The sequence below is a fragment of the Nitrospira sp. genome, from assembly GCA_029194675.1.
GTDB lineage: Bacteria > Nitrospirota > Nitrospiria > Nitrospirales > Nitrospiraceae > Nitrospira_D.
The window spans coordinates 576,376-634,046 of the sequence record JARFXP010000002.1; the positions used below are offsets into that span (position 1 = coordinate 576,376).

Consider the following 57,671-nt stretch of genomic DNA (forward strand, 5'->3'; position numbering starts at 1 on the left):
ACAGTGTCAATGGGTCCAGCGCGAGCATGTGCAAGTCGGTGATGAGCCACCCGGATGTCGCGAAACAAGGTTCATGATCAGATCACAGAACCGACGCGGCTCTTCCAGCAAATACCAGATCACATTTGTGGTCCAGACTCCCTTCAGAAGCTGTCTGCAGTCTGTGAGGGGAGTGCCAGGCGGTGGGGGCGCCATCTCCGATTTTCTGCGTTTGACGGCCATGAAATGCCTCCTTGGGCGTTACGGTCAACTTTCCACTTAGAAGGTCCAAAGTTGACATACCACAAGATGGCATATTTCCATAAGACAGTGCACGCATTACCTTACCTCGCAGAAGCAATCCGATATCACCTCCCTCTTATCGATTGAAAGGAGTCACGGATTTGCTCGTCACGGTGTTGGACAAGAAACCCGCTTAGATCTTTGTGGTCCTGGAGGAAGTGGTCACGGACAATTGGGGTATTGCCGGAGCGACCGTCAACAAGTACTGACAACAAGAACGTGGAGCATCCGGAGAGGTTGCTGGATGAGCGGGAAGAGACCTACGCAGCCGGCCTGTGTTCCTTGAGAAGGCCTCCTTGCATAGCCGGATCAGCGTCTTCTTGTGACGAGCCTTCTGCCATAAATTTTGGGCCTCCTGTCCCTTCAAAAAGCAACCTCGCTCCCGGCTTGAAGGTGAGGTAGTACCACGTCCATTCCGACATCACACGTACGCGGTTCCTCAAACCGATGAGGAAGAAAATGTGAACAATACACCAGAGCGCCCAAGCCAGGAGTCCTGAGGCGTGGATCAGGCCGATTTGGGCAACGGCTTGGGCGCGGCCGATCGTCGCCAACATGCCACGGTCCGTATAGGTAAACGATGGACGCTGGTCTGGACCAAGGTCCTGATTGATCAGATCCGCAACATATCGTCCTTCCTGCATGGCGACTGGAGCGATTCCTGGTAAGGGTTTGCCATCGCGGCCAAGACAATGGGCAGCATCACCGAGGATGAAGATCCATGGCTCATCCGGGATCGTCAGGTCCGCTTGGACCTTGACCCGACCGCACATATCCTGAGGTACAGCGAGGGTGTTGAGCAGGGGTGATGCCTTGTTGCCAGCCGCCCAGATCACGTTGGTAGACGCGACCCATTCGTCGCCGACCATGACTCCATCGGCACGGACTGCGGTTACCGGATTATTGAGTTTGACGGTCACGCCCATGCGTTGGAGCACCGTCAGTGCCTTTGCCGACAGCTTGGCGTCGAATCCCGGCAGAATACGCAGACCGGCCTCGACGAGGATGATCGAGAGATCCTCCAAGCGCAAGTGAGGATAATCTGGCCCCATGGCCTTTCTCCCGATTTCGAGCAGCGAACCGGCTAGCTCGACTCCCGTGGGACCTCCTCCAACGATGACGAAGGTGAGGCGATTTTGCGCTCCGGTCTCGGCTCGTTGCCGTTCCGCCACCTCAAATGCGAGCAACATCCGCTCGCGTAAATGGACCGCATCAGCCATGGTCTTCAGCCCCGGAGCCAATGTTTCCCACTCATTGTGTCCGAAATAGGCGTGACGCGACCCTGGAGCGACAATTAAGGCGTCAAAGGCAATCGGGGCGCTGTCCAGGAGCCGGACCACACGGGCCGTCCGATCAATCGACACCACGTCATCCATTACCACGCGAACATTGGGCTGCGAACGGAAGAGTGTGCGTAAGGGCCAGGCGATGTCGCTTGGGGATAGCGCCGCAGTGGCTACTTGGTAGAGCAACGGTTGAAAGACATGGTGATTCGTGCGGTCGATCAGGATGACCTCGGCCTCGCGCAGGAAACGCGCCGCTGTCATGCCTCCAAACCCGCCCCCAATGATGACAACGCGTTTTCGAGTCATGGGCTTGAATCAGGAGGTACGGCTACTTACGGAAGCGGATAGGCTTGACCGCCGGAATGAAGCGTCCGCGGTGGCCGGCTACACAGCCTGCTACGGTCATCGTGATCAATGCCAATAGAAACAGTTCCATGTCTCACCTCCTGAAAATTGTTCAATGCAATAAGGGGTTAAGAAGAATACGTTCGAAAACAAGCTACCTGCCAAGGGGAAGAGTGTCAAAGACTTCCTCCAAACGCGCTTGAGCACTCTTTCCAGAAGAATCGGCAGGCCCTGGTGTTTTCTTGAGTCCATTGGTGAGGATAATCCAATAGCTTAGGCGGCTACATTGGTGCTGCTACACTTACCTCATTGCATAAGACTTTTAGGTGCTGGTTTCACCCACGGAGAGAGGAAGAGGAGTACACACTCATGGCTGTCGAAGCCCGTCGCTTTATACACATGATCAGTTCTGCCTGTTTCACCGCCGCTTTTTTCACGATTGCCGCCTGTTCCGGCGGTTACTATACGGCCAATCTGAACGGCGAGAAGAAGGTCTATCGCGTTGATGAACAAGGTGCAAAGACGCTCATATACGAAACCGACCAGAACGGCAACACCACCATCCACGATGCTGATGACCCGATGGCGAAACGGCGGGTTGCCGCACAAGAGATGGCTGAGCAGCTCAGCGCAAATGGGGCCGGCCAACTTGAACAGCTAGGTCGGGCGCCGAAACGGCAGCCGTCGGACCCCATCTATGTCAGCCTCGTCCCACCGGTGTTGGATCCACAAATGGAGAGGGCTGAGCGAACAAAAGGGGCGGTGGCCGAACAGATCAGAAGTGAATTTGCTGCAGATCCTATCATCAAGCTCATCGAGGAGAATCGGAATCAGTCAGGTTTGATGAAGCCGCACGTCCGGGCGAGTGCCGATGTCGAAGTGTTGCCAAAGGTCTCGCTGAAGGAAGCCTACGGGATTGATCGAAAGACGGGAAAGCCCAGTAAGGTCCTGGCAGTGGTTTTTGAAGCAACCATCACCTCACAGGTCCCATCGACCACGTACAACGTGTCGGAGTCCGGTCATGCCTTGCGGACTTTGGAGATTTCCAAGCGTTTCGCCACACAGGTTAAACAGGTCATCCGCGAAAAAATCGGCCCCACCATCCCTGCCCGCTGATCCGATAACCGCCTGCGCCGCGAAAGAAAGCTTATGTATCGAGCTGCCTTATTTTGTGGGACGCACCAGGTATCCATGTAATAATGCCGACCATTTCAGAGTGAATACGTTGATGGTAATGCTACAACCAACTGACTCTCGAATCACCATCGAGGATACCTCAGGAGAGCTACGCATCGGCATTCCTGGCAGACGCAGTGTGTTCGTGATGTGCTTTCTGGGGTTTTGGATCTGTGGTTGGGCGGTGGCTGAAATCATGGTCGCCATTCAGTTTTTGAACGGCGATGCTCCGCCTGAGGGAGAGTTTTTCATGTTGGCATGGTTCAGCATCTGGACGATTGGTGGTGTGTTGGCCGTCTACGCGTGGTTGTGGCAGGTAATGGGGAAGGAGATTGTCATCGTGCGGGGACAGACATTCAAAACTCGGCGCGACATTGGAGGATTCGGCTTCGACAAGGAATACGATCGCTTGCAGATGCGAGAGCTGCGCGTTGGGCAGGTCGGATTCAATCCGCTGGACTTCTCGTCCAGTCTCCAACTATGGGGAATCGGCGGCGGGGTGATCACCTTTGACTATGGTGCAAAAACTTATCGATTCGGCGCAGGCCTTGACGAATCCGAGGCCAAGCAAGTCGTGGCTGCCATCAAACAGCGCCACCGCATTCAGGAGAGCAAGACGACCTAATTCCCCGGTCTGACGGTGAAACGGTTGTTCTCGTACGAGGGTCCGTCTTGTTTGTCTGGTCCGGTTAATGAGAGATCAAATCAATAACCATCCAGCCAGATAAACCAAATCCAGGCCGTGCGCTGCGAAACGGTGCCGACTCGAACATGCCGGTGCCATCCGGAAAAGCGCAGGATCTATACCTGCATGTGCAATTGGTTCAAGACATCGGCGTCGAGAAGTATAGTTACTGCGGTGTGTTGATTGTGGATCCCGGTGACCGCGTTCTGGTACATCTGGTCATCATGGATCCAAGCCGATGCCGGATCACGAGCGCGCAACGTCCATACTCGGTATCTTTGCTGTGCGGGCGACAGAGGAGTTCGAGCGGCTTCGGTTCGAACGTGCCTTGCGTAAGAGTGATCCGACATTGCCCAAGATCGATGAAGGCACAGCGGTCGCGACCGGAGCTGAACGGCACCTCTACCAGGACGATGTTCATGGACATCACCGAGCGGCTGTTGATGGAGCAGGAGAAGGCCCGCCTGGAGGCGCAGACTGTCTATCTCCAATCCAAGAAGAAATCAGTGGTGCCGGAGTCGTCTCGGAACTGAAGCCGACTACGCTTGAAGTCCCTATGAAGAAACTAGGCACTACCAAGCCAGCTTGCTCGAAGCACCACGACAGTCCTTGACGAACCCAGATCATATGTCAGTTTCGCTCCTCATTCGCTTCATGGTTTGCCATTTTCTCCTTGCAGTCCTGCTGATGACCGTCGGCGCGACAACCGTGGTTCACGCGCAGGTTCAGTGTTGGGCGCCACGTCAGAACGAGGGACCCGTAACCGATACACGACGGGCGCGTCACCTTAAGGCCATGAGCGCAGCCGAAACCATTCTCAAACAGTCACAGGAATTCCTGAATCCACCGGTCCCTGTCCGCATGCGGACCACGATGGCTACCAACCTGTATGAACCAATGGGCTCGCGGTTGATCGTGCGCGCCTATCCGGAACAGACGTCGGTGGGCATTGGGATTTGGAAAGGAGGATGCGGGATTGCTCCCGAGGCCGACCGCGTGGCCGGATCGATCGGAAGGATCAGCATCTTTTTCAACCACCTCTCCAAGGACATGTTCATGGGTCAGGATGAAATTCCGAAGCTGACCGGCACGATGGGTGGTTATCCCGAGTACAACGGGTGGGTTGTGATCTCGAAGAATGGGCGGCTGCCGTGGATTCCTCAAACCCTCGGCGATCAGCTCGATCGCGTGGGTGCTGCTCGTGAAAGGGCCTTGGCTGATTTGCGCAACGCCAGGGCTTCACGCAAAGCTCCCGATCAGGCCATGGTCGACCGGACTGCGGCATTGCGGAGAAAGACTGATCCAGCCGGCGCCGACCAGTATGTGGAGAACATGAGGCGACTTACTGCAGATATTCAAGCAGCGCAAGCCAAGGTTGCAGCACGAGAGGCACATCTCACGAAGCTGCTCAACGAATACCGTGCGTATCGGGCGTCGTTTACGGCTCAGCAACTCGCGATGCCCGCAGTGTCGGCTGATACCGATGGCTCCGCCCGCAAGGCGATGGAGGCTCAGGTCGATGAGCTGCGAGAGCTCGGCGTGGATGAACAGGGGAGAGCGGGTGAGAGACGGGAGCACAGTCGTGGACTGGAGAGAGAGGCGGCAGCGAGCGATAATGAAGTGACAGCGCTTCGGTTGCGTGCCCAAGCCAGGGACCTGTTGCAGGACGCCGACCAAATTCGCAAGGACCATATGGCACGTGCCGCACAGGATGAAGAAGAATTGCGTGCTGCGTATGAATTGACCAACCTCAAGCCTGGCTCGGTAGAGCAGGCCCTTGCGTATAAGATGGATCCGACTTTTCCAAACCGGAGTCAGCCGGGGAAGATCCAAGTGTTCGCCATATCGGTGTCAACACTGGCTGAGGAGGATGTCCTCTATCGGTCCGAACATGCGGCGCGCAAAGCCTGGCTTGACCGCGTAAGACCTTCAATCAACTACAGGGCGCTAACCGCTCTGCTGGACTGAGACCGCTCAACACAACCATCAACTGGATGAGCCGACAGACCACCGCATGGTGGATCTTCTTGGCATGCCTACTTGCGACAATGGCTGTGGTTGCCTAACCTTAACGGAGATCAATTGGCTGGTCGGAGGCAGGTCTAATTACCAAATCCCGACTTCGTGACGACCCGGTCGGCCAATTTCCACTCTTCTTCGTATTTTTCTTGTATGTGCTGAACAAAGTCAGGCTTAAGATAGGGACTCTCTTGATATTCCGATTCTACCAACAGTGTCTTTTCAATAGCTTGGCAAGCATAGTGGATCCCCAGAAGTGCCGATCGCTCTGAAATCCTCTTGTCGCCATCATGAAATAAATGGGCAGACCCTGACTGATGAAACTCAGCATCCTTGGCTCTCACAAACACCTTAACCTCAAACGAAAGACTCTTTGCTGCTCTCGCTATTTCCGAAAGTTCTTGAGCATCCACAACGCCTCGCCCGATTCGCGTCTCCTCAACTTTCTCCATCACATTGGTAAAGCGTGCTCTCAGGTTCTCATAATCCCCACGAAATCGTGCCGGCGGGCTTGCTCCATCGGTGCCTGAGGCTTCTTGGAGAGTAAAGAACACTACTAATAAGAACAGTACGGTATTTATAGCGATTCCTGCGGGACCACTTCGCAACAGAGATGTTCTGTAGTCAGTACTAATGTTGAATCTCCCAAGTAAGGGTCCTGAATCTCAATACTGATCCCAGAGGTCTGATCGTGCGGCTCCGACCATCGAGATCATTAGGATGCATCCACAGGCTCGAGTGATGCGCAGTTCCCCCCCCGCATGTAGCCACCTGAGTGTGGACGGATTAAGTCACCCTTCCGTCAGTAGCCAGCGGTTTTCCGACGGCTGTATTTTATCTACCCAGTAAGCCCATGCGCAAATGTAGGATCGTTATCGCTCCTCAAGGTCTGCGCCCATAAAGGATATCTAACCCTTTCATGACATGACATTCACTTCTAAGCAGGCATGGGCAAGCTTGCTTGAATCTTCGAGTGGTTGACAATACTGATCCACTTCTGCCATAGGATGATCGTCATAGTTAAACCGGTCCGGTCTTGCTGTCGCGGATCATTGAATACCGACAACCCCTAACAATTTATGTTGCCCTCAGCCCCCGCCTTAGCAGGGGTTGCCATCCGCGCAGCCATTCGGCACATTCTACCTGGGTGCGATGCGCAGCGTAAATCAATTGGAGGTCGTGGCAGCGTACGCTTCAATGTCGCCCTGTCGATTCCGAGGCTGCACCACCTTCCTGCGAGCTAGAACGGAAGACGAGATGACCGTTGGCACCGCTGGAGAGTCTGTGCGGTCCCGGTTCGATGAAAGGCCATCGAACCGTGCAGGGTTACCCCGATGTTTTCACTAGGAGGCAGAATGAGAAAGGATGAGACCCTCGTCTGGATTTGGGTTGGGATCTGTACAGCGTTGGTGTGTCTCTTCAGTCCTACGGCTGCTCTAGCCGAAGGCGCCACCTTGCCAACCTTGCCGACCGGGTTCTCCGAGTCCGTTGTCTTCTCAGGGTTAACGCAGCCGACGGCAGTTCGCTTTTCACCGGATGGGCGGGTGTTCGTTGCGGAGAAAAGCGGACTCATCAAGGTCTTCACCTCGCTCTCCGACCCCACACCCACGGTGTTTCATGACCTCCGGACGAAGGTGCATAACTTTTGGGACCGGGGACTGCTCGGGCTGGCCCTGCATCCGAATTTCCCGACGATTCCCTCGGTCTACGTCCTCTATACCTATGACAAAGACCCCAATAATCCCCAAGTCCCTCGGTGGGGCACGGCTGGCGCCACGTCCGACGGGTGTCCCACCCCGCCCGGCTCGACCTCCAATGGTTGTGTGGTGAGTGGCCGGCTGTCGCGGCTGGAAATGTCCTCGGGGAATGTCTCGACTGGGACGGAATCGGTCCTCATCGAGGGATGGGGCCAGCAGTATCCCAGCCATTCGGTTGGGACCATCATGTTCGGCATGGACGGGGCGCTCTACGCGTCGGCGGGCGATGGCGCCAGCTTTACCTTTGCCGATTACGGGCAGGGCGGTTGCCTTGCCCCCTGCCAGCCAAATGATACCCCGCCGAATCCGTTAGGAGATCCGCCGGTAGGAATTGGTGAATTGCAGACCTCGCCCACGGCGGAAGGGGGTGCGACCAGATCTCAGAGCCTGCGCCGGGTCAGCGGACCGACGGTCCTCGATGGCGCGATCATTCGAGTGGATCCCACTACGGGGGCAGGCCTTCCCGATAACCCCTCCTCCGCCAGTGCAGACCCCAACGCCCGCCGCATCGTGGGCTACGGGTTTCGCAACCCCTTTCGGTTTACGTTTCGGCCTGGCACCACTGAACTCTGGGTCGGAGACGTCGGCTGGAACCGCTGGGAAGAGATTAACCGGATCCCCAATCCCCTGGCGCCTTCCGTGCGCAACTTCGGCTGGCCCTGTTACGAAGGCTCTGTCCTTCAGCAGCCGGGCTACGTTCCGCTTAAACTAAACATTTGTGAAAGCCTCTACTCCCAGGCCGGTGGACACACGGCCCCCTACTTTGCCTACAGTCATAGCGAGAAGGTGGTGGCGGGAGAAACCTGTCCCACCGGCAGTTCATCCATCACGGGACTGGCGTTCTATCAGGGGAGCACCTATCCCGCGGCGTACCAGGGGGCGCTATTCTTCGCCGACTATTCCCGTAATTGTATTTGGGTCATGTTTAAAGGGGCAGACGGCCTGCCTGATCCGGCGACCATGGCCACGTTTGTCGCCGGCGCGGCGAGCCCCGTCGAACTGCAGATTGGGCCCGGGGGCGACCTGTTCTATGTGGATCTCAGTGGCGGAACCGTCCGCCGGATTCAGTTCACCAGGGGCAACCAGACCCCGACCGCGGTCATTCAGGCTACGCCGTCGTCTGGGCCGGCCCCTCTTACTGTCACCTTCTCTTCAACAGGCTCCTCGGACCCGGACGGCGATCCCATCAGCTATAGCTGGAACTTCGGGGATGGCGGGACCTCGACGCAACCTAACCCAATCCATACGTACGGAAGCATAGGAACATTTACTGCGGTGCTGACCGTTACCGATTCATTAGGCGCATCCAGCAAGGATCAAGTAACCATTTCAGCGGGAAACAGCAAACCCACGGCGTTTATTGATGCGCCGGCTGCGACGACCCAATGGAAGGTCGACCAATCGATTACCTTTACCGGCCACGCCACCGATCCGAACCAGGGCACGCTCCCGCCCTCCGCGTTTTTGTGGGAGATCATCCTGCATCATTGTCCCTCGAATTGTCATACGCATTCGATTCAGAATTTCTCCGACGTCACCACATCATCCTTTTCGACCTTTGATCACGATTACCCGTCGCACATCGAGATTAAACTGACGGTGACGGATGCGGGGGGGCTGACGGACACCAAGAGCGTCCTCCTTTATCCACGAACTGTCGCACTGAACTTTGAATCAACTCCGTCAGGCTTACAGCTAACTGTAGGGAGTAGCAGCTCTCTCACACCTTTTACGAGAACGGTCATCCTGGGCTCCACGAACTCCGTCAGTGCCGTCACTCCCCAGGCCATGGGAGGCACAAACTATGAGTTTGTGTCTTGGTCTGATGGAGGCAACCAATCACATAATATTGTCGGAACCGCTGCTGCGACCTATATCGCCACCTACGAGGTCGCAACCGAGCCGATTCCTTCCCCCACTCCTAGCCCTACCCCTAGTGGTGACGTTGGCGGTGGTGGTTGTACGCTCAACAGATCGGGAACGGGTGATGCGCTGCTGCCATTGTTGTTTCTTATTGTCCTTGGCCTGTTCTTTTTGAGAATAAAGCGGCGCGTGAATAAGGCTGACCGCACATCGGTCTAAACGACTTCCTCGGACAAGTTTCATGAAGGCGCCTCATTGCTATGAGACAACTGTGTCGAGAGCCAATTTTTATGAGACACTCGGTCGGCTAGGGCTCCGCTGGCCCCCAACATTATTGGGAGATTTAACATTTCTCCTTTGTGCTGGGGTTGCTCCGTTGGCGTGGGCCATTATGGCATGGGCTGTTCCCGTTCATTCGATGTCTCTTATCCAAGTATGGTCGTTGGGCTTTGCCTCAGTGGTAGTCTGGTACCCTTTCTGGGAAGAGCTGCTGTTTAGAGGATTGCTGCAGGGCGAACTCATCGAGCGTGGCTGGATACGACCCTGGGTATGTGGTTTGAGCGGCGCCAACATTTCGATCTCTCTCTTGTTTACAGTCTTTCACCTCTGGAGCCATAGCCCGATCTGGGCGGTCCTGGTGTTCTTCCCCTCGCTGATCTTTGGCTATCTTCGTGAGCGGTTCGATTCCACGGTTCCCTCGATTCTCATGCACATGTGGTACAACGGCGGGTACTTTTTCTTCATCGGTTCCTCTCAGCCTTCCACCGGGTCCGACATCCATTGAGTTTTCCATTGCCGCAGCATGCAGGAAGGCGACAGACCCAAAACATGTCGGGCCTGGCTCTTTAGCCCGGATTCCGCAGTAGCGACCGAATCGAAAAAACCAGTTTCAGAAACACGTTGATAATCAATGTCTTGAATTGCCAATTCTGAACTGCGCCGCAGTTGAGCGTGGTGAATGCTGTCTTGCTGGTAGTACAAGAATTCATTTGGATTGACCGCAACTTGTGAACGCACCTTGGATTTCAACTGCGGAATTCGGGTTTAGTGGAAAACCCCACATCATCGACGTAGGCATCGACGCCTGTTCTTCGAGAACGCAAAACCGGATACCTTGTGTGGCCAGTCCGTCGAGAAGCCGATCGAGGAATTCAGTATGTTCCGCAACGACCACCCTAGGAAACTTCCCAGCTGTCATTTATCCGACAGTCTTATTATTGTGGTCGAGATTGAGCTTTTCTAGCTGTTTCTCGACTGAACCCTTAGTCGGGGGGCAAGCGAAAGGGGCCCATGCGACGAGCTACAAGTATCTCATCCTCGGCGGCGGGATGGCCGCGACTGCCGCGGTTGACGGCATCCGTGAGGTGGATTCGACAGGAAACATCGGGCTGATCGGTGCAGAACAGGATTCGCCGTACCATCGCCCTCCGCAATATATGAACTCGAGTCAGCACCGATCATCATGCCACTGGAAAGATGCTTCTTATCCTGCAACGTCTTTTTCAGGAGAATAAGGACTTGGAAGATCCGGCCGGCCATGGGAACCGGCTGAACGGATAACTGACCGCTGAGAACTGGAACTGTTTCGTCGAAGCCCATGCTGAGAATTTTGATTGCCGACGACTTTCCGCTCTTCCGGCGTGGAGTGAAGGATCTGCTGACCGACGGGCTGGGTTCCATCACGGTCGGGGAATGCGACAACGCCCACGATCTGCTGGAACTGGTCAGATGCGGGAAGTGGGATGTCGTCATCCTGGATATCTCCATGCCCGGCACGACCGGCACCGAGGCCCTCAAGCGGCTGAAGGCGGAGCGCCCCGACCTTCCCGTCATCGTGCTCAGCCTGCATCCGGAAGATCAATACGCCGTCCGCATGTTCAAAGCGGGAGCGGATGCCTATCTGATGAAGGCCAGCGCTCCGGAGGAACTCATCAGTGCCGTGAAGAAGGTCTCTTCGGGTGGGCAGTATGTGGGTGCTTCACTCGGGGAAAAGCTCGCACATCTCCTTCGCCCGGGCTCGGAAAACGTGCTGCACAACCAGCTGTCCGACCGCGAATTCGAGGTCATGCGTTTCCTCGCGTCAGGGAAAACCGTCTCTGAAATCGCAGAGACCATGCATCTCGGGGTAAGCACGGTGAGCACCTACCGCTCCCGCATTCTTGAGAAACTCCAACTCAAGAACAACGCCGAACTGATGCATTACGCGGTTGAACAGGGAATCACATAGCCACACGCCAGAAATCTCGTCTCACCCGGCGTCCGACATCCGAATAAGGTTATGCGAGCAATCGTGTCGTTGAAATCAGGACGACGACACCGAACGCTCTACTACGAAATCCCCGTGCTTTCACCGATAGCGTCGCTCTCTCCCACCCTCTATATTTCCGACACGAAAGTCGATTGTGTTCTCTTTAAACAGAGCAGGTGCACAAGCACATGGTTAGTAGCAGATAGTTGAGCGCACCTCGTCTTCGGTTTGTCCTCGACAGTTTCACCCTAAAAAAGCAATCCATGATGGGAGGAACAACGGTTGAATCGGCCATTCGGACTGCATCTCTATGTGCCGAGAACCTCTGTCAAAACCGTTTCAGCAGCAAGCTGATTGCGAAGTGGAGGAGACTTTATGAGCGACACCGGTGCCGCAATGCCCACCCTCACGATCGCGATACTGAGCAGTCAGTGTCTCGTGTGGTTGGGCTTACAGAAAATTCTCGAAACCAGCGCGACCGCCCGAATGGTTATGCACTGTTACCCCGGCAGGACAGCTGACCTGCTCCGCGCCGAGAACCGACCCAACGTGTTCATCCTGGATCTGGAGACCGAGCACGACGCCCCGGGCACCATCCACCAGATTCGACAGTCCGCCCCGACCAGTAAGATCGTGTTGTTGTGCGGACTGGAGGACCAGGCCCGCACGCGCGAGGCGTTTGCTGCCGGGGTCGACGGCATCATCCTCAAGGTTCAACCACCTGAAGTCGTGCTCGCGGTGATTGAAGCGCTGTCTGCCGCCGTGAAGCCCCAGCCCTCTGTGGAACGGGAGGGCGCGATGAAGCTGGGCCTCGGGCGCTCCTTCACGAAGCAGGCGGAACCCGCCCCACCGCCACCGGCCTGGCCCGACGCCTTGACCGAGCGGGAACGCGAGATCATCCGTTTGGTAGGACAGGGCCTCTCGAACAAAGACATCGCCTACAAATTATCGATTAGTGACAGTACGGTCCGACACCACATGACGAACATTTTCGACAAGGTCGGCGTGCCCAATCGACAGAAGCTCCTGGTCCACGCACATCATGCCCGCTTCCCACCTCTCTAGGACCCATCACAAAACAGCTTGATGAGAATCGGGATACACGCGAGCTACTCAACCATCAGGAAGCCAGCGGCGTCGTATTTCCCGCGCACGAGGGCTCAGGCAACGACGCGTTCGACGAGCCGGCGGCGGTCGCCCTGTCGTCGAGATTGGGACAACAATATGTATAGGAATACGACGAAACAATCGCGATTGCATTGATTGTGGGAGACGGATGTTCTCGCTATAACACGACGCAAGAGACAAGATTCTGGTTTGTAAGATCGATCGACATGCCATGCATGGGTCCTCAGCGAGTCACTGGGAGTTAGCGGCGCGACACTGTCGCATGTGGCGCAACGGTATCGACCTCACAAGGAGGCTCTGTGATGCGAACCACGATGATTGAATCGGCCATTCGGATGGAACTATATCGGAACGGGCCCTGCGCGCTTTGTGCCTTGATTGAACGGCTTCCCCAGTTTTCTTGGAATGAGGTGTTTGCCGTTGTCGATCGAGTCAGCCGAGAGGGGACGCTGGTGCTCCATCGCACGGCTGAATTCGACTATGAAGTATCAGTCCGTCCGATTCTCGAACCGTCTCGCGAGAGACTCACCGCAGTGAGAGAGGGAGTCCTGCGCTGAACCGATCCCGATTGTCAAGCGCCCGACGGCGGGGGCGCGCATGAATTGTTCACGATGCCAGGGGCTCCTGTGTTTCAGTGAACTGCGTGACGAGGAGGGTTGGCTCGTCACAGAAGGGGCACAGGTATTCCGTTGCATCCAGTGCGGAGAGGTCATTGATTCGGTGATTCTGATGAATCGGGCGCGCAGTGCGGTCGAACGCTAACTCTGTCGCTGAGCCGTCTTTCGGAGCCAGGCCATGTTGCCGTCATGAAGGAATAATTATGAAACCGATGGTGGCGATCTGCTGTTTCTGCGAGAAAATCCGAGGTGACTTGGGTCCCGAGGGTGGAGCCGGTTTGTGGTATGAGCCACATCTCTATTTGGCGAGGCACGGCCTCTGTGCGGAGGACTTTCAAGTATCCCAGACCTACTGCCCGTCTTGCCTGACTAAGTACCGCCGATGTGCTTCGTCGGAACGGCCGGCGACCGGCATTTCCCTTGACGTGTTTGAACCAGCCGTTTGCCCAGCCTGTGGTCGGCGGCGGTGCCGAACTCGCCACCGCCACGCCATGACACACAAACAGGAAAGGAGCTCCCATCGATGATATTCAGAAAACTTCAGCATGGACCAAAGACGGGTAGTGAGGCGAAGGTGCAGGAACCGCCGAAAGAAAGCATCGAAGGCTTATCTATGCAGATAACGGATGAGGCTCATGCTCGTATCGCGCGAGCGGCCTATCAACTCTATGAACAGCGCGATCGGCAAGATGGTCATGACCTTGATGACTGGTTGGAAGCCGAGCGCCGAGTGGTCGTACCACTGGTTGGTCGAACAGGAGATGCGTGGTCATGACTTCGGGCGCAGATCACCGCCACATTAAAGGATGTGATGAGAAAGAAGAAGTCTCGCCTCTTGGAACAGGAATCTTCGTTCAGACAACCTCAGGGTTAGTTCTTTCTCGCAAGCGCTCGCGAGAAAGCTGCCGAAGTAGCAGGCGCTTGTCAGCGCCGGCCGTCATACCAAACAGATAACTGCTTCTTGTCACGCAAGGCTCTTCCTGGAACCAACAGGACGCGGAAGACTTGGCCGGCAATCTCTCGGCCTGAATAGAGCGAAACCTTGCGCGACGATGTCTCTAATGGATGTCTGGTCAAGATGGTGAATCGAAGGCCGTGCTGCCGCCCCCACTGTTTGAGCTGTTTGCTGAGGGTGATTTCCTCTGACGCGTAGACGTTTTGGTCGAACCCACCGATATCCTCAAATGCATCACGCCGACACACCACCAACGCTCCGGCTGCCCACCGACAGAGAACCGAAACGGCGGTCCAGAATCCGAGCGTCATGCTCGCCCACCATGGCAATCCGTCCATACGCAACGTACTGCCGCAACCGACGTGTTTTTCATCTTGAATCAGTCGTTGGATATCGCCGAGCAGGCCGGGGCTCAACAGGCTGTCGGCGTCCAAGAACAGCAACCAATCGCCGGTTGTGTGAGCCGCACCGGCATTGCGTGCCCGGCTGATTTGATTGATTGGTTCAAAGACGATCCGAGCACCAGCCTGTCTGGCCAGTTCGGCGGTGTTGTCGGTGGAGTTGTTGTCGACGACAATGACATCCGACCTGAAACCAGGTATGGAGTTAGCAGCGACTGATGCGGCAACAGATTGCAGACATCGTTCAATCAGCCGCGCTTCGTTGAAGGCCGGAATAATGATAGAAAGATGCATAGGCTCGGTATGATGCCATAACTATTTGGGCCGTGAAATAGGCAATCGATAGGAGAGTCGGTGAAAACGGCAGCAGGCTGATCGTCATACGGCAAGCTGTTCATGCATGGTAAGATGCGGCCGATGCCTCTCACTCGGTTTCATCCGATTATTTCCGCATGGTTTTCTTCATGCGTCGGCCGGCCGACTGATGTCCAAGTTCAAGCATGGCCGGTGATTCTCTCCGGAAGAGATGCGCTGATCGCCGCGCCGACCGGATCAGGCAAGACCCTTGCCGCCTTTCTCTCTTGCATCGATCAGCTCTTTAATCATGCGCTCAATCGTGAACTCGACGACCATACGCAGGTCCTGTATGTCTCACCGCTCAAGGCTTTGAGCAACGACATCCAGAAGAATCTCCAGAAGCCGCTCGCGGAAATCGGGCAACTCGCGTTACAGGCTGGGTTACTGATGCCGGAGCTGCGTGTGCTTGTTCGCACCGGCGATACGCCGATGGCGGATCGGCAGCAGATGCTCAAGCGTCCGCCGCATATCCTCGTCACCACACCGGAGTCGCTCTTCATCCTGCTCACGGCGGATAAAAGCCGGCGCTTGTTGCAGACGGTGCGCACCGTGATCGTCGATGAAATTCATGCGTTGGTGCCGAACAAGCGTGGAGCCCATATGGCGCTTTCGTTAGAACGGCTGGAGGCGCTGACCTTGACGAAACCGCAGCGGATTGGCCTCTCAGCCACGCAGAGGCCGATAGAAACGGTCGCGCAGTTCCTGGTCGGAGACCGTCCGACACCGACGATCATCGATGTGGGCCACAAGCGGCAGATGGATCTTGCGGTTGAAGTACCGAAGGATGAACTGAGCGCCGTCGCGACCAATGCCGTCTGGGCCGACATTTACGACCGTGTGGCTGAGCTTGTACGGCAGCATCGTACGACGTTGGTCTTCGTCAATACACGCCGCTTGGCCGAGCGGGTCTCTCACTATCTTGAAGAACGGCTCTCGGATCTCGGACCTGACGCAGTGGCGGCCCACCACGGCAGCCTGTCCCGGCAGATTCGGTTGTCGGCGGAGGAACAGCTGAAGTCCGGCAAGACTCGGGTGGTCGTGGCGACGGCGTCGCTTGAACTCGGGATCGACGTCGGCACGGTCGATCTCGTCTGTCAGATCGGCTCTCCACGGGCGATCGCGACCTGTTTGCAACGGATCGGTCGCGCCGGTCACTGGATTAAGGCCATCCCGAAAGGCCGGCTGTTTGCCACGACCAGAGATGAACTGCTCGAGTGCGCCGCGGTGATCCGCGCGATCAAACAGGGGACATTGGACTGCATTGAGGTCCCCACGGCACCACTCGATATTCTGGCCCAACAAATCGTTGCCGCTGCAGCGACGCAAGTCTGGACAGAGGGAGAGCTGTTTGCGTTGGTCCGCCGCGCGGGTCCCTATCGCGAACTGGATCGAGCCACGTTCGATCGTATCGTACAGATGTTGGCAGATGGCATTGCGACCAACCGTGGCAGAGGACTGGCGTATCTCTATCGCGATCGGATCAACCATCACGTGAAAGGGCGGCGAGGGGCGAGGCTTGCAGCGATCACCTCAGGCGGTGCGATTCCCGATACCGCCAACTATGCTGTGGTGGCGGAGCCGGACGGCACAGTTGTGGGATCAGTCGATGAAGACTTCGCGGTGGAAAGTTTGGCCGGCGACATCATGTTGCTCGGTAACACGTCCTGGCGGATCAAGGGTGTCGAGATGGGGAAGGTGCTGGTGGAAGACGCCCATGGTGCACCGCCCAACATCCCGTTCTGGCGAGGCGAGGCTCCTTCGCGCACGGCGGAACTCTCCGCAGAAGTGGCTCAGCTGCGACAATTGATCGCTGAACGGGCTGGTTCCTCCGAATCCTCAGCTGGTGCACTCAGCACCCAGCCCGCTTCGCCGACTCAGCGAGGCGAGCACTCAGCACTTCAGTGGCTCGAGCAAGACTGCTGCCTGGATCAACGGGGAGCCCAGCAGGCTGTCGAATATGTCTTGATGGGGAAAGCTGTATTGGGAGTCGTGCCGACTCAGGACACGATCGTTGCGGAGAGGTTTTTTGATGAAAGCGGCGGCATGCAGCTGGTGATTCATGCGCCGTTCGGAGGGCGGATCAATAAGGCCTGGGGGCTCGCCTTGCGGAAGCGGTTCTGTGTGACATTCGACTTTGAGCTGCAGGCAGCGGCCACGGATAACGGTCTTGTGATTTCGCTGGGAGAAAAGCACAGTTTCCCGCTGGAGTCTGTATTCGGATATCTTCATTCCAACAGGGTGCGAGACGTTTTGATCCAGGCGGTGTTGCTCGCGCCGATGTTTGCCACGCGCTGGCGCTGGAACGCTTCACGATCATTGGCCTTGCTACGCTTCGCGAATGGCAAGAAAGTCCCGCCGCAGATTCAGCGGATGAAAGCAGAAGACCTGCTGGCAGCGGTGTTTCCGGATGCCATCGCTTGTCAGGAAAATCTGACCGGCGAGCGGGCCATGCGGCAGATTCCTGACCATCCGCTGGTACAGGAAACATTGCGGGACTGTCTAACTGAAGCGATGGATCTTGAGGGCCTCACGAACGTCCTACGGCGGATCGAATCCGGCGCAATCCGGTGTGTGGCGATCGATACGCCGGCGCCGTCCGCTTTTTCGCACGAAATCCTCAACGCGAATCCCTACGCCTTCTTGGATGATGCGCCGCTGGAGGAGCGTCGAGCGCGAGCGGTGGAGATGCGCCGAATGCTTCCTGTGGAGATGGCGGGCCAGGTTGGTGCGCTTGATCCAGCGGCGATAGAAGAGGTGCAGCGAGAGTCCTGGCCCGTCGTCCGCGATGCCGACGAACTGCATGATGCGCTGCTGACACTGGTCTGGGTGCCTGAGTCTGAATCGACACAATGGACAGCCTATCTGCTACCACTCTTGGAATCCGGTCGTGCGGTCCAGGTCACCTCAGACTCCTCGCCATACATGCCTCACTCTACAAAGGGGTGGGTAGCGACAGAAAATAGGGACCGGCTTGAGCAGTTGTTCACAACTGGTGACAACCAGACGCTCGATGCCATCGTGCTCGGTTGGATGGAAAGCATTGGTCCGACGACCATGCGCGAATTAGCTGAACGTCTGCATTTGCCTGTTGATGCAATTAACGCCTCGATGGCTCGGCTCGAGACTCAAGGACAGGTATTGCGCGGTCGGTTTCGCTCTACCGCAGCACTGTCTACTCAGCACTCAGCACTCTCCGGCGAGGCTCAAGCCTCGCCGGAGTGGTGTCACCGCCGCCTGCTGGCTCGTATCCACCGCCTGACAATCGGAATCTTACGCAAAGAAGTGGAGCCGGTGACGGCGGCAGACTTCATGCGGTTCTTGCTGCAATGGCAGCATGTCCTGCCGGGATCGCGCCAGCATGGTGAAGTCGGCCTCCAACAAGTGATTGGACAACTGGCGGGATTCGAGGCGGCTGCGTCTGCATGGGAACCACAGCTGCTACGCGTGCGCATGGCCAAGTATGAACCTGAACTTTTAGACCGGCTTTGTCTCAGTGGCGCAGCGAGTTGGGGGCGACTCTCTACTCATCCAAGGTTTCTGCAAGCCGGTGAACCGGAGCGTCGACGAATTATCCCCACGAGCGTAGCTCCTATCAGTCTTTTCCCGCGTGAAGACGGTGAGTGGTTGCTGAATGCTTTCCTCGACGCGGCGTGCCGCCCCGACACGAATGCCCAGTTGAGTACGGTGGCGCAGGACTTGCGCCGTGCCTTGCAACAGCATGGAGCAAGTTTTTTCACCGATCTGGTGAAGGTCACCAACCATCTTCCGGCGGAGGTGGAGAACGGACTATGGGAATTAGTGGCGGCAGGGTTGGTGACGGCTGATGGATTCGACAATCTCCGTGCTCTCATGGATCCGCATCGACGTCGTGCGGAAGGTCGTGAACGAGCTCGTCGACCTCGACATTCATCCGGACGATGGTCGCTGCTCCTGTCACCGAATAGGGCAGGGATCAATGGCCAATCTTCAATCGGGACGAACTCAGCACTCAGCACTCAACCGTGCGAGCGCACAGCTCGCCTGTTACTACGTCGCTATGGGGTTGTGTTTCGCGATGTGCTGGCACGAGAGTCATTGGTTCAGTCGTGGCGGGATTTGCTTGTGCAATATCGACGCATGGAGATGGCCGGCGAGGTACGAGGCGGGAGATTTGTGAACGGATTTACCGGAGAGCAGTTTGCGTTGCCGGAAGCGGTGGAGTCGCTGCGAGCGATGCGAAAGCAAGAGACATCTTCCGGTGCTGGGCACGAGGTTAAACTCTCAGCGACGGATCCGTTGAATCTCGTCGGCGTGATTCTCCCGGGACCACGTATTCCATCGGTCCCGACGAATTTTGTGGTGTTCAAGGATGGCGCACTGATCCGCACCGTGATCGGACGGCAAGGTAACGCGGCGCATTCTGTTGCCGAGCAGATCAGCACGGCAACAGCTCGACAGCCTGCATGACTTTAACAGGTCAGTAAAGGAACAGTTTGGACGTCTCGCGCAAAAGAATGAGCAAGGCTTCAGAATTCCGGTCAACCATCTGGGCATAACTCGCTTGGGCAGCGGAAAAAATGCCGGTTGTCGGTCGGTTGGAACACCCAATAGACGACTCACGGATCCCAGATACTCTCCTCTTCCGGCTGCCAGATCCTGGCTCAGATTCGCCTGATTAAAAGTGACAAATACTGTCGCCTTGAAGTCCGGCTTGATCTGGCCGTCTTCGCTCCACCAGGCCGCTCCCGACGGTGTGGCGGTGATGTTGGAGGTTGTGTCGGTCGTTTGATTCAACGTGGCCTTGATCGTACAGCCTGTCGATGACAGAAGCAGCGCGACCATGCTGATAGGAATCAACCTATAAACGGCAGCATTGCTGTCCAAAATAGCCGGAACCGGGTGGAAGCCCACGTGATTTGATGCGGGCTTCGGACGGGTGAGGACGGGTTTTCACATTGGTGCCTCCTTGTGCTGTCCAAGATCAGGCGAAGGCCAAGAGGGCTTGGGGGTAGTCCTGTTGATGAGGTGGCGTGGTGAACGGTTCGTCGAGCCAGGCCATCAGATCGCGGTGGGTAAAGAGATTCATGCGCAGCAGCGCCACCAGGTTGGCGAGACTCCAGCCGAAACGGGAGGACCGTTGCAGGTAGCGCAGCAGTAGCATCGAGATCAATGCGGTCCAAATCTGGGTCTTCACCGCGTTGGCCGAGGTGCCGACGAACGTCTTGATCTTCAGGTTCTGCTTCAGGGCCTTGAAGAACAGCTCGATCTGCCAGCGATCCTTGTAAATGGCGGCGACGGTGCTGGCGCCCAGCTCGTGGTGGTTGGTCAGGAACGCCAGGACTTCGCCGGTATCCTCGCGGAGCGCTTCGATACGGCGCAACAGATGTGCACACTTCTCCTGGGCTCCCACACCGGTGAGCCGAATGGTCTGATCCTTGAGGATGCGGCGGTTCTGGGGCGGGTCTCTCTCATCGAGCACTTCGAACTGGGCGTTGTCCTTCATGCGCGTGACGAAGAACACCTGGGCGGTGGTCCATTTGGCGAACAAGCGATAGTCGTTGTAGCCCCGATCATCCACCACGATCGTGCCAGAGGCGAAGTCCATCTGGTGGGCCGCTCTGACATCATGCACCTTCCCATCGGTGATGAGGCCGAAACAGGGCAGATAGCCATCGTGGTCGAGCACCAAATGGAGCTTGACCGCACCCTTGGTGCGGCGAAACTTCGCCCAGTCGTACATCGACAGGCACAGATCGATCGTGGTCGAATCGAGACTGACCAGCTTGTTCTTGAACCGGAACTTGCCGTGCCCCTGCGTTTTGGCGGCGACCATCTTGAATAGGCTGTAGAAAACTTTTTCGAACAACTCCCACGGACGGTGGCTGTTCGCGTATGACAGCGAGGAGCGGACTGAGGCGGTGATCCCCAAGTGGATCAGCTTGCCTTCGCAGCTTTTCAGCCCGCCCTCAATCTCCCTCAGCGAATGAGCCCGACCGAGCTGGCAGAACAGCATCCCCACAAACTGACTCCAGCTCGACAAACCCTTGCTGCGATATTCGTCCCTCGTCCCCTTGACGATGCGCTCGAAGTCGGTGCGTGGAATGAGCTTGAGTATTTGGCTGAACAGGCTGCATGATGCGTTCACGTTGGGGCTCCTTCGGTGAGAGGCTGGTGAGTTTGGCGATTTACCAACACCCTACACCGTTGGATACCCCAACGGTCATAAGCTGTTTTGGACAAGAGTGAAACGGCAGTTGAAGTAGTGGCCTACTCCAGGCGGCGCGCGATGGTCCCCTGTGTCTCTCGGCCTGCCGCAAACAAGCGCGCGGCCTGGTGGCGACGAACTTCCAGTCCATGAAACTCGCGTCGAGGGGCCAGATGCGTAGCCATACCTGTCATACACGAACCGGCCGCGACGTGTCACTGTATTATGCGAGATTCAGTAGGCGGGCTTGAAGTCTTTCGGCGATTCAAGGCGGACGGTGAAGCAGTTGAGCTAGAGCGCGAGACGCTGCACATCATGGACGACAAACAACGCATCGCCTTGGTCGAAACAAAAACGATCGACACTCAGTCCTCAGCACTCAGCACTTGATTCGTTACCAGTTCGGCAATCATCTTGGATCAGCGGTCTTGGAATTGGATGATTAGGCCAATATGCTTATTACTTTGACTCCGGTTAGCGCTTTGGGCACTCTCCAGCAATGGGGCGACTGGGTTATCCTCAGAACATGCGGGAGTTCCGTCAGCGATTCTCGACCTCCGAAGCCTGCCGTGAATACCTGGTTCAATGCCGGTGGCCCGATGGCTTCGTTTGCCCGACATGCTCGGGTAAAAAGGCGTGGCTGAATCAGACGCGCTATGTCTTCGAATGCCCACAGTGCGGGCGTCAAACTGCACCGCCCACGGGTACGATCATGCATCGTTCGCACGTCCCGATCCAAGCGTGGTTCTGGGCAGCCTACTTGGTTGCGACTCACACTCCTGGAATCAGCGCCGTGCAACTACAGCGACAGCTTGGGATTGGCGGGTATCAGCACGCCTGGCACCTGCTCCATCGGCTGCGCAAGGGGATGGTCAATGACAACCGCACAAAACTCTCGGGGCTTGTGGCGGTGGATGAAACACACATCGGAGGATCGGTAAAAGGCAAGAAGGGCCGTGGCGTTGCCGCAGGAGCGCAGAAGAGCCTGGTGGCCGGTGCGGTGGAAGTGCTGGTCTACACCGATGTCCAGGGCAAGCGCCGAGAACGCGCAGGCCGGCTCCGGCTTGCGCCGAGTGCCGATGCCAGCGGGATGGCGCTGGGGCGTTTCTGACGCAACACGTGGAAGGCGGCAGCCAAGTAAGAACCGCCGGTTGGCGTGGGTACTCGGAGTCCGCCCTGGAAGAGTACCACCATCACATCCGCGTCGTCGGTGCTCCTCGCCAAGCCGCGCGACGGTTTCCCCACATCCACCGCGTAGTCAGCAATCTCAAGGCGTGGCTGAACGGCACGCATCACGGGGTCGAGCCCAAGCATCTTCCGAGCTATTGGGACGAGTTTGTCGTTCGTTTCAACCGGCGTCAGACCCCGATGGCCGCCTTTCAAACGTTGCTGGGCATCTCGGCACAGAAAAGCCCCATTGCGCTCATCGAATTACTGTCACCGGAGTCAAAGTAATAAGCATATACGGCTGATATCAGGCTATGGTCCGCAGCTCCTTGTGGCGCAACGACATCAGCGGGATCTTCAGGAGTAAACGCCTCCAGGGGTCGTCCCATCTTGTCCTCAAGCAGCTTCCGCGCATTGGCAAGTGGGAGTCGCTCCTGGCAAGGCGTCACATCATCGACTCGAAAGCAGATCTCCGTCTCGGAGCGATGCATGATGGGAGCCTGGTCTCGGACTGGAGCAGAGGGACCCTTCATGTTGCACCTCTCCTCTGAGTCGAATGTACGTTGGGTGAGGAAATGTCAATGCTCAGAATACTAGACATTATCAAGCGCGACAATTTGCCAGCGCTTTTCTCCATTTCTAGGGATAGGGGAGTGAGCAGAAACTCGAATTGATCCGGAACCACGAAGCCTGTGCCTCACACAAGCTCGTGAGCTCCGGCTCGAGCATTGACTTGTTCGGTTGTCGCTGTGTTCCGACAGGGGAGAAGGGGAGGAGCGGTTTTCCGAAGAACGAAGTTTCAGGCTGCATTGAGGCTGATTCGGGTCGTCAGGAAACTGCATCAACCACAATCTGACTGACGATTTGACTGCAACGGATGTAGAAAACACCGTTGTGAGGCCGCAAAAGAAAATCGTGTCGCTCACTTAAACAGTGTGGAGAGAGGCAGGCTCAGAGCCGGCAGCAGCGGCGTGGTGAGCAGCTCTTGGACTTCTAGGCTCAGGACCACAGCTTGGCCATAGCGGCCGTCGGTGAGTCGGTACATTTTCACCTGATCCAGTGCCGGATCGATGATCCAATATTCCGGGATACCGTAATGCTCGTACCGTTGGCGTTTGATCGTTTCGTCCAGCTTCCGGTTGCCTTCGGACAGAATTTCAACGACCAAGGTCGGAACCCCATGAATGTTTGCCTCGGTCACGATTGCAGCTTGGGCCGTGGCGACAAAAATCAGATCGGGCTGTACGACATCGAAGTCGGAGAGGACGACATCATAGGGCGCGATGAAGATCTCGCCCAAGGGATGCTCGCGAAGAAAGTTCTTCAAGGCAGTCAAGAGCGCTCCAGCTATGCGTTGATGCTTGGTATTGGGCGATGGCGACATGACATGCTCTCCATCGATCAACTCATGGCGTTTCCCATCGTCCGGGATAAGCCGGTAGTCTTCGTACGTCAGTCTTAGATGACCGGTCTGGGTTGCCATATGCACCTCGCGCCCTGTTCCGCTGGCTTGTGGCCCACCTTAACAAGGAGAAGGGCAAATCACAAGGTTCGCTAAAGAATGAAATGCATTGATCACACTAGCAAGCACCAGGTAGTGAATTTGATGCCGATCCATCACCCCTTCCCGCACGCCGCCTCCCACAAGCCTTGATTGAGCGTTCCCGGCTCAATGGCAACCCAGTGGCCTTCGCTCGTGTAGCCACCGCCACCGATCACTTCGCCTGTCCCCATGTGGCCGTAGAAGTCCGTGGCCGCCAGCGTCCGAACCAGCTTTTCTGTACAATCGAATTGCTTGGTGATTTTCGTGGAGTAAAAGCGGATGGGTGCCCGCCCTCCCTGCATCGCTTTCCAGTCGATCAGGGCGGAGAGCGCAACCAAATTACCCTCTCGGCGGATAGTGTCGGGGTTGATGTACGCCGTTTGCAATGGATGCGTCTGATACCGAGCTTCAATGGCTACCCATTCGGCCTGTACAGGTCCGTGAGCCAGGATCAGCGCTGTGAACAAAATCCAGGGACCAACCCGATACGCAAGCATGGCCCATTCCTCATTGAGGAACATATTGTACCAGCCACACTCTTACGCGTGAAATGGGCACACAGGGTAATTCGGGACTGTCGATCAGCCCGAAGCAGCCTGCGGCTCTATCAGCATTTATTGATTCTCGGTCTCGGCTGCACCTTTGAACGGAGTTGGTCCAATCGATGCGTGATAAAGCTGAATCGTTTCTTCGGCGGATAGGGGAACCGATAGGCGATAGGCTCCTCTTGCGGCGGCAAGTGGTTCATGTCGCGATAGACATTGACCGGGGCAGAATCTGCCGCGAGGTGAAACATGGAGCGGTAGCCCAGTCCACAACCGGTAATGTTGAGCAACTCGCCGAACCCGTTTTGAGAGGCCCGCTGAATCGCCCGCTGTCCGATGGAACGATACGAATAGAACTGTCCCTTCGCCCACTTGTGCCCCCAGTACAATTGCTCGACGGTCATCTTGGCCGGCTTGTACACGACATGCTCGCCGGTGTACGCGGTCCAATTCTCTGTAAGGATCCGTCCGGCTGCCTTGAGTTCCGCAAACTGCTTGGTGCCGGGATAGGGGGTCATAATCCGCCAGAGCGCTCCCGCCAATCCCATCTTCGTCGCCCATTCGGCAGTGCGTTCGAAGTCAAAGACATCTTCATGGTCCAAGCCGCAGATAAATCCCGCATGAATATCGATTCCTTGGTCGTGAATGCGCTTGATCATCTCCTCATACAGCTTTGCCTGATTTTGTTTGTCGACGGACCTGAGCGAATCTTGATTGATCGATTCGATGCCCATGAACATTGCCGAGCAACCTGACTCTTTCAATGTCTTGAGCAACTCGGGATGATGAGCCACGTAGGTCGCGCTCATTTGGCTCATCCACTTCTTCCCGAGAGGCTTCATGGCCAGGCAGAGTTCCCGCGTATAGGCCGGGTCCGACAACAAATCATCGTCCCAAAACATCACCATCGGCCCGTTCATTTTCTCGACCAGTTTGACCACGTCCACCGGTGGCTTCTTCCGGAAGCCGTATGCGCCGCCTCCTAAGGCCAAATGAATTGAACAGAATGTGCAGCGATAATTACATCCTCTTGTCGCCGTCAGTGCATCACGAAACATGTAGCCTGGCGGTAACAGATCCCAGCGTGGAGGCTTTTCGTCCCATTTCTCGACCATATGGGGCATGCGGTACTGCGGTTGCATCTTGCCTTTCTTGAAATCTTCGATCAGCCGTGGGACAGTCAGCTCTCCTTCCCCAATGACGACTGCATCGGCATGTTTGATGGCTTCATCCGGCATAGTCGAAGGGTGAATACCGCCGAGCACGACCTTGGCGCCTCGTTCGCGGAAGAGACGAGCCACTTCGTACGCCCGCACAGCCACGACCGTGGTCACAGTAATGAACACCAAATCATAGTCACGTGTGAAGTCCAGAGGCCCGACGATTTCGTCTTGGATTTCGATGTCCCATTCGTCCTCGGGAATAAGGGCGGCGAGCGTTGGGAGGTTCAAATTGGGCGTACGGAATAGTTTCCAGACCGAATCCCATTTCTGATCTTCAGGATGTGGAATAATGAGACCGATCTTGTGACGCCCCATAGTGACCCTCCTAAAGTGGTTAGATGAATGTCTTAGCCTAGAGAATCCCCCTAACAGCTCATCCGTATGCTAGTTTGTAGCATTAGAGTTGTACGTCCACGACCTGGTAATTTCCCTAGTGATCAGGCTTGTGCCATGTGTGGAAGGATGATCAAAGATACCGGCGAGTAGGAGTCTCATCATGCACCAGCCTCCTGCCGTTTAAATTAGCCTGTTTGCTCGACCACAATCAAGAGTTTCGACGGCGACAAGCAGCCGACTACGTAAAAATGAGATCGGCAATTCTCGAAAAAGAGGACGGCGCTACGAACAACATACGAGATGAACGTATCTACTGCGTCCCCCGAATTCCTGTGATACTCCGTTCGCCCCTGAGCTGTCGAAGGGCGCATCACGAATGAAATGTTAGGATGCAATCCTACGTGACTTCATGCAATTTGATGAGATTGGTCCCGCCCGGTTGTCCCACGCGTGTCCCCGACAAGATCACGATTTTCCCTCCGGTTTTAGCCAACCCTTCTTGCTTCAACCGCCGTTCCGCTTCATCTACGCGAGCATCGGTCTGCTCGATCTGCGGCATGGTGTACGGACGCACGCCCCAGTAGAGGGCCATCTGCTGCCTGACCCTCTCGAAGGGAGTAAAGGCGATGATCGGCGCCGCCGGTCGCTGCTTGGAGATCAGCCGAGCGGTCGCACCCCGCTCACTAAAGGCCACGATAGCGCCGGCGTTGATGGCTCTGGCGGCGGATGAGGCGGCATTGCAGATCGCCTCAGCAAACGACGTATCGGGGAGGTCGGTGTAGCGTTTGGACACGGTGCCGGGCTCGGTGCCTTCCTCTGCCGCGCGAATGATGCGGTCCATGACTTGAATTGTGTCGATGGGATGGACGCCGACGGCGGTTTCAGCCGAGAGCATCAGGACGTCACTGCCGTCGAACACGGCGTTGGCGACATCGGAGGCTTCCGCTCTGGTCGGACGCGATGCCTTGGTCATCGACTCCAGCATCTGGGTGGCGGTGATGACCAGGCGACGCCGACGATTGGCTTCTACGATGATGCGTTTCTGGAGAATCGGCACCGCTTCAGGACCCATCTCCACGCCCAGATCGCCGCGCGCGATCATCACGCCGTCCGCCTGTTCCAGAATGTCGTTTAATGAAGCGACGGCTTCGGCCCGCTCAATCTTGGCGATGATCGGGAGATGACCGCCATATCCCGCCAAGACGGTCCGCGCGGCCTCGATATCCTGCGGGCCTCTCACGAACGAGAGCGCGACATAGTCCACACCCTGTGTGACGCCGAATCGCATGTCCTCCCGATCTTTTTCAGTCAGGGTCGGGGCGCTGATGTGAGTGTTCGGCAGGTTAATGCCTTTGTGCGAAGTTATGTTGCCGCCGGTCAGGACCGTACAGTCGACGACATCATTTGTGACACGATCGGCGCGCAGTTCAATGAGCCCATCGTTGATCAACACCCTGGCGCCTGCACGAACATCGCGAGTCAGGAATGCGTAGGTCGTCGGGACTTCAGGTATGCCGGCGGATTCGGATTGAAGGTCGAACGGCCTCGAAGGAGACGACGAGGGCAGCAGGCGTACTATCTGCCCGGCTGTCACGTCGATTCCTTCCCTCGGCAAGAGCCCCACGCGAATCCTGGGACCTTGTAGGTCCTGGATGATCGCCACCGCGGCGCCTCTGCGGGATGCCGCTCGACGAATCTCGGTGATGGCCGCGGCATGAGATTCATGCGTACCGTGAGAGAAATTCAGCCGAGCGGCATCCATGCCGTTTTCAATCAATCGGTCCAACAGCGCCGGCGAACTGCTCGCCGGCCCGATGGTGCAGACGATTTTGGCCTTTCGCATGTTCATGGGGGAGGCCTCCATGCTGTTGATCTGGACGAGAGGAAGGAGAATATCACAGATCCATTCATCGGATACCTCATAGACGGGAGATTTGTATAGGGGAGAGGCGCCGTGAGTTGAAGGTACCTTGAGCCGGTGTTCACGTGTAAGCGACAGGGAGCTTAATGATTCCCGACGCTGGCTCACTTCCACGTAGCGGCTTGGAATCGTGCATTTCCTTTTCTTTTGCCTCTCCGCCGCTACAATGACCTCATCACAAGAACCTGCTCCCTACGGATTCCGCTCCCGATAATACGCACTACTCTCTCGTAGCGAAAGGAACGACGCCATGGCAACCCTCATTTCTGTGGCATCCGGCAAGGGCGGAGTGGGTAAGAGCGTGGTTTCAGCCAACCTTGCGTTGGCACTGGCGAAGCGCGGGCGGCAGGTTCGGCTGGCCGACCTCGACGTGGGTGGGGCCGATGCCCACATCATGTTTGGAGAATTGAATCCGCCGGTGACGTTGACGGATTTTTTGAGTAAGCGGGCTGCCCGGTTGGAGGAGGTCGCCATTCCCGTCACGTTTCACCCGAACCTCCGTCTCATTGCGGGTACCGGTGATACCCTGGCGACCGCCAACATGGCCTACGCCCGCAAAAAGCGGCTGACGAAACAATTCCGGGATCTTGAGGTCGACATCGTGGTGATCGACATCGGGGCTGGCACCAATTTCCACGCGCTCGACTTTTTCCTGATGGCCGACATTCATCTGGCCGTGGCCACTCCCGAGCCGACGGCAGTGCTGGATCTCTACCGATTCATTAAGCTGGCCGCGATCCGTCGCGTATTGACCGGCGTTCTTGCCCGAACCCCCCTGTCGGAGGTCCTCTCCAACCGAGACTTCACGAGTGTGGAGGAAGTCATGGACGTTGCTGGTGCCACCGAGCCAGAGGAGCGTGACGCAGCAGCTGCCACATTGCAATCGTTTCGGCCCGGGCTGATCATCAATCGGGTGTCCGACAGTTCTCGGGTCAATGTCCTGTACCTTCGCAAAATTCTCCATCAATACGTTGGTGGAGACCTAACTCTGCTCGGTGAGATTCCCGAGGATCCAGCCGTGAGCCAGGCGGTACGGAAGTTCCTGCCGGTCATCGAAGCAGCCCCGGAGTCCCCAGCCGCCAAAGGTCTGTTGGCCGTCTCCGCTGCCGTTGAGCAATTAATCTCGGCGTCTGTCGGCAGAAGCAAAGAGGAGGCCCAGCAACCGGAAGAGAAGCAGACACGAGTCCTGCTATCCAATCCGGCATGTTCCCAAGATCCTCAGGCCTCTAGTCCTCTGAAACCGGAGGTTCCGCCTCCTTCAATTGAACCGAAACAGCCCGTTTGTGGCAGTACCATCCACCACAGCAGCGGGCTAGTCGCCTAAAGACGATGGAGCCCTACGGCTTGACAGCCGTGGCCCAAGGTGGTGCTTCGGCAATACCTCACCGAAGGATGTCCACCGCGTACCGGCGAAGAATATCCGCCTGCCGACGAATGGCACTCGTCGTTATTCCGGTGCGGCGCTCACCTTCGTGCCTTCTTTCACGGGCGGGTCAATTGTGATATTCGGACCTTGCACCTTTGGAAGCAGGCCTGCTCCAGGTTTCTCCAAGAGACGTTCATCGTTTTGGTTAAAGAGCAGGTCTTGTTTTGAACGGTTATCGTCAAAGACGGCCGCGTTGTTGAGGGCCTCTTTGTTTTTGGCATTGGCTTGTCCAGGATCATTTGCCAGTGATTGGCCCTTCACGGGATCGACGGCTTTGTCTATCGGATAGCCGGGATGTTTCGGGAGCATAGCCGGATTGGCGAGCGCGAAAGAGATCGTTAACGGCACAAGCGCAGCAGTAAGAAGCATGATGGATGAAGGTTTCATGGTACAACCCTCCTGGCTGAAGGTGGGAAAGACACCAACGTCCTCGCAGGCACAAGGCCATTGAGGGCGTCCATGCAGGAGCTGCAATGAGCGCACGAATAACGGTGACGTCCACCCCGGTTTCATAAAGACCTCCGGGATCGTATTAAGCATCGCTCTCAATGTGGTGGGGAGTCAAGGCGGAGGAATCGGCCTAGGACGGTCGGATCCGGGCGCCTCATGGTCGTATCGCATGTCACCCTAGAGAAAGGTGTGTGGGCCATCAACATTTGGTCTTGAGCGACTCTGTTTTTTCCTCCGAATATCTGTGCCGCAGTTTGACCGGCGGAGTGGTACGTGCTCGGATTCGTAAGTTAATCATCTCGACTGCGATGGAAAATGCCATCGCAAAATAGATATAACCCTTAGGCACATGAACATCGAAACCCTCCACCATCAAGGTCACACCGACAAGGATAAGGAACGACAGCGCTAAGATTTTGACCGTCGGATGGGCATCGACGAAATCGCCGATGGGCCGAGCGGCGAACATCATGACGAGCACGGCCGCGATGATCGCCGTCGCCATCACGGACACCTCATCTACCAACCCGACCGCAGTGATGACGGAATCCAACGAGAAGACGATATCCAGTACAGCGATCTGAAGCAGCATCATTCCAAGGCCGGCTGGAACAGCCGAGAGCTCCTGTTCGTCCGGCCCTTCCAGGCTGTTATGGATTTCGTGAGTTGCTTTGGTGAGGAGAAACAGTCCGCCAATGATGAGAATCAGATCCCGCCCCGAGATGGCTTGATTCAGCACCGTAAACAGCGGAGCCGTGAGTTCCATCATGAGTGAGATGGAAAATAACAAGCCCAGCCTTGTGGCCATCGCAAGACCGAGCCCGAGGCGTCGAGCCAGATTCCGTTGGTGCTGAGGAAGTTGACCCACGAGGACCGAAATAAAAATAATGTTGTCGACCCCGAGGACGATTTCGAGCGCAGTCAGGGTGCCCAGCGCGATCCACATGTCTGAATGAGTCAGCCAATCGAACATACGATTCTCCCGGTAAACAAAAGATAGCGAACTTCAGAATCTTACTCAGGGTAAGTACCCTCTTTCATTGCGATGGGTCAATCAGGGAGGTCAATACGATCGGGATGTGATGTGCCATGTCACCTCATGGTCAGCTACAAATCAACTGTTGAATCGATATCTGTTCCTTCTCGGTCACCTGACGCTCCTTGTCGAATTATTCATGGAACGGTTCACCAAGCCCACCTATGTATAAATGGCTAGATTCGTATGGCCCTAGCCGAGAGACATTGAGGAGGGCCATGACGCACTAACCATCGGTGTGCGCTCAATGCTATTTGTAGAGAGAGATGCCTTGAATCCGGTCCGGCAGAAAAGAACCATCCAGAGAATCCCAGTACATGTAGAATTGTTCAAGTATTTTTACTAGATCCGTCATGTCGATCTGTGGTATACGTATAGAGCCGTCTGTAGGGAGCAATGTCCCAATCACACGACATGACACTCTTGCTGAGTGAGGCCTCTATTGGAATGGAGCTTTCAAGACTGTTAAACGCAGAGCCACGTCCGATCGTGGAGTGGACATATACTTCATGAAACGCAAGGTCCCAGGGATGTCATTGTAGGAATCTGCACCAGGGAGGTGCTTGTGGGAACCGGGGACGAAATGGTGGGAGTGAGTCCCCCCATCTGCGCAGTCTTTGATTTGGTTCGCAAAATGGCGAACACTGAGATGCCGGTGCTCATTACCGGCGAGACGGGCACTGGTAAGGAATTGACCGCGCGAGCGATCCATGAGCGAAGTCCTCGGAAGCACGGGGCGTTTGTCCCGATCAATTGCGGAGCCATTCCTGAAACCTTGTTGGAATCGGAACTGTTCGGTCATGAACGTGGCGCCTTCACAGGGGCCGTTCAACAAAAGAAGGGTAAACTGGAAGCGGCGGCCGGCGGCACATTATTCCTTGATGAAGTGGGCGATCTGTTGCCCGCCCTACAGGTCAAGCTGCTGCGATTTTTACAGGAGGGCACGTTCGAACGGGTCGGAGGACAAGAGACGCTCCATGTCGATGCGCGTGTCCTCGCCGCGACCAATGTCGACCTGAAAACGGCGATCGAAAAGAATCTCTTTCGGGAAGATCTCTATTACAGGCTCGACGTGTTGCATATTCATCTGCCGCCGCTGAGGGACCGAGGCGAGGACACCTTGCTCATGGCCATGGTCTTTCTCAGGCAGGCCGCGACGACCTATCGCAAGCAGATCCGAAGCTATACGCCCCAGGCCGTCGATGTGTTGCGTGCCTATTCTTGGCCAGGAAATGTGCGAGAGCTGAGCAATCGGGTCCGACGCGCCGTGGTCATGGCGGAGGGAATGGACATTACTCCGTATGACTTAGACCTGCCCGTTGAGAAGCTCCAAGCCGTGGATTCATTGGATTCTCTGCGGGCGGCTCACCGACGGATTGAGATGGAGTTGTTGGTGAAGGCGATCAGTTTACATCGAGGGAACTTAACCCGGATGGCCCGAGACTTGGAGGTGAGCCGCTCGACGTTGTACCGTAAACTTCGAGCCTACGGGCTAGAAAAGTTTGTGCCCGCTGCGACGCCGCTTTTTTTCGGCTCCAGAATCGATTCCAAGAAGTCGGCAAAACTCTCCCCCCAGGATAACCAGGGCGGGATATCGCCTGAATCTACACGAGTGAACCTTCCCTTGGAGCCGTCGCATCAGTTCCCCCAATCGGTCGAGCCACCGGTTTCGTTCTGAACGAGTCTTTCCTGAGAAAAGCCTGTACCGCACCTATGGCATCTCCCTCGTAAATCGACGGCAACTGAAAATGGAGTACGATGGCAGCCGTTGTGATCCTCGGAGAACGGGGTGGATCGATGAAGAGGTCAGAATTCTCCGAACAGCAGACCGTCCATTCTCTCGATGAACGAGCTGTGCCGGCAATATAGGATTGCCTGGTAGACTTTCTATGCCGGGGAAAGAGGTACCCGCATCTGGGATCGAGCGAGCACATCCGTTCGAGCACATGGGAGAAACGTTTCATCATGAAACACCATAAAAAAGGCAGAAGACTGCGCCCAGCATCTAGGTAAGTATTCAAGATGATTCGTATTCAATGTGGATAGCATACAGCATCGATCAAGAGCAGGAGGTCATATCACGTTCAAGAAATCGGCACATGTTGTCCAATGATGGGACATCTTGCGATAAATCATACTCATCATGCATGGTGAAAAATAACCCTTCAGATTTTCAAAATTCCGAACAATTCAACTACCTTTTCGGAGTGCGTAGTCTGTTCGAGCAGAAAGAGGAGACTGTTCCTTGAACAGAATCCCTGTTCCAAAATAAGACAAGTGGACACGATTTCATACAATCGAACCACTCGGAGATCGCGAAATATTTCACAACACTAGCAAATAAAAAGATTATCTCCAGGGCACCTGAATTGCTTAAACCTGGAGCAGGCCAATACCCCGTACGGGATGAGATAGGGAAAGAGTGGATAACGTAAAGCGGAAAGCTCGAGTCTGCATTCTGCATCAACCGACCGATGCCTGGGCATTATCAGATGGATTGTAGCCCAATGATACAGCTTCAGCCCTTACCGGAGTCATCCAGGAGATGCGCAGAAGGAGAGCAGGCGCCAGACTGGTGGTTTCATAGGTTTGAGCCGGTCTGGGGACCATTTATTCGTCGGCTTTGTCGTCAGAGGACTGTGACTTTGTTCGAGTTCGAGCGAGCCGCTTCTCAAGTTCCCGGTCTGACACCCATTGAGAAGACAATCGCCGTATCCGCGTTCCGTCAACAACAAGAGCGGGGATTGGTGCCTCTTTCGAATACTACCGCGTTCCGCAGTGAACACAACCTGTCCGCCGTTTGACACACTTTCGTTACTGATCTCCACCGAACATTTTGGTCTCCCCCCACACAGGTCTTCCCATATTATCGACTATTGGCCCGTTGCTCCATTGATCGCCGAATTTAATTCTTCAGTTTCTCTTCGGTTGCTCGGGCGATGGTGCTAGGCTGTGTTTCAGTCTATGCCTCTTTCATCTCTTCAACCTCCAATCGCTGAAGCCCCGACAGCTCCTCCGCTGTACCCTGCACTCTCACAAGCGGCTGCGACAGCACTTTTGAAAGGCCAGGTTATCGACGCTATCAAGCTGGTTCGCTTGGAGCAGCACATCGGTTTCAATGAAGCCAAGGACTTGATCGATACGTATCTTCGATCACAGCCGGCCCTCAAGATTCGAATCGACGAAGCTCAAGCTGATGCGCGAGAAGGATTGCTCCGCTGGCTTATCTTCCTGCTGGCCGGCGGTGCGGGGCTTGCTTATTTTCTGATGTAAGGAATGGGAGTCCGTCGGCACAATGGATGCTGATCAAGTTCTGCTGGCATTGATCGGGGTTGGCGCATCCTTCGTGACATTTTGTCTCATGCGGTTTCCGCGGATTCGGCGACCTCAGTTCCAACAGTACGGTCCTTTCTCTCTCACAGCCTCTCTCTTCGGCGTCTTGATGATTCTACTCATCTCCGCCTTGACGGTTTACGCACAAGCGGTCTGGCCCTGATTTTTTCTTTCTCCGACCTGGTATACAATCCCAAAACAAGTCGTTACTCCTCGATGGACAGTCATGTGCTCCGCGTCCGATAATCGGCTCGGCATCGAAATTGCGGCAGTGTGAGATTCTCTCTGTGTGGTAAACAGCTCTCCCATTCGAAGCGGTGATGCCGCCAGGATAGGAGCCAGAGCCCCATCACTCGCTTTCTCTCAGAAGATCATAGGCGATTAGAGCAACTTCGCCACGCTGGGCAGGATCTTGGAACAGCACGATCTTGTTGAGGAAGGATCTGATGGTTGGTACGAAATCTGTGATAAATTGATCGGGACCGATGCCGAGCAACTGGTGACCAGACTTCGCGCCACTCCGGAGCCGGCGGTGATTCCGCATTCCGATGCTCCGGCTGTCCTAGGTGCAGTCCACCGTGCCTTGGAGCCTGTGGGTTACATCTGCAGCTCGGATTCCCACTGAACAACGGCGCATGAGAAGGTGCGAGACAACTCCAAGCATTGTTCGAACTCAAATGAACGAGACTGACTGACCGCCTGAAGATCATTCCTCTTTACGCACGGTATGATATGCTGCTTCCCGCGTCATGACGACTGAGACGACTCTACTCAGGGAACTCGCCGCCGCCACCGCACGGAGGCGGACCTTTGCCATCATCAGCCATCCGGATGCCGGCAAAACGACGCTGACCGAAAAGCTTCTCCTGTACTCCGGCTTGATCCGAACCGCGGGCATGGTGCGTGGACGCAAAGGCGGCAAGACCACCGCCTCGGATTGGATGGGCATGGAACAGGAGCGCGGCATTTCCATCACGGCTTCGGCCATGCAGTTTCCCTATAAAGAGACCGTGGTGAACTTGCTGGATACGCCCGGCCACCAAGATTTTTCCGAAGATACCTATCGCACCCTGACGGCCGCCGACAGTGCCATCATGGTCATCGATGCAGCCAAAGGTGTGGAAACCCAGACACGCAAACTGTTCGCTGTGTGTCGCATGCGGCGGATCCCTGTCCTGACGTTGATCAACAAGATGGACCTGCCGGGGCGTCCGCCGCTCGACCTGATGACCGAAGTAGAACAGGCGTTGGACATTCACGCCAGCGCAATCAACTGGCCGATCGGGTCGGGCAGTGACTTCGTGGGCATTGTCAGCCGTGCCGACAGCCGGGTGCAGCTGTTCAGCAAGACGATGCATGGTGGGGCGAACAAAGTCGACACGGACACCTTGCCGCTGGCAGAGCTTCACTCAAACGGCAGGGTATCTCAAGATACGATGGCGCAAGTCCAACACGATCTAGAGCTTTTAGACATTGCCGGAAACCCCTTCACGCGTGAGCGATTTCTCCAGGGGGAAGTCACCCCGGTCTTTTTCGCGTCGGCACTCACGAATTTTGGGATTGAAAGCTTTCTTGACGCGTTTGTAGATCTAGCGCCAAGTCCCGGCATGCGGCCGGCTGACCGCGATGACGGGTCCGAGTTCTCTGTGAATCCGATCGACATGCCGTTCAGCGCCTATGTATTCAAGTTGCAGGCGAACATGAATCCTAAACATCGAGACAGCACCGCCTTTCTTCGGATCTGTTCCGGACGGTTCGAACGAGATATGGTGGTCCAGCATCATCGATTGGGTCGGGATATTCGATTGGCAAGACCGCACAGTCTGGTGGCGCAGGAACGCAGTACGGTCGAAGAAGCCTATCCTGGCGACATCATCGGCATCATCAACCCTGGGGTCTTCGCCATCGGCGATACGGTTTCATTGACCGGAGGGTTCAACTTTAGACCTCTGCCGCAGTTCCAGCCCGAAATCTTTGCACGCCTCCGCCCAACGGATGTCGGCAAACGCAAAGCCTTCGACAAGGGCCTGTCCCAGATGGCACAAGAAGGGACCGTGCAGATCATGAAAAACTTCAACGACCAGGAGGCTCTGATTGCTGCGGTCGGTCGTCTCCAGTTCGATGTGCTGCAATACCGACTCCGCCAGGAATATCGTGTGGAAACCATCCTCGACGCGCTGCCGTTTACCTGCAGTGCGTGGCTGGAGGGGGATCCCTCCACGTTCAAGTCACCGTCGGCCTCGATGATGGTGAAAGACCAACGGGATCGAGTCGTCGTCCTCTTCGGCGATCAGCTCATGAAGACCATCGCACGTGACCGGAATCCCGATCACGAACTGCGCGAAATGGGATAGGCCGGAAGGCCTAGAGCGGCTACCGGCGAAACGACAATGACGACATCTTTTCACTGATTGATCGGTTCTGCTACTGCTCCATAAGCCACCAACCGCCCTCACTGGTCCGACAGCGAGAGCTGCACCTGAACGGGAATAGTAGGCTCTCAGCAAACGGACATAGGTTGAATTTTACTCGAGCGCCCCTGATCTTTCTGATGCGCAATTGCTATGTTGGCATGGCGTTCTTATAGGCGATCAGTTTGAGAATGCAGCGAAGATCTGTTCTCAGCACGTGACGTGATGCGTTTCTTTTTCTGTTTACTTTTTACCACTCGACTCCCTAAAATCTTTTGATTGATCGACGACGAGAGTCGTTTTTCTGCACACATATTTTATTTTTCGCATGAGCCGAATTCTCTTGGTTCCACCTCTTCTTGCCGTCTCTCTGGTGGCCCTAACGTTCTTGTGTGTTCTTGAGAAACCTCTCCTTGCAGCGCCCGGAGGAATGACAGAGGCCTTCCCTGTTCAGAAAGCCGCACCAGTCGCGGTTGTGATTGAAACGGCCGGGAGCGAAGCCGAACTGCGGCAGCACATGCGTGTCAAAAACGATGTCGCTGAACTCTCCACGGGAGCCATCCGGTTTTCCGAGGCACCGATCGGAAGCTTCGGCTTCATCGCGCCACAGTCTCTCGGAATGGCCTTGGTCACGCAGAGTCCCGATCTTGAATTGGAGCGGGTGGCCTCAACGTCTAATGCCTATGAAATCCATAAGGTCTCGGATGGCAACGGATTGTTGGTTGGATTCATGACTAGGGAGGCGGCATCTCAGATTTCCCCCAACGAACGGCCCAAGAATCTACGCATTGCGCTCTACTCTAACTCCGTGGAGAAGGCTCCCATCATCGTCGCGGTCCCTTTAAGTAAGTTGATGGTAGACCGGATGCCGATCAGGCTTGACCCTAAAAAATCAGAGAGTCCCGTGATACTGAGCATGGATTTGCTCACTACGGCGAACCGGAAATCAACCGCTGGACAATAGCCATATGAAAATATGAAGAGAGGCAGCCGTCTGTGAACGTATTGACAGTCCATGCGGAGTTGAGTATCTTGCGACTCTTACTATCTACGAATAGCGAACGTGAACATCACATCTTTCGGTCAAGGCGGTTGGTTGTTACCGAAACTATTTTGTCTTCCCATTTTGCACATGGTTGATGGAGGCCGGCTGAGTAGCCTTCGCTGCTCATTTACACTTAATGTAATGTTATGAAGGAGGGTCGGTTCATGTCTCACCGTCATTCTACATCCACCCGAGTCTTGAGTGGACTCGCCGGCATCGCGCTGTTCGTTGCGCCGTCGGCCCTGCTCGCTGAGACTCCATCGCATGTGGCGATGAATCATCAGGTGCCGGGTTGGGCTGAACAGCTGAAGGGGCAGACGATCATTGAAGATACAATGGAAGGCCGACCGGAACGTACCTCCATGGTCGAGCGGCAGCACCAGCGTATCATGCAACAAATGGAACAGGACGCGACCGCGCAACGTACCGGTGGGTATTACAACGATCTGAACATGATGCACCAGTACGGCGCCGGAAATCAGGATGTGCTGCTCATGTCGAACTCCGGCGTAGAACCGGTGTCGATGTCGGGCGGGCGCTGTCCGGCATCCGCGCCGGTCCGGAAGTACGACGTCTCGGCGATCAACGTCGAGATTTCGCTCAATATGTGGCTCGACTTCTATCCCGGTTACATGTACGTCCTGACCGAGAACCTTGAAAAAGTGCGAGCAGAGGAAGCGGCCAATCGGGCGGCCCGCGAGAAGGAAGGCTATGATCCCGGAGCCGTCAAGAACGGATTGCAGAGCCAGTGGATTCAGCCGCTGGTGCTCCGAGGCAATCAGGGCGATTGTGTCAAGTTGACGCTTCGTAATCAACTGGAGGGCGGCGAGGAGGTCAGTCTCAACATTCATGGCTCCAGCATGATCGTCGCCTCCACTGGCAAGCCGGCGACGACCACGAATCCGGACAGCATCGCGGCTAAAGAGAAATCCGTGGACCTGGAGTGGTACATTCCGCCGACTCAGCAAGAGGGCGGCCGCCAGTTCCACTCGTACAGCAACGATCGCGAGCTGACGGTCATGGGTCTGTTCGGCGCGTTCGTCGTGGAGCCCAAGGGGTCCGAATATCTCGACCCGTTGGGAACCGGCGAGCCGACGCCGATGGCCAGTGGATGGCAGGCCATCATCAAGAACGGGACAGGGCCTGACTTCCGGGAATTCGTGATCATGTATCATGAAGTCGGGGACGAGGCGTTTCGGCCGCTGAACAAGAAGGGCGACTTCATTCCCCAGCGCGATCCCTTGACCGATGTGTACCGGCCGGTGGCTCGCGCCCTGAATTACCGGAGCGAACCCTTCGGCGTCGACAACATGCAAACGCAGCACGAGTACTTCGGGTTCGAAGACGAATCCATGGCCTACAGCGCCTATACCTTCGGCGATCCGGCGACGACTATTCCTCGCAGCTATCTGGGTGATCCGGCAAAGTTTCGCCTCGTGCACGGGGGGTCGGAGGTGTTTCACTCTCACCATCCGCACGGCGGATCGATTCGTTGGCCGAGGAGTCCACGCGCCATCGATGAAATGCCTTTATGGCATGCGGCCAAGAACGGGCCGGTCAAATATCCCGTGATTCGGACCAAGTCTGACCGAGTTGATGTGGAAGTCATCGGACCGTCCGAGACCATGGACCTGGAAACCGAATGTGGCTCCGGCCTCTGCCAGCAGTTGGCCGGGGACTTTCTGTTCCACTGTCACGTCGCTCACCATTACATCGCAGGGATGTGGGGCTATTGGCGTGTGTACAACACTCTGCAGCAGGGAACGTATCACAATGACGTGATGCCGGATATGCGCGAGCTGCCTGACCGGGCCGGCCGTATTCAAGCCGGTATTACATCGGATCAGCTCATCGGCCGCACCGTAGACTGGTTCGGAAAGACCTTTACCATCGTCAAGGACGGGAAGACAAACTGGAAGGCATCACCCGCCGTCGTCAACGTGAAGGATTGGGTCAACATGCAGCTGCCGCCGCAGGGACAGCCTGGGCATCAGAAAGATGAGCGCGCCCAGACCCGTTCCTACGATGCAAGCGTACTGGATTGGGCTTGGCAGGGTGATCGTGCGATGACCGAACGCGAAAACAGCGTGGACAATCCGAGGTACCTCTCGCCGACTCCCGGCAACCGGCTGCCGATTCTTTTTGAGAGCGCCACCGGCAAGATTGCCTGGCCGCATTTGAAGCCGCATTTCGGCCGTCGTGTGCCCTTCTCTCAGAATCACAATCCTTCTCCATGGTTGGATATGATCCACCTTGAGGAGGACGGTTTGCCCAGTTCCTATCCGGCAAAGCCGGGAGAGAATGGGCGATGGAGCATGTGTCCCGAGAACGCCGGCTCCAAGAAATACAACGTCCATTTCATTCAGACGCCGATGACGTTGTCCGATAAGCAGGGCGATACGCCGGCCATCGTAGATAAGGACGGGCTGATCTACGTGTTGCACGAGGAGGAAGCGCAGACCAGGAAGAGCGACATCAAGTATCCGCTGGTGGTGCGCGCCAATATCTACGATTGTATCGATTGGATGTTGACCAGCGAGTGGCTGGACGATGACCATGTCAACTTCCAGGCATCGAAGATTAATACGCACTGGCACTTCCTGCAGTTCGACAATCAGTCATCCGACGGCGTCATCACCGGCTTTTCGTATGAGCAATCGGTGCGTCCGTTCACGATGCTGGAGAAGAAGGTGAAAAAGGGCCTACCTGTGCCGATGAATACTACTTTCACCAAGCCGGCCAAGAAGGGTGACCGGGTCATTACGGTCAAGAACGCGGCCCAGTACCAGCCGAATGTGGAACTGTTGATCGGCGCGGACAATGTCCAAGGCAACGAGATCGGTCGGGTCAAATCGATCCAAGGTAATCAGATCACGCTCTATCGTCCGTTGAAAAATGCTCATCCGGCCAACGACATCGTGACGGTGGAGTTCGTCCGGCAGCGATTCTGGGTGGATTCCGATGTTGGGACGGTCTTCTGGCACGACCATGCGCTGGGGCGAGTCACATGGCCTCACGGGGGGTTCGGCACGATCATCATCGAGCCCGTCGGTTCGACCTATCACAATCCTAAGACCGGCAAGGAGATCCGAAGCGGTCCGATGGCCGATATCCGAACGGCGGAGCCGGTTGGATACGGAGTGAACGGCAGCTTCCGGGAGCTGCTGGTGCAGCTCAATGACACCGTGCCTCATACGGTGAACATCGTTACGGCGGGTAATCCGCCGGGGCAGCCGATTGAAGTGGCATTGGAAGCCGGGAAAACAGTATCTTTCCCGATGCCGGAAAAAATGCCGATGGTGCCGATGTCCTTCCTCAACGGCGGAACCCATACGACGGGTGGTGGGTTGAATTTCAAGGCCGAGCCCATCGCGAGTCGCTTGGCCGCGAACCCTGATTCGTCCAAGTTGTTCAGCAGCGCCGTCCACGGCGATCCCTATACGCCGATGGTACGTGCCTACCTGGGCGATACGGTGGTGTTCCGGCTGCTTCAGACCATGGCGAACGAAACGATGGTCTGGACAGTTTCAGGCCATACCTATTTAACAGAACGTTATGCGGGCGATGCGAACCGGAAGAACTCGATCCATATCGGCATTGCCGAACGGTACGACCTGGTGGTGCCGCAAGCGGGCGGACCGCGGCTCCAGCCTGGAGACTACATCCACTTCAACGGCCGCGGGTCGAAGTTCTCAGAGGGCGCATGGGGCATCATGCGGGTGTTGGACAAGGAGGTGCCAGACCTCCAAAAGCTCCCCGCCGGATACAGTCGCCGAAATGAGATTCCGAAGCCGCTGGCTGTCTGTCCAGCAGAGGCTCCGGTGAAAAACTTCAACGTCGTGGCGTTGGATTATCCATCGCTGAAGTTGAACCCCAAGGCGCCTGATACCATCGAGGTCGACTTCGAGCGGACGATCCAGATGGTCAATCCGAGCGCGAAGATTTATGCGTTGGAAGAAGACGTGACGAAGGTTGCCGGAGGGGTTCAGCCGATGCCCTTGACCTTGCGGGCCAATGTCGGGGATTGCCTCAAGGTGAAGCTGACCAACCGGATGAAGGAGAGCAGAGCGTCATTCTCCGCCATCGGATTGGTGTTCGACCCCAAGGATTCGCTCGGTGCAAACGTCGGGAACAATCCCGGCGATCAGACCATCGCACCGGGAGAGAATCGTACCTACACCTACTACGCGGACCCGTTCCTGGGAGAGACCGCTTCATTGGTGTGGGACTGGGGCAATGTGGTGATCAATCCCCGGAGCGGGCTCTATGGAGCAGTGGTGATTGGCCCGAAAGGAGCCCAGTACCGTGATCCAAAAACCGGCGCGGATATTTCGACGAAGAACAGCTGGGTGGCCGATGTCATCGTCGATCGGACGATTCAGGGTTACGAGAATCGCGTGAATTACCGCGATGTGGCTCTGTTCTTCCAAGACGAGGACAATATCATCGGCACGAGTTTCATGCCTTATGTGCAGAACACGGCGGGCTTGACGGCCGTCAACTACCGATCGGAGCCTTATAAGTTCCGCGAAGAGAAGGGCTGCACTCTTGGCAAGGTGTTCCAACCCTGTGTCGTGGACAAGCCGGAAGATCCGGCGACGCCGATCATCGAGGCGCATGCCGGGGATCCCGTTCGCATCCACGTGTTCGGCGCGAGCAGCGAACAGAACGGCATGTTCAGTGTCGAACGCCATGAGTGGCCGATTGAGCCGTTCATGCGCGGAGCCGACATGATCAGCCTGGTGGAGTTCGCCGGATCAGAGGCGCTGGACGCGTTCCTTCCGAGTGCCGGGGGACCGTTCCGTATGCCGGGTGATTATGTCTGGAGCAACCAGCGGTTACCTTACTCGCAGTCTGGACAGTGGGGCTATCTGCGGGTATTACCGGCTGGGGATCAGCGGGTGTTGCCGCTTTCCGGTGCCGGGACAGGAACGAAGAGTGCCTCTAGTGATGAACCGGCGCATGCCGTTCCTGTAGCGACGCGGTAACTCGCTTGCCTCTCGAAGAGGCAATCAATACCGAGAAGAGGGGGAGGCCTGCGCTCCCCCTTTTTATTTATAACAGGCATCTGGTACCATCACAGAAACCGATCTCAATTGAAAGCGAGAATGCCATGAAAACCACGTTGGTTTCAGCCTTGCTCGTCTTGGCCTGTGCTTCTACGGCCTGGTCCTATCAAGAAATTGAGGTGAAGGACGGCGGAACCGTTACGGGAAAAGTGAGGATGACGGAAGGAAAGCCGATCCCCAAAGGGTTCAACCTGGTCACCTTTCCGGATCCTGTCTACTGCGGAAGAATTTCCACCGGGACTGGGTGGAGGATTTTGGACGAGTTCAGCGTTTCGGCAGATCGAGGCCTCAAAGACACGGTTGTGTTGCTGATCGATGCAGAGAAGGGAAAGCCGTTTAAGTTCGTGCCGCCCACCATCGAGGCCCGCGACTGTCGGTTTTTGCCTTTTGTCAGTGTGGTGAAAGACCGAGCCGAGGTTCGAGTCGTCAACATGGATCCGGTGTTTCATGATATTCAGGCGTACGAAACGTCGGACCTAGGTCCACGTGTGTTATTCAACACACCGCTTCCGATGAATCCCCTGCACGTGCGTGATGCCGGGTCCGAGAGTCATGAGCATCTGGCCGGACAACCGATGATCGAAGTCGTCAAGATGACGAAGAACCGTCGGTTTTTCGTCATGCAGTGTGGATTTCATGCCTACATGGAAAGCTGGGGATTCGCCGTGGACAATCCGTATTACATGATGACCGACACGGATGGACGGTTCTCGCTGTCAGATGTGCCTGCCGGCGAGTATACATTGATGGCGTGGCATCCTGGAGTAGGGACGGTGCTCGAAAAGAAAATATCGGTGTCAGCGAAGCAAACGCATCAAGTAGATTTCACGTTCGAATCTCCCAAAGGGCGCCGAAGCGTACACGAAATCGCAGAGAATCCGCATTACGGGTTGGAGGTGCTGGGAAAATCCGTGGAGATTCGCCCCACTCTCCAACTGCAGACACCATAAATACTGTTCGTTTGAATAGGAGCATTGCCCGTGAATAGAGTTGTCGCTTGCATGTCCGGGTTGAGCGCAGCCCTTGTCTCGGCGGTAGCCTTGTCATCAGTCACACCGGCAAGCGCCTATGAGGTGATAAAGGTACGACATGGTGGAACGATCGAAGGGACGGTGACGCTCGATGGACCGGTGCCGGAGCCGAAGGCGTTCAGTCTGATCACGTTTCCGGATCCCGCCTATTGCGGCCGGATCTCCAATGGCCGCGGGTGGCGCTTGCTGCATGACTTTGTTGTCGGTCATCAGGGAGGATTGAAGGATGCCATTGTGCTCCTGGAAGGGGTCGAAGCTGGAAAACCGTTTGATGTTTCTGTCCCGTTGATCGAAGCCCGCGACTGCATGTTTCAGCCGTTCATGACCATTGTCCGTAATGGGCATGCAGTCGAGGTCATCAATATGGATCCCGTGATGCACGATATTCAGGGCTATGAGACATCGCCGGAAGCGGGTGCGCGAGTCTTGTTCAATAGCCCCTTGGTCATGAATCACCAGCATCGTCGAGGGGATATCCATGCGACGCACGACCATGCTCCAGGAGCATCGTTGGTTGGGCCGATTTATTTGAACAAGGGTCGACGTACGTTCTACATGCAATGTGGCTTCCATGCCTACATGGAAAGCTGGGCCATGGCCGTGAACAATCCCTACTATGCCCTGACGGATGCCGAGGGGAAGTTCTCGATCGCCGGCATTCCTCCCGGTACCTATCAGTTGGTGGTATGGCACCCGCAGACAGGACCTGGAAAGACAAGGACGGTTGTGGTGCAACCGGATGGAACGCTGCGTGAGCAACTGTCGCTGCCCGCTCCCAAGGGGAATCGAACCGCGTATAAGGTCATGGATAGCCCTCGGTTCGCCCCTGAGTCGTTAGGGTACCCTGTTGACATCCAGCCGCTCGTCGAACATCAACATTGAAAGTCTGCACCTCTGTACTGTGAAGCGGCCTTGCCGATCCGTATCTCTTGGCTTCCTCAGCGTTGTTTCAATAGGTGCTCATATCAATTCTGGAAGGTGACAACCGCCCCTCCCATGAGCCGGAATTCTCCGGCACGTCCGTCAAACGGGTAACAGACAAGAACGATCACACACGCATGAGTGCAACCGGCCAGCGGCGCGAAGGGTAGAGGATGAATCCGCTGAACATGCGACAACGTGCGATCGTCTTGTTCACCCTTGTCTGGTGCATTCCTATGGCTGGATCTGCGTTTGGAGGAACGGCATCGCAGATTCAGCAGAGTCAGGCACTCTATGACAAGCAGGAGTATCAGAAGGCTCTTGAAGGGCTGGACAAGCTCGATTCTCAGACGTTGGGCACACCGGATGTTCGTCGACTCAAGATTCGCACACTTCTGAGACTGGGCAACCCGAAGGATGCCCTTACAAACTATGATGAGCTCGTGCAGGTATTGAAGCGCGATGATCCGTCGATCCTTCGTGAGATCTCACTCGGATTTGTCCTTGGCCTGACGAAGGACATGCGCGAGCAAATGCGTGGTGCGGCCTATACCGCCCTGAAGGACTGGCACGACCCCGAGTCGATTCCATTCCTGGAAGATGGGCTCAGCGACGGATCCGGTCTTGTCCGAGCCTTAGCGGCTGAAGGACTTGCGAAGCTGAACGAGGGACGCCATTCGACTCGATTCCGACAGGCCTTGGAAGATCAGGCGGTGTTGGTGAAGGTGGCGGTACTCAAGGGGTTTGCAACATCCGGTGATACTTCCGTCATCCCGCTCGTCGAGCCCCTACTGAATGATTCTGAGATACGGGTGCGAGTCGCAGCCGCCGAGGTGCTCTGTAATCTGAAACGACCCAAGGGCTGTGAACTGCTCTTCCAGTATGCGAAGGCGCCGAATCCAGATGAACGGACCCCGGCGATTCGTGCCTTGGTTGATCGGCCGTCGACAGAGGTTTTGCCGGTTCTCATCGAGTCGAGTGAGCACAAACAGCCGTCGGTACGCGGGGCTGCCGCCACAGGGTTGGCGCATGTGCCCACTGCAGAAGCAGTCACTGCGCTGACCAGACTGCTGAGAGACCCTCTTCCACCCGTACGGATCGCCGCAGCCGTCAGCCTAGGGCAGCTGCGCGGATTTGATGTACGCGCGCCCCTGAATAGGGCTCTCGACGATCGTGACGCGGCAGTCAGAGCGTTCGTCATCGGCGCGTTGCTGGAACAGGGTGAACGGTATGAGATTGTAGCCGGTCCTGTGCAGGCTCTCAGGAACACGAATGAGCCCGCCGTTCGCGCTGCCGTGGCACGAGCCTTAGGGCATGCCGGAGAATCGAATCGAGAGCCGGCGCGATCGGCCTTGATGCTGCTGGTTCAGGATACGGTGCCTCGAGTGAGGATTGCGGCGATCAAGTCAACGGCAAAGATTGATGGGGTGGATGCGATCCCACTCCTCAAACAGAGTCTGCACGACGAGGATGATGCAGTTCGGGCGACGGCCGGAGGAGCGCTGTTGAAAGTTGTGCTCACGAAAAACTAGGCTAGGGACGTGCCGTTGTGCCGCTACGTTCATCGATATCGTTGGACCGGAGTCGTTCCCTATGCTTATGGTTCGATGAACCCGTGCTCTTCTTGTAGAAGGAGTTGTGTCCATGGCCATTCGGATTCTTGCTGTGTTGGCGCTGTTGGGCTTCGGGCTCAACGACTCCTTTCTGTTCGCAAATGAGCCACCGGGGCACGATCCGATCGAGCCGCCGACGAGCAAAGACGGCGCGCCAATGATCGTGGTCCCGGCCGGCTCGTTCCCGATGGGTGTGCCGGCTGGAGCCCGTGACGGAGGACGCGATGAATATCCACGTCATGACGTGTTCGTTGATACATTTGCGATCGACACATTTGAAGTGACAAACGGCCGTTATCTGGAATTCGTGAAGTCCACAGGACATCGCGTTCCACAGAATCCAAGAAATCCGACAAGAAACCTCTGGCAAGGAGAGAGCATCACCGATTCGTTGACCGATCGACCCGTGATCAATGTTGATTGGTTTGATGCCGAAGCCTATTGCAGATGGGCTGGCAAACGACTCCCCACTGAAGCCGAATGGGAAAAGGCGGCCAAGGGGACGTCCGATAGACGATTCCCTTGGGGGAACGTTGAACCGACCTCCAAGCATCTTAACTACAACCAGCCGTGGATCGGGGAGAAGACTCTGATGCCCGTCGGAAGTTATGAGGCGGGCAAGAGCCCGTATGGCCTGTATGACATGGCCGGCAACGTTTGGGAATGGGTCGATGATTGGTACGATGCTCGATACTATGAGAAGAGCCCGAAAAAGAATCCGAAAGGTCCGGACACAGGCACAAAGAAAGTGATCAGGGGCGCGGGTTGGCAAAACGAGACGCCCACGGTTCGCATCTTTACTCGTGTCGAGAGCGATCCAACGGTCCGAAATGAGTCCACAGGATTTCGTTGCGCGAGCGATGCGGCGATGAAACGGTCAGCCGGGAATCCGTCAACTCCTTAAGACGTTCAGCTGCCGAGGCGACTTCTGTAGGTTAGGGGATATCAAATGTCAATGTCCGTGCGCACCGGAAGCCGATCGTCGCGGCACGTTGGTCTGGAGGGGCGCCGCCTCGGGTCGCCGTTCGAAGCATGACGCGGTTGCTTTTCCAAGATCCACCGCGAACGCTCTTGTAGCGCCCGGTGGTTGGACCCGTCGGATTGCGTTCCGGCATATAGGCATAGTAATCGAATCCGAACCAGTCCTGCACCCATTCGGCAATGTTGCCCGCCATATGGTGCAAGCCATAGGGACTCTTGCCTTCCTTATAGGAATCGACTGCTGCAAGAATGGGGATCTCATGGACATGATGCTGCCCGAACATCGCGAGTGTGGAGCTGGGAATTGCTTCACCCCATGGGTAGGGAATGCCTTCAGACCCTCGCGCCGCTTTTTCCCATTCGGCCTCGGTCGGTAGTCTGGCGTGCTTTGCCACGCATAGATCGTTCGCCTCTGCCCATGTGACATAGAGCGCAGGCCAGCGGGTCAAGGTCTGGTCGGAGACGGAATGGACGGTGATGACGTGCCAGAGGAGTTTCTGGAGCTCGTCCGAGGGATGAAGCTTCTGTTTCTGCAGAAAGGCTACGTATTCTCCAAGGCTTACCTCATCTCGATCCATCTCATAAGCATCCAACCAAACTCGATGTTGAGGCAGTTCCGTATCGTCAAATTGGGTCCGGTTTCCATAGGGGTCGTCATCGACTCTGTTGCTCCCGAGCAAAAACGTACCAGCCGGGATGGTGAGCATCGGCGACGGTCTGGCCAGCCTCGCGATGTCCGTTAAATGGCGGGCCAGTTCCGGGGAGGGCTTTGAGCCGGTCTCTGCGAGAGAGGGGTTTCCCATGATGACCAGGAGAGAAAACATGATCACAGACCACGCACAAAGGCGGCATGAAGTCTTGCCCGAGAGGTTCATGGCGTTCCAGGTGGCGGTGCACTATAAACCGGACGTCTGTAGCTTACAATAGTTCGGACTGACGATCAGGACGTTCTGGGCCATTCAACACTCTTTCAGTAATAACTCGATCCGATTATAGTATGCAGCCCTGACCTGTACACGGTTTTGGAAAGGAGCATTGAATGAGCACGCATCACCTGTTGGCAGCTCACTACCTGCGCTTTCCTGTGTACTGCGTTTGGATCGCCACGATAATGCTCACCCTCCCGCGCAATGCCGAAACGATGGAACTCAGCCAGGACGCGATTCTTAGAGCGAGACAGGCGACCGTAGGAATCCTAGCTGATACACAAGATCAGCGAATGCCGGAAAGGCCTGGGAAGGTCGTCGTCCGAGGAACTGGGTTTCATCTACGAGACGGTTATGTAATTACCGCAAGACATGCCGTAGAAAAACACGAGCTTCCAACGGGCGTCGTCGTTCAGAAACAGATTCGCGTGCTCACGAATGATCTCCATGAACTTCCTGCCGATCTCGTGAGCGACAGTGCGTTCATGGATATCGTCGTGTATCGGGTTGCTGAACAGCATCGCTCCAAATTGCAGGCAGGGACGTCCTTTACTTCGGCCGAGGCATCACCCGGGATGGAAGTCTTCACAATCGGTTATCCGCTTGGTTGGGGGCCGACCATGGCCTTTGGGAAAATCGGAAATACCAATACATTTCTGCAAACCGTCGATACCCGTCTCATCCAGGCCGACCTTTCGACCTGCAGTGGAAATTCAGGAGGTGGGCTGTTCAACGCCCAAGGAGAAATTGTCGGCATCGTGCATGCCGTGATCCAAACCGATAAAGAAGAGACCCAGGCTCATTGCAGTCGCCTGACCTTTGTCATTCCAGGAATCCTTGCGGAGCGCATCATCAACGCAGCTCTTTCAGGTAGGCCTCTTGCCTTCTCCAGACTTGGGGTCCACATGACTTCGGTAAAAGACGGCACAAAGTTGCGTGTCGCCGTGAAGGAAGTCGCGGAACCAGCAAAATCGGCAGGTATTCAGAAACACGATATTTTGCTGGCCATCGAGGATACGGAGATTCTTGATGGAGCCCAGCTGAAGAATTTCCTCATCGAGCGGACAAGCCCGGGCCAAGAGGTATCGGTCAAAGTGCGTCGAATTGATGTTGATCTGACGTTCCATGTCGTGCTGGGCGGTGGGTGAGGGGAATAAGACTGGTAACGGGTGAACGGGTTGTCAAGCGTTGTCGGATCCTTAAAAGCCCCAAGAGTTTGTGAGAGTATGCGATGGCGTGATTGTCATGACGCCGCGCAGCGGTGCAGTCGGTCCATAATTGCCAGCCCAAGCCCCTCTTCGGTACACGGTTCTGCGTAGATCCGATCGAGCCCAAGGGAGTCCAGCCTCCGCAGCGCTGCAAACAGGTGTCGTGCGGCTTCCCTCAGATCACCGGTCGACGATAGAACTTCAACAGCTGCAAAGCGATCGTCGGTATCTCGTGCTTGCGAAAGGATCAGCAACCCTGCGCGCTCATCATTTTTCAGGATAGGCCTTGCTCCGACCGCGCCTAAGATCGTCAATTGCGTCTGCGTTGCGTAGTGGCGTGCTAATTGACCGGGCGCCATCGGCGTTTGATTCACAGGCGACGACCGATGAATCGAGCCGATGACGGCGTTGAGTTGTTCAATGGTGATGCTGCCTGGACGCAGCAATTCCGGCTGTGGTCCTATCAGTGAAACGATCGTCGATTCGACCCCAACCGGACAGGGTCCGCCGTCGAGTATGAGATCTGCTTTGCTCCCAAGCCCATCAGCAACATGTTGAGCGGTCGTGGGGCTCACATAGCCAAAGGGGTTGGCGCTGGGACCGGCGATGGGGGTATCTGCTTCCCGAATCAACGCCTGTGCCACTGGATGGTTCGGCATTCTGACTGCAACCGTCGGAAGTCCGGCGGTGACGAGATCTGGAACGGTCGATTGCTTCGGCAGGACCAAAGTCAGGGGGCCGGGCCAAAACTCATTTATGAGTCTGTGACCTATGGGAGGCAGGGAGGCGATCAGAGTATCCAACTGGCTGAGATGAGCGATGTGGACGATGAGCGGGTCGAACTGAGGACGCTGCTTGGCTTCGAAGACCTTCGCTGCTGCGTCGGCATTCATCGAATCGCAGCCGAGTCCATAGACTGTTTCGGTTGGAAACGCGACGAGTCCACCTCTTTTGATGATCTTTCCTGCTAGTCGGATGGACTCGGAATCTTCTGCCGAGAGGATTGCACCGTTCAAATAATCGGTTTCCCAACCCATAGGAATGCCGTGCTAACCCCCACTCCATTACTCTTTCACGGTCATCGTAATCCTGACCGGATCGAGTGGGTTGTCTCGCTCGTCGCGAGGGACACCGACAATCTTGTCGACAACCTCGATCCCACGAAAGACTTCTCCAAACACGGTGTAGCGCCGATCTAAACCGCTGTTCTCTCCGACGCAGATAAAAAACTGTGAGCCGTTGTCGTTGAAGTCGCGCGTGCTGTTGCTCTCGCGGGGCATTTTTGCCATGGATACCGCGCCGCGCTTATGTGGATGGTCGTTCGGTTCGGGCGAAAGAAAGTACCCTGGTCCGCCCGTACCGTGGAGTATGCGGTCGGGAGTCTTGCTCAATGGATCGCCTCCCTGAATGATGAACCCAGGCACCACCCGATGGAACGTCGTGTCGTCATAGAACCTCATCTTGACGAGATTGATAAGGTTCTCCACATGACGAGGTGCCGCGTCAGAGTAGAATCGAATCTTGATCTCACCGAATCTCGTGACAATTGTGACGCGGGGATCTTTTTTTCTGAACTCAAGTGCCATCGTCATGAATGTAACAAGGCGATGATCGGAGTGGCAAGGTCTTGCCAACAGTGCTGAGTTCTGCGTGTCGAGTCCTGAGAGTATTGCTCAGCACTCACGTCTCAGCACTCAGCACCGTCTTTTACGAGTCCATCTCCAGGTCGGATGCGCACCCACATGATTCCACCCAAAAGGGAAATGAGGGCCGCGAGGCCGAGAGAAGCACCCCAACCCCACTGTTGGGCGAGCCAAGGCGTGAGTGTCGGAGATATCGCTCCACCGAGATTGGCACCCATATTCATGAGACCTGAGAGGCTTCCGGCATGGGTCGGTGACAGATCGCTCGCCGAGGACCAATATGCGCCGACTGTGAAATAGAGCCACCCGGCACCCAATGATAAGCTGGCGATGGCGAGATGAGGAGATTCTACAACGGCACCCAAGGCGATGGAACCAGCCGCCAGCCCCATACCTATCATGCCCACGATCTGACGGCCTTTCGTCACTCCTCGTCGGATCGCCAATCGATCGGTGACCCATCCGCCGAGAGGACAGAACACGAGAATCGTAAGGAACGGGGCGGCAGCAAACAATCCGCCGCGTAAGACATTGAAGCCGCGCTCATTCACGAGATAGAGATAGAACCAAGACATGTAGACATAGGCGACATAGCCCAAGCATCCGTAACTCAGCATCAGCCACCAAACGCTCGGTGTCCTTCGTAGGATAGTCCACGGAGTTGAAGGACGCGTTGGAGTGGCTGGAATCGTGGACGAGGCTGTTTCGTCATGAGTGTGCCAGGGGTGCTGCGATGGACGATCGGTGGCCAAGCACCACCAGATGACTGCGAGGGCGAACCCTATCCCGCTCGAGAGGTAAAAGGCGGATTGCCAGCCATAGTTGACCATAATCCAAGCTGTTATTGGCGGAGTGATTGCTGCGCCGATCCCGATTCCGCCGATCGCAATGCCGATGCCGAGACCGCGTTCATGAGCGGGAAGCCAGTCGGTGACGGCGCGATTAAAGGTCGGCAATGCCGCTGCCTCTCCGACACCGAGAAGAAATCTGACAAGGGCCAGTGCGCCGACGATTCCGAGCGGGGTGGCCAGGAAAGAAGTCGCGGCAATGGCCGTCCAGGCGGTAAAGCAGGACCACCAGATCAATGCGATCATGAGGATGATGCGGATGCCCCAGCGATCTGCGAGCCACCCACCGGGAATCTGGAACAAGGCGTACCCGATGACGAATGCGGAGAAGACAAATCCCATCTCCTGCTCCGTGAGCCCCAACGCCGGCATCATCTGCCGTGCGGTGACCGAAATGTTGACGCGATCGATGTACGTGACAACACTGATGGCAAAGAGAAGCCCCAGAATCAGCCAACGTAGGGGCGAAGGTGGTGCAGCGGTTTCGCGATTCGTGAAGGTCCTCTCGCTCACAGTAGGTTCACCACCAGATTCATCCAGATTCATGGGAACGGTGGCCGTTGTTGTGTTCGGCAGGCGTCGAATGGTGAATAGCTTGCCGCCTCGTTACAGAGGCGGCACAGCGAAGTGGTCAGTTAGTGACGATGTCGAGTAGCTCAACTTCGAAGACTAAGGTGGCTCCCGGTTTGATGGTCGGCGGCGACCCGCCGTCGCCATAGGCCAGATTGGATGGGCACACCAGACGGCTCTTTCCTCCGACTTTGATCTGTTGAACTCCCTCTGTCCAACACTTAATAACCTTGTTCAACGGAAATGTCGCCGGTTCCCCTCGCTTGATGGAACTGTCAAATACTGTTCCATCGGTCAAAGTACCATGGTAATGGACCTTGACCGTATCCGTTGCCTTTGGCGTGGCCCCGGTGCCGGGTTTGATGGTGGTGATGACGATCCCTGACTCCGTCTTCGTTGCTCCTTTTTCCGAAGCCGCTTTTGCCGTAAACGCGGCGCCTGCCTTCTTCTCACTCTCGGCTGCGACAGCCACTCGAGACTGTTGCAGTTGTTGAATTTTGGGCCCGAATGTTTGGAGATCGACTTTTTGAGGGCGCTTCAGTACGCCGTCAGTGATGCCATTTTTGACCATATCGAGTTCGGTCTCGCTTAAGGCAAAGGTCCCCAATGATTGGCTGATGGCCAACCCAAGTGCGTACAGGGTTTTCTGATCATCACTTACCGGATCTGGAGAGGCAGCCGATAGCGGGGTTGTGAGAAGGAGAAACCCTATGGCAAAACATAATAGACGAATTCTCATGGGGTAGAGGTCCTTTCTTGTGATGAGGTATGGGCAAATGTGGCCCGTAAGAATACGATAGGCTTTCCGATCTCACAACAGAAATCTCACCGAAAACGGCTACCGATCAGCGAGGCGAGTTTCTATGCTTCACGCAAATACGAGCCAATGGAAGTGGCGGAGAGGGAGGGATTTGAACCCTCGGTAGAGATTTTGTCCCTACGACGGTTTAGCAAACCGTTGCCTTCGGCCACTCGGCCACCTCTCCACGTCATGATTAATAGGATCACGCCGCATCCACGGCGGAAAGTGTCGCCAGGGCGGGAGTCACCGACGAGGTGGCATCATACCTCAGCCTATGGGAAGCGTACAAGGGAGGAATAATGCTTCGGCTAGCCCGTCTTCCGCAGGTAACACGTCTGCAACGAGTTCTTCCACTACGGTAGCTGGACGATTAGGCCATTGTCGTCACGACCTGTTCGAGTCTCGTGGGTTGGTTGGGGAGCAGCAGCGTCATCCGCTGAAGCCGCCCGGTTCAGGAGGAGGCGGGCGGGAAAGCAGACGACCGATTGCTTCCCAGCCAATCCGCTCTTCCCGGTCAAGGCCGGGACGCGTCCCGATGGGGGCGCCCCCCCGCTGACGAGGACCGCAGACGGTCCGAATCGACTCGACCCACAGCCCGCACGCGTCGGCCGTGCCGCCTGGCTTCTTGGTGGGGCGCCGCCCATCCAGGGGGCCGAGTATTGACGGCTGCCCACGTCCGGGCAAGGGGGCGGACTGCACGACACGCCCTGGCCTGAAAGCAGGCCCTGAAATCAGGCTGCGTTCACGACAGCAGAAGAGCAAGCGCGTCACTTTCCCACGGCAAACTGCGGAAGACGGGCTAGCCCAGAAGATGGCCTTTTCCGGTAGATCCGTTTGGATCATGTCGGCATAGCGGTGGAGCTTTGAGATGCATGTGGCGTCAGCTATTCTCACGTTGAGACCATCAGCATGAACTGTGTATGGTGTAGGAATTCATGGGAGATGCTCTGATGCCACTGACCACATACAATCACGTTTCCATTCCCTCTTTTATGTACGGCACGGCGTGGAAGAAGGACGCGACAACCAAGTTGGTACTGCAAGCGGTCGAGGCGGGGTTTACCGCCATCGATACGGCGAATCAACTCGTCCATTATGATGAAGCAAGGGTCGGGGAGGCACTGTTACAGCTAGCGAAGCAAGGCATCGCCCGCAACAAGCTGTTTCTGCAAACGAAGTTCACACCCATCAACGGCCAAGATCATCGCCTTCCATACGACGCGCGAGCAAGCATCACCACGCAGGTGCAACAATCTTTCGCCAGTTCTCTCGAACATCTCCATGCGGACTATCTCGACTCGTACGTGTTGCATGGCCCCTATTCACGGCGTGGCCTAGGGGCTGAAGATTGGGAAGTTTGGACCGCGATTGAGTCCCTCTATGATGCCGGCAAGACGAAGATGATCGGGGTCAGCAACGTCACGGCCGATCAGCTGACCTTGCTCTGCATGAAAGCCAAGCACAAGCCGATGGTGGTGCAGAACCGCTGCTATGCGGCCTTCGGATGGGACAAGGAGGTTCGGGAGATTTGCCGGACGCACCATATTATCTATCAAGGGTTTTCTCTCCTGACCGCGAATCGCGATGTGTTCGTCGACCCTGCGATTCGAACAATGGCCGCACGATACCAGGCCACCCTCGCGCAACTCATCTTCCGGTTTGCCATGCAAGTCGGCATGCTGCCTTTGACCGGCACGACGAATCCTCAGCACATGAAAGAAGACCTGCAATCGGATCAATTCACCCTGCTGTCGGAGGAAGTTGGACAGATCGAAACCATCGGCCTCTAGCGACTATTGGTAAGATCCTCATCAAGTGTATCTATTGTTCCGCCAAAGACGGACAATACAATCAAGCCGTCGCGTTGAAGGGCTTTTTGTTAAAGCAGCGAGTATCACTTCGACAAAAGCGTCAGCAGGCCACGTCTCAGGAAACGGAGCGCCACGTTGAGCGGGAAGGAAATTGTCACCGCAGTGCGCTGTGATCGTGGGCGGGACAAACGATGATGGTCTTGACCGACAACTCCATCACCGAGCAAGAAGACCTGGCGTTGCAACGACTGAGGGTCCGGCCATGCTTGTCCGAGATCGCGCGAAGGCGCAGCGTCATGGTGAGAAGGCGCCGGCAACCGTGGCATTCACCGGGGAAGCGGACGGCAGAGCAGCACACACCCTCTTTGCTTTTGCTGTTGCACGATTCAAGGCCTGACCCACCTTGGCGCTTTCTACCGGTCTGCGCCATAGAGAACCAGACTACGGATCTGGGGATTACAGGGTCAATGAGCTCTTCTTTTTTCATGCGCGATCGTGCGCTGAGTGGCTGAGCATTGAGCAAATCATAGCCATCGGCGGACTGAACGCTTGTACGCTGTAAATGCCTCTGAGAATTTGGAAGCTAAGGCCCGTTCCTCGGGTTGTATTTGAAAACGATTCATGTACCACACGAAGAGCGGGAGGATTACGAAGGCCAGTAGGTGAGAGAGATCAATCGCCCAGCCGACAAGAATCAAGAGGAAGCCCAGGTACATCGGGTTACGGGTGAAGCGGTAGATGCCCGAGGTAACCATCGTCGTGGTCGCTTCCGGTGTGAGTGGACTGACGGTGGTTTTCATCTGGCGAAACGTCAAGACGCCGGCCAGCACGATCGCGGATCCTACGGTGTAAAAGATAAGGGCGAACGCCGAACGCCATGGCAGTACGATGGTGAACATAGAATAGGCAGAGGCGACCCACATCAACGCGCCGAACAAGAATACGAGCGCAAGCGGGGGCACTTTTAGTTCCAGTGCATTGAACATGTGAGTTGGGAACGAGTAGGAGCTGGCTCAACTTGGGCGTTTAGTCATCCCACAGGCCACTTCCCATAGCGCATGGTTGATACTGGCTGGTTCCACGGGTTTCCCATCGCCTTGTTCGACCAATACCGCATTGTGAGTTCCGGTGCCCATATGCTGAGAGAATTCCGAAGAGGCCAATAGCCGAACCCTGTTGTGAGCGCAGTCAAACTCCTTCTGCGTCTTCGTCGAGAAAAACCGGTGAGGGCTCATCATGAACGTCCCAGACGCCGCGTTCCCTTGCATCCACTTATAGTCTGTCAACTGCCACAGCGTCACGAGAGCTCCGTCTCGGCGAATGGTCTTGGGATTGTAGTACACCATTTCTCGCGATGGGGATTGGTACGCGCTATCGATGGCTACCCAGGTTTCCCCAGGCGGCATCTCGCCGTATCCCAGGGGTTGACGGACCTGATAACCAGGATCTTTACAGGACGCCAGGATGAGAAGGAGGACACAGAAAGAAAGGCCGATACCGATAACCTTGTGCATAGATCCCTCGCCAGATGACGCATTCTAGCAAAGGGTGAAGAGGAAGGTACAAGGGCTGGTCGCTGCCACACATACCGCGCTCCTAGTCGCACTCTTTAAACTGGGACTGCTGACAACGCCGTGCCATCTCCTGCGCCTGCTCGATCTGCGCTGCAGTCATTTGTGACGTCAGATGGTCTCGGCGCTTCAAGGCTGCCTTCCTCTCATCGCCATTCAACATGGCGGCAGCGACGTGGTACCACATGAGCGCGCGAACCAAGTCTTTCCGGGCGCCCCGTCCCCTCTCGTACATCAAGCCCAGATTGTTCTGCGGGCCAGCATAGCCCTGCGCCGCTGCCTTGCGAAACCACGTCAGTGCCGTTGGGTAGTCCTGTCGGACGCCTCGCCCTGTTTCATGCATCAAGCCCAGATAGAACTGAGCCGATGCCACTCCTTGCTCCGCCAAGGGACTGAAGAGCCGGGCCGCTTGTGTATAATCGCCACGCTCATACGCAAATTCCGCCTCCTCGAGGGACGGTGCTGCAACAACGAACTCTGGTCTCGCCCCTGACGCGCAGGCCAGAACCAAAAGCATTGCAAAGACACAACGCCATTTCGACATCATCCATTCACCAGGACCTATCGCAACAGGGGAGCATTGCCTCAACGCTCGGAAGAAAAACAGCGAATAGCTCATTGTACTTTGTGAAATCCGGCGGGTCTATGGATTTGAAGATGGGAAGCATAGTGAGGAGGTGAGACGGAACTTCTAGCGATTGCCATAGATGACCTCCCCACAGGAAGGAGAGAGCGGCCTCCTGTTAGGATCTTCTTAGCGCATGGCAACGGTCTGGGATCCTTGGGCAGACAGACTCTTTCGGCGATTATTCGAAATGGTGCGGTCGATCATGGCGCCGCAATTGATGCATTTCCATGCATAAAACACGAGAAAGAAATCCGAGAACCGCTCTAACATCATCATTCCCTTACACTTCGACATCCCATTGATCTTTCCC

The 57,671-nt window shown here is 56.1% G+C and carries 47 protein-coding genes and 1 tRNA gene; 26 read left to right on the forward strand and 22 right to left on the reverse strand.

Annotation, left to right across the window (positions count from 1 at the left end):
• Positions 1-542: 542 nt before the first annotated feature.
• Positions 543-1,874: an NAD(P)/FAD-dependent oxidoreductase gene (locus P0120_11705; protein MDF0674983.1), complete on the reverse strand. Its 1,332-nt coding sequence runs from the start codon at positions 1,872-1,874 to the stop codon at positions 543-545.
• Positions 1,875-2,282: 408 nt separating this feature from the next.
• Between P0120_11705 and P0120_11710 the strand changes: the two genes are divergently transcribed.
• From P0120_11710 to P0120_11725, 4 genes are all read left to right on the forward strand, one after another.
• Positions 2,283-3,029: a hypothetical protein gene (locus P0120_11710; GenBank protein MDF0674984.1), complete on the forward strand. Its 747-nt coding sequence runs from the start codon at positions 2,283-2,285 to the stop codon at positions 3,027-3,029.
• A 112-nt stretch (positions 3,030-3,141) separates the two neighbouring features.
• Positions 3,142-3,714, forward strand: a complete 573-nt coding sequence (locus P0120_11715) for a hypothetical protein (protein ID MDF0674985.1) — start codon at positions 3,142-3,144, stop codon at positions 3,712-3,714.
• A 298-nt stretch (positions 3,715-4,012) separates the two neighbouring features.
• On the forward strand, positions 4,013-4,387 hold the full coding sequence (locus tag P0120_11720) for a hypothetical protein (GenBank protein ID MDF0674986.1): 375 nt from the start codon (positions 4,013-4,015) through the stop codon (positions 4,385-4,387).
• 14 nt (positions 4,388-4,401) lie between these two features.
• Entirely contained in the window at positions 4,402-5,742 is a 1,341-nt protein-coding gene (locus P0120_11725) for a hypothetical protein (GenBank protein MDF0674987.1), read from the forward strand.
• A 134-nt stretch (positions 5,743-5,876) separates the two neighbouring features.
• Here P0120_11725 and P0120_11730 read toward each other — a convergent pair whose 3' ends face one another.
• Entirely contained in the window at positions 5,877-6,245 is a 369-nt protein-coding gene (locus P0120_11730; GenBank protein MDF0674988.1) for a hypothetical protein, read from the reverse strand.
• A gap of 903 nt (positions 6,246-7,148) precedes the next feature.
• Between P0120_11730 and P0120_11735 the strand changes: the two genes are divergently transcribed.
• Positions 7,149-9,632, forward strand: coding sequence for a PQQ-dependent sugar dehydrogenase (locus P0120_11735; GenBank protein MDF0674989.1), 2,484 nt, complete (start codon positions 7,149-7,151; stop codon positions 9,630-9,632).
• Between the two features lie 52 nt (positions 9,633-9,684).
• Positions 9,685-10,197 (forward strand): JDVT-CTERM system glutamic-type intramembrane protease, encoded by a 513-nt coding sequence (mrtJ, locus tag P0120_11740; GenBank protein ID MDF0674990.1) that lies wholly within the window; start codon positions 9,685-9,687, stop codon positions 10,195-10,197.
• On the opposite strand, the gene P0120_11745 is transcribed toward mrtJ, so the two are convergent.
• The gene (locus P0120_11745) at positions 10,167-10,442 is read right to left on the reverse strand and encodes a hypothetical protein (protein ID MDF0674991.1); all 276 of its coding nucleotides are present in this window, start codon (positions 10,440-10,442) and stop codon (positions 10,167-10,169) included. The two genes, mrtJ and P0120_11745, sit on opposite strands and share 31 nt — an antisense overlap.
• A gap of 568 nt (positions 10,443-11,010) precedes the next feature.
• Between P0120_11745 and P0120_11750 the strand changes: the two genes are divergently transcribed.
• The 4 genes from P0120_11750 to P0120_11765 all read left to right on the forward strand — a co-directional run bounded on the left by P0120_11750 (position 11,011) and on the right by P0120_11765 (position 14,181).
• The gene (locus P0120_11750) at positions 11,011-11,640 is read left to right on the forward strand and encodes a response regulator transcription factor (protein ID MDF0674992.1); all 630 of its coding nucleotides are present in this window, start codon (positions 11,011-11,013) and stop codon (positions 11,638-11,640) included.
• A gap of 396 nt (positions 11,641-12,036) precedes the next feature.
• On the forward strand, positions 12,037-12,726 hold the full coding sequence (locus tag P0120_11755; protein MDF0674993.1) for a response regulator transcription factor: 690 nt from the start codon (positions 12,037-12,039) through the stop codon (positions 12,724-12,726).
• A 365-nt stretch (positions 12,727-13,091) separates the two neighbouring features.
• Positions 13,092-13,346, forward strand: a complete 255-nt coding sequence (locus P0120_11760) for a hypothetical protein (GenBank protein ID MDF0674994.1) — start codon at positions 13,092-13,094, stop codon at positions 13,344-13,346.
• A 583-nt stretch (positions 13,347-13,929) separates the two neighbouring features.
• On the forward strand, positions 13,930-14,181 hold the full coding sequence (locus P0120_11765) for a DUF2934 domain-containing protein (GenBank protein MDF0674995.1): 252 nt from the start codon (positions 13,930-13,932) through the stop codon (positions 14,179-14,181).
• 149 nt (positions 14,182-14,330) lie between these two features.
• Here the strand turns inward: P0120_11765 and P0120_11770 are convergent, their stop codons facing one another.
• Positions 14,331-15,056: a glycosyltransferase gene (locus tag P0120_11770; GenBank protein ID MDF0674996.1), complete on the reverse strand. Its 726-nt coding sequence runs from the start codon at positions 15,054-15,056 to the stop codon at positions 14,331-14,333.
• A gap of 123 nt (positions 15,057-15,179) precedes the next feature.
• Between P0120_11770 and P0120_11775 the strand changes: the two genes are divergently transcribed.
• Entirely contained in the window at positions 15,180-19,565 is a 4,386-nt protein-coding gene (locus tag P0120_11775) for a DEAD/DEAH box helicase (protein ID MDF0674997.1), read from the forward strand.
• A 514-nt stretch (positions 19,566-20,079) separates the two neighbouring features.
• Here the strand turns inward: P0120_11775 and P0120_11780 are convergent.
• Positions 20,080-21,243, reverse strand: coding sequence for an IS4 family transposase (locus P0120_11780; protein ID MDF0674998.1), 1,164 nt, complete (start codon positions 21,241-21,243; stop codon positions 20,080-20,082).
• A gap of 285 nt (positions 21,244-21,528) precedes the next feature.
• On the opposite strand from P0120_11780, the gene P0120_11785 reads away from it, so the two are divergent.
• From P0120_11785 to P0120_11795, 3 genes are all read left to right on the forward strand, one after another.
• Positions 21,529-21,693 carry a hypothetical protein gene (locus P0120_11785; protein MDF0674999.1) on the forward strand — a complete coding sequence of 55 codons (165 nt, stop codon included), beginning with the start codon at positions 21,529-21,531 and terminating at the stop codon, positions 21,691-21,693.
• Between the two features lie 322 nt (positions 21,694-22,015).
• Complete coding sequence (locus P0120_11790) at positions 22,016-22,414, forward strand: IS1595 family transposase (GenBank protein MDF0675000.1); 399 nt, start codon at positions 22,016-22,018, stop codon at positions 22,412-22,414.
• Positions 22,415-22,422: 8 nt separating this feature from the next.
• Complete coding sequence (locus P0120_11795) at positions 22,423-22,758, forward strand: transposase (GenBank protein MDF0675001.1); 336 nt, start codon at positions 22,423-22,425, stop codon at positions 22,756-22,758.
• Between the two features lie 634 nt (positions 22,759-23,392).
• Here the strand turns inward: P0120_11795 and P0120_11800 are convergent.
• The 4 genes from P0120_11800 to pyk form a co-directional block, all read right to left on the reverse strand.
• Positions 23,393-23,953 carry a Uma2 family endonuclease gene (locus P0120_11800; GenBank protein ID MDF0675002.1) on the reverse strand — a complete coding sequence of 187 codons (561 nt, stop codon included), beginning with the start codon at positions 23,951-23,953 and terminating at the stop codon, positions 23,393-23,395.
• Positions 23,954-24,087: 134 nt separating this feature from the next.
• Positions 24,088-24,510, reverse strand: coding sequence for a hypothetical protein (locus P0120_11805; GenBank protein MDF0675003.1), 423 nt, complete (start codon positions 24,508-24,510; stop codon positions 24,088-24,090).
• Positions 24,511-24,620: 110 nt separating this feature from the next.
• Positions 24,621-26,096, reverse strand: coding sequence for a radical SAM protein (locus P0120_11810; protein MDF0675004.1), 1,476 nt, complete (start codon positions 26,094-26,096; stop codon positions 24,621-24,623).
• Between the two features lie 418 nt (positions 26,097-26,514).
• Positions 26,515-27,966, reverse strand: coding sequence for a pyruvate kinase (gene pyk, locus P0120_11815; protein ID MDF0675005.1), 1,452 nt, complete (start codon positions 27,964-27,966; stop codon positions 26,515-26,517).
• Positions 27,967-28,288: 322 nt separating this feature from the next.
• On the opposite strand from pyk, the gene P0120_11820 reads away from it, so the two are divergent.
• Positions 28,289-29,362 (forward strand): P-loop NTPase, encoded by a 1,074-nt coding sequence (locus tag P0120_11820; GenBank protein ID MDF0675006.1) that lies wholly within the window; start codon positions 28,289-28,291, stop codon positions 29,360-29,362.
• Between the two features lie 123 nt (positions 29,363-29,485).
• On the opposite strand, the gene P0120_11825 is transcribed toward P0120_11820, so the two are convergent.
• Both P0120_11825 and P0120_11830 read right to left on the reverse strand, forming a co-directional pair.
• Positions 29,486-29,851: a hypothetical protein gene (locus P0120_11825; protein MDF0675007.1), complete on the reverse strand. Its 366-nt coding sequence runs from the start codon at positions 29,849-29,851 to the stop codon at positions 29,486-29,488.
• A 262-nt stretch (positions 29,852-30,113) separates the two neighbouring features.
• A complete protein-coding gene (locus P0120_11830) occupies positions 30,114-30,887 on the reverse strand; it encodes a TerC family protein (GenBank protein MDF0675008.1) in 774 nt (257 codons plus the stop codon).
• Between the two features lie 628 nt (positions 30,888-31,515).
• Here P0120_11830 and P0120_11835 point away from each other — a divergent pair.
• Positions 31,516-32,628, forward strand: a complete 1,113-nt coding sequence (locus P0120_11835; protein MDF0675009.1) for a sigma-54 dependent transcriptional regulator — start codon at positions 31,516-31,518, stop codon at positions 32,626-32,628.
• A 1,286-nt stretch (positions 32,629-33,914) separates the two neighbouring features.
• Complete coding sequence (locus tag P0120_11840) at positions 33,915-34,223, forward strand: hypothetical protein (GenBank protein ID MDF0675010.1); 309 nt, start codon at positions 33,915-33,917, stop codon at positions 34,221-34,223.
• 409 nt (positions 34,224-34,632) lie between these two features.
• Here P0120_11840 and P0120_11845 read toward each other — a convergent pair whose 3' ends face one another.
• Positions 34,633-34,827, reverse strand: a complete 195-nt coding sequence (locus tag P0120_11845; GenBank protein MDF0675011.1) for a hypothetical protein — start codon at positions 34,825-34,827, stop codon at positions 34,633-34,635.
• 205 nt (positions 34,828-35,032) lie between these two features.
• Here P0120_11845 and P0120_11850 point away from each other — a divergent pair, with 205 nt between their 5' ends.
• The 7 genes from P0120_11850 (at position 35,033) to P0120_11880 (ending at position 47,277) form a co-directional block, all read left to right on the forward strand.
• A complete protein-coding gene (locus P0120_11850; protein MDF0675012.1) occupies positions 35,033-36,637 on the forward strand; it encodes a peptide chain release factor 3 in 1,605 nt (534 codons plus the stop codon).
• Positions 36,638-37,124: 487 nt separating this feature from the next.
• Positions 37,125-37,658, forward strand: a complete 534-nt coding sequence (locus tag P0120_11855) for a hypothetical protein (protein MDF0675013.1) — start codon at positions 37,125-37,127, stop codon at positions 37,656-37,658.
• Positions 37,659-37,903: 245 nt separating this feature from the next.
• Positions 37,904-42,727: a multicopper oxidase domain-containing protein gene (locus P0120_11860; protein ID MDF0675014.1), complete on the forward strand. Its 4,824-nt coding sequence runs from the start codon at positions 37,904-37,906 to the stop codon at positions 42,725-42,727.
• A 125-nt stretch (positions 42,728-42,852) separates the two neighbouring features.
• A complete protein-coding gene (locus tag P0120_11865; GenBank protein ID MDF0675015.1) occupies positions 42,853-43,758 on the forward strand; it encodes a carboxypeptidase-like regulatory domain-containing protein in 906 nt (301 codons plus the stop codon).
• Between the two features lie 30 nt (positions 43,759-43,788).
• Positions 43,789-44,721, forward strand: coding sequence for a carboxypeptidase-like regulatory domain-containing protein (locus P0120_11870; protein ID MDF0675016.1), 933 nt, complete (start codon positions 43,789-43,791; stop codon positions 44,719-44,721).
• Positions 44,722-44,948: 227 nt separating this feature from the next.
• Positions 44,949-46,292 carry a HEAT repeat domain-containing protein gene (locus P0120_11875; protein MDF0675017.1) on the forward strand — a complete coding sequence of 448 codons (1,344 nt, stop codon included), beginning with the start codon at positions 44,949-44,951 and terminating at the stop codon, positions 46,290-46,292.
• A gap of 112 nt (positions 46,293-46,404) precedes the next feature.
• Positions 46,405-47,277 (forward strand): formylglycine-generating enzyme family protein, encoded by an 873-nt coding sequence (locus P0120_11880; GenBank protein ID MDF0675018.1) that lies wholly within the window; start codon positions 46,405-46,407, stop codon positions 47,275-47,277.
• 31 nt (positions 47,278-47,308) lie between these two features.
• Here the strand turns inward: P0120_11880 and P0120_11885 are convergent, their stop codons facing one another.
• Entirely contained in the window at positions 47,309-48,178 is an 870-nt protein-coding gene (locus P0120_11885) for an SUMF1/EgtB/PvdO family nonheme iron enzyme (protein MDF0675019.1), read from the reverse strand.
• 215 nt (positions 48,179-48,393) lie between these two features.
• On the opposite strand from P0120_11885, the gene P0120_11890 reads away from it, so the two are divergent.
• On the forward strand, positions 48,394-49,428 hold the full coding sequence (locus tag P0120_11890) for a S1C family serine protease (GenBank protein ID MDF0675020.1): 1,035 nt from the start codon (positions 48,394-48,396) through the stop codon (positions 49,426-49,428).
• A gap of 95 nt (positions 49,429-49,523) precedes the next feature.
• On the opposite strand, the gene P0120_11895 is transcribed toward P0120_11890, so the two are convergent.
• The 6 genes from P0120_11895 to P0120_11920 all read right to left on the reverse strand — a co-directional run bounded on the left by P0120_11895 (position 49,524) and on the right by P0120_11920 (position 54,245).
• A complete protein-coding gene (locus P0120_11895) occupies positions 49,524-50,525 on the reverse strand; it encodes an L-threonylcarbamoyladenylate synthase (protein MDF0675021.1) in 1,002 nt (333 codons plus the stop codon).
• Between the two features lie 27 nt (positions 50,526-50,552).
• Complete coding sequence (locus P0120_11900; protein MDF0675022.1) at positions 50,553-51,080, reverse strand: peptidylprolyl isomerase; 528 nt, start codon at positions 51,078-51,080, stop codon at positions 50,553-50,555.
• A 95-nt stretch (positions 51,081-51,175) separates the two neighbouring features.
• Positions 51,176-52,492: an MFS transporter gene (locus P0120_11905; protein MDF0675023.1), complete on the reverse strand. Its 1,317-nt coding sequence runs from the start codon at positions 52,490-52,492 to the stop codon at positions 51,176-51,178.
• Positions 52,493-52,610: 118 nt separating this feature from the next.
• Complete coding sequence (locus P0120_11910) at positions 52,611-53,288, reverse strand: FKBP-type peptidyl-prolyl cis-trans isomerase (protein MDF0675024.1); 678 nt, start codon at positions 53,286-53,288, stop codon at positions 52,611-52,613.
• 154 nt (positions 53,289-53,442) lie between these two features.
• Positions 53,443-53,535: transfer RNA gene (locus P0120_11915), tRNA-Ser, on the reverse strand.
• A 245-nt stretch (positions 53,536-53,780) separates the two neighbouring features.
• Positions 53,781-54,245, reverse strand: coding sequence for a hypothetical protein (locus P0120_11920; GenBank protein MDF0675025.1), 465 nt, complete (start codon positions 54,243-54,245; stop codon positions 53,781-53,783).
• Positions 54,246-54,301: 56 nt separating this feature from the next.
• On the opposite strand from P0120_11920, the gene P0120_11925 reads away from it, so the two are divergent.
• Entirely contained in the window at positions 54,302-55,141 is an 840-nt protein-coding gene (locus P0120_11925; protein ID MDF0675026.1) for an aldo/keto reductase, read from the forward strand.
• Between the two features lie 545 nt (positions 55,142-55,686).
• Here P0120_11925 and P0120_11930 read toward each other — a convergent pair.
• From P0120_11930 to P0120_11940, 3 genes are all read right to left on the reverse strand, one after another.
• On the reverse strand, positions 55,687-56,148 hold the full coding sequence (locus P0120_11930; GenBank protein MDF0675027.1) for an isoprenylcysteine carboxylmethyltransferase family protein: 462 nt from the start codon (positions 56,146-56,148) through the stop codon (positions 55,687-55,689).
• Between the two features lie 27 nt (positions 56,149-56,175).
• Positions 56,176-56,676, reverse strand: coding sequence for a hypothetical protein (locus P0120_11935; GenBank protein ID MDF0675028.1), 501 nt, complete (start codon positions 56,674-56,676; stop codon positions 56,176-56,178).
• Between the two features lie 82 nt (positions 56,677-56,758).
• The gene (locus P0120_11940; GenBank protein MDF0675029.1) at positions 56,759-57,280 is read right to left on the reverse strand and encodes a tetratricopeptide repeat protein; all 522 of its coding nucleotides are present in this window, start codon (positions 57,278-57,280) and stop codon (positions 56,759-56,761) included.
• Positions 57,281-57,671: the final 391 nt, after the last annotated feature.

What these genes read in the sequence shown, in the direction of transcription:
- P0120_11705 (MDF0674983.1), bottom strand. Translation starts at nt 1,874, where the DNA reads ATGACTCGAAAACGCGTTGTCATCATTGGGGGCGGGTTTGGAGGCATG.
- P0120_11710 (MDF0674984.1), top strand. Translation starts at nt 2,283, where the DNA reads ATGGCTGTCGAAGCCCGTCGCTTTATACACATGATCAGTTCTGCCTGT.
- P0120_11715 (MDF0674985.1), top strand. Translation starts at nt 3,142, where the DNA reads ATGGTAATGCTACAACCAACTGACTCTCGAATCACCATCGAGGATACC.
- P0120_11720 (MDF0674986.1), top strand. Translation starts at nt 4,013, where the DNA reads ATGCCGGATCACGAGCGCGCAACGTCCATACTCGGTATCTTTGCTGTG.
- P0120_11725 (MDF0674987.1), top strand. Translation starts at nt 4,402, where the DNA reads ATGTCAGTTTCGCTCCTCATTCGCTTCATGGTTTGCCATTTTCTCCTT.
- P0120_11730 (MDF0674988.1), bottom strand. Translation starts at nt 6,245, where the DNA reads ATGGAGAAAGTTGAGGAGACGCGAATCGGGCGAGGCGTTGTGGATGCT.
- P0120_11735 (MDF0674989.1), top strand. Translation starts at nt 7,149, where the DNA reads ATGAGAAAGGATGAGACCCTCGTCTGGATTTGGGTTGGGATCTGTACA.
- P0120_11750 (MDF0674992.1), top strand. Translation starts at nt 11,011, where the DNA reads ATGCTGAGAATTTTGATTGCCGACGACTTTCCGCTCTTCCGGCGTGGA.
- P0120_11755 (MDF0674993.1), top strand. Translation starts at nt 12,037, where the DNA reads ATGAGCGACACCGGTGCCGCAATGCCCACCCTCACGATCGCGATACTG.
- P0120_11760 (MDF0674994.1), top strand. Translation starts at nt 13,092, where the DNA reads ATGCGAACCACGATGATTGAATCGGCCATTCGGATGGAACTATATCGG.
- P0120_11765 (MDF0674995.1), top strand. Translation starts at nt 13,930, where the DNA reads ATGATATTCAGAAAACTTCAGCATGGACCAAAGACGGGTAGTGAGGCG.
- P0120_11770 (MDF0674996.1), bottom strand. Translation starts at nt 15,056, where the DNA reads ATGCATCTTTCTATCATTATTCCGGCCTTCAACGAAGCGCGGCTGATT.
- P0120_11775 (MDF0674997.1), top strand. Translation starts at nt 15,180, where the DNA reads ATGCCTCTCACTCGGTTTCATCCGATTATTTCCGCATGGTTTTCTTCA.
- P0120_11785 (MDF0674999.1), top strand. Translation starts at nt 21,529, where the DNA reads ATGCGAGATTCAGTAGGCGGGCTTGAAGTCTTTCGGCGATTCAAGGCG.
- P0120_11790 (MDF0675000.1), top strand. Translation starts at nt 22,016, where the DNA reads ATGCATCGTTCGCACGTCCCGATCCAAGCGTGGTTCTGGGCAGCCTAC.
- P0120_11800 (MDF0675002.1), bottom strand. Translation starts at nt 23,953, where the DNA reads ATGGCAACCCAGACCGGTCATCTAAGACTGACGTACGAAGACTACCGG.
- P0120_11805 (MDF0675003.1), bottom strand. Translation starts at nt 24,510, where the DNA reads ATGCTTGCGTATCGGGTTGGTCCCTGGATTTTGTTCACAGCGCTGATC.
- P0120_11810 (MDF0675004.1), bottom strand. Translation starts at nt 26,096, where the DNA reads ATGGGGCGTCACAAGATCGGTCTCATTATTCCACATCCTGAAGATCAG.
- pyk (MDF0675005.1), bottom strand. Translation starts at nt 27,966, where the DNA reads ATGAACATGCGAAAGGCCAAAATCGTCTGCACCATCGGGCCGGCGAGC.
- P0120_11820 (MDF0675006.1), top strand. Translation starts at nt 28,289, where the DNA reads ATGGCAACCCTCATTTCTGTGGCATCCGGCAAGGGCGGAGTGGGTAAG.
- P0120_11825 (MDF0675007.1), bottom strand. Translation starts at nt 29,851, where the DNA reads ATGAAACCTTCATCCATCATGCTTCTTACTGCTGCGCTTGTGCCGTTA.
- P0120_11830 (MDF0675008.1), bottom strand. Translation starts at nt 30,887, where the DNA reads ATGTTCGATTGGCTGACTCATTCAGACATGTGGATCGCGCTGGGCACC.
- P0120_11840 (MDF0675010.1), top strand. Translation starts at nt 33,915, where the DNA reads ATGCCTCTTTCATCTCTTCAACCTCCAATCGCTGAAGCCCCGACAGCT.
- P0120_11845 (MDF0675011.1), bottom strand. Translation starts at nt 34,827, where the DNA reads ATGCGGAATCACCGCCGGCTCCGGAGTGGCGCGAAGTCTGGTCACCAG.
- P0120_11850 (MDF0675012.1), top strand. Translation starts at nt 35,033, where the DNA reads ATGACGACTGAGACGACTCTACTCAGGGAACTCGCCGCCGCCACCGCA.
- P0120_11855 (MDF0675013.1), top strand. Translation starts at nt 37,125, where the DNA reads ATGACAGAGGCCTTCCCTGTTCAGAAAGCCGCACCAGTCGCGGTTGTG.
- P0120_11860 (MDF0675014.1), top strand. Translation starts at nt 37,904, where the DNA reads ATGTCTCACCGTCATTCTACATCCACCCGAGTCTTGAGTGGACTCGCC.
- P0120_11865 (MDF0675015.1), top strand. Translation starts at nt 42,853, where the DNA reads ATGAAAACCACGTTGGTTTCAGCCTTGCTCGTCTTGGCCTGTGCTTCT.
- P0120_11875 (MDF0675017.1), top strand. Translation starts at nt 44,949, where the DNA reads ATGCGACAACGTGCGATCGTCTTGTTCACCCTTGTCTGGTGCATTCCT.
- P0120_11880 (MDF0675018.1), top strand. Translation starts at nt 46,405, where the DNA reads ATGGCCATTCGGATTCTTGCTGTGTTGGCGCTGTTGGGCTTCGGGCTC.
- P0120_11885 (MDF0675019.1), bottom strand. Translation starts at nt 48,178, where the DNA reads ATGTTTTCTCTCCTGGTCATCATGGGAAACCCCTCTCTCGCAGAGACC.
- P0120_11890 (MDF0675020.1), top strand. Translation starts at nt 48,394, where the DNA reads ATGAGCACGCATCACCTGTTGGCAGCTCACTACCTGCGCTTTCCTGTG.
- P0120_11895 (MDF0675021.1), bottom strand. Translation starts at nt 50,525, where the DNA reads ATGGGTTGGGAAACCGATTATTTGAACGGTGCAATCCTCTCGGCAGAA.
- P0120_11900 (MDF0675022.1), bottom strand. Translation starts at nt 51,080, where the DNA reads ATGACGATGGCACTTGAGTTCAGAAAAAAAGATCCCCGCGTCACAATT.
- P0120_11910 (MDF0675024.1), bottom strand. Translation starts at nt 53,288, where the DNA reads ATGAGAATTCGTCTATTATGTTTTGCCATAGGGTTTCTCCTTCTCACA.
- P0120_11925 (MDF0675026.1), top strand. Translation starts at nt 54,302, where the DNA reads ATGCCACTGACCACATACAATCACGTTTCCATTCCCTCTTTTATGTAC.
- P0120_11930 (MDF0675027.1), bottom strand. Translation starts at nt 56,148, where the DNA reads ATGTTCAATGCACTGGAACTAAAAGTGCCCCCGCTTGCGCTCGTATTC.
- P0120_11935 (MDF0675028.1), bottom strand. Translation starts at nt 56,676, where the DNA reads ATGCACAAGGTTATCGGTATCGGCCTTTCTTTCTGTGTCCTCCTTCTC.
- P0120_11940 (MDF0675029.1), bottom strand. Translation starts at nt 57,280, where the DNA reads ATGATGTCGAAATGGCGTTGTGTCTTTGCAATGCTTTTGGTTCTGGCC.